The sequence below is a fragment of the Actinoallomurus sp. NPDC050550 genome, assembly GCF_040655075.1.
Lineage (GTDB): Bacteria > Actinomycetota > Actinomycetes > Streptosporangiales > Streptosporangiaceae > Actinoallomurus.
On the sequence record NZ_JBFAJC010000010.1, the window covers coordinates 224,622 to 266,628 of the forward strand.

Annotated in this window: 51 protein-coding genes and 1 riboswitch (1 of these 52 running past the window's edge); of the genes, 20 read left to right on the top strand and 31 right to left on the bottom strand. The window is 68.6% G+C overall.

Annotation, left to right across the window (positions count from 1 at the left end):
• The 3 genes from AB0I04_RS17025 to AB0I04_RS17035 form a co-directional block, all read right to left on the bottom strand.
• Nucleotides 1–95 carry the 5' end (the start) of a hypothetical protein gene (locus AB0I04_RS17025; protein WP_360885182.1) on the bottom strand. 883 nt of this gene lie to the left of the window's left edge, so 95 of the gene's 978 nt are visible here — the first part of the coding sequence; it begins with the start codon at nucleotides 93–95; the stop codon falls past the left edge of the window.
• 94 nt (nucleotides 96–189) lie between these two features.
• On the bottom strand, nucleotides 190–1,248 hold the full coding sequence (locus tag AB0I04_RS17030; RefSeq protein WP_360885185.1) for a quinone-dependent dihydroorotate dehydrogenase: 1,059 nt from the start codon (nucleotides 1,246–1,248) through the stop codon (nucleotides 190–192).
• Between the two features lie 50 nt (nucleotides 1,249–1,298).
• Nucleotides 1,299–2,219 (bottom strand): hypothetical protein, encoded by a 921-nt coding sequence (locus AB0I04_RS17035; protein WP_360885188.1) that lies wholly within the window; start codon nucleotides 2,217–2,219, stop codon nucleotides 1,299–1,301.
• Nucleotides 2,220–2,317: 98 nt separating this feature from the next.
• On the opposite strand from AB0I04_RS17035, the gene AB0I04_RS17040 reads away from it, so the two are divergent.
• From AB0I04_RS17040 to AB0I04_RS17075, 8 genes are all read left to right on the top strand, one after another.
• Nucleotides 2,318–3,106 carry an aminotransferase class IV gene (locus AB0I04_RS17040; RefSeq protein ID WP_360885191.1) on the top strand — a complete coding sequence of 263 codons (789 nt, stop codon included), beginning with the start codon at nucleotides 2,318–2,320 and terminating at the stop codon, nucleotides 3,104–3,106.
• 276 nt (nucleotides 3,107–3,382) lie between these two features.
• Complete coding sequence (locus AB0I04_RS17045; protein ID WP_345428885.1) at nucleotides 3,383–3,529, top strand: hypothetical protein; 147 nt, start codon at nucleotides 3,383–3,385, stop codon at nucleotides 3,527–3,529.
• A gap of 496 nt (nucleotides 3,530–4,025) precedes the next feature.
• Nucleotides 4,026–5,687: an alpha/beta hydrolase gene (locus tag AB0I04_RS17050; RefSeq protein ID WP_360885195.1), complete on the top strand. Its 1,662-nt coding sequence runs from the start codon at nucleotides 4,026–4,028 to the stop codon at nucleotides 5,685–5,687.
• A gap of 167 nt (nucleotides 5,688–5,854) precedes the next feature.
• Nucleotides 5,855–6,658 (top strand): GH25 family lysozyme, encoded by an 804-nt coding sequence (locus AB0I04_RS17055; RefSeq protein WP_360885198.1) that lies wholly within the window; start codon nucleotides 5,855–5,857, stop codon nucleotides 6,656–6,658.
• Nucleotides 6,659–6,677: 19 nt separating this feature from the next.
• The gene (locus AB0I04_RS17060) at nucleotides 6,678–7,145 is read left to right on the top strand and encodes a hypothetical protein (protein WP_360885201.1); all 468 of its coding nucleotides are present in this window, start codon (nucleotides 6,678–6,680) and stop codon (nucleotides 7,143–7,145) included.
• A 168-nt stretch (nucleotides 7,146–7,313) separates the two neighbouring features.
• Nucleotides 7,314–8,294, top strand: coding sequence for a trypsin-like serine protease (locus AB0I04_RS17065; protein WP_360885204.1), 981 nt, complete (start codon nucleotides 7,314–7,316; stop codon nucleotides 8,292–8,294).
• Between the two features lie 292 nt (nucleotides 8,295–8,586).
• On the top strand, nucleotides 8,587–8,832 hold the full coding sequence (locus AB0I04_RS17070) for a hypothetical protein (protein WP_360885207.1): 246 nt from the start codon (nucleotides 8,587–8,589) through the stop codon (nucleotides 8,830–8,832).
• Between the two features lie 114 nt (nucleotides 8,833–8,946).
• Nucleotides 8,947–9,411, top strand: coding sequence for an MSMEG_6728 family protein (locus tag AB0I04_RS17075; protein WP_360885211.1), 465 nt, complete (start codon nucleotides 8,947–8,949; stop codon nucleotides 9,409–9,411).
• On the opposite strand, the gene AB0I04_RS17080 is transcribed toward AB0I04_RS17075, so the two are convergent.
• From AB0I04_RS17080 to AB0I04_RS17090, 3 genes are all read right to left on the bottom strand, one after another.
• Nucleotides 9,408–10,073, bottom strand: a complete 666-nt coding sequence (locus tag AB0I04_RS17080) for an NAD(P)-binding domain-containing protein (protein WP_360885214.1) — start codon at nucleotides 10,071–10,073, stop codon at nucleotides 9,408–9,410. The genes AB0I04_RS17075 and AB0I04_RS17080 overlap by 4 nt on opposite strands.
• Before the next feature lie 68 nt (nucleotides 10,074–10,141).
• On the bottom strand, nucleotides 10,142–10,495 hold the full coding sequence (locus AB0I04_RS17085; RefSeq protein ID WP_360885217.1) for a helix-turn-helix domain-containing protein: 354 nt from the start codon (nucleotides 10,493–10,495) through the stop codon (nucleotides 10,142–10,144).
• Nucleotides 10,496–10,719: 224 nt separating this feature from the next.
• Nucleotides 10,720–11,928 carry an RNA-guided endonuclease TnpB family protein gene (locus tag AB0I04_RS17090; RefSeq protein WP_360885220.1) on the bottom strand — a complete coding sequence of 403 codons (1,209 nt, stop codon included), beginning with the start codon at nucleotides 11,926–11,928 and terminating at the stop codon, nucleotides 10,720–10,722.
• 143 nt (nucleotides 11,929–12,071) lie between these two features.
• On the opposite strand from AB0I04_RS17090, the gene AB0I04_RS17095 reads away from it, so the two are divergent.
• Nucleotides 12,072–12,494: a GNAT family N-acetyltransferase gene (locus AB0I04_RS17095; protein WP_360885223.1), complete on the top strand. Its 423-nt coding sequence runs from the start codon at nucleotides 12,072–12,074 to the stop codon at nucleotides 12,492–12,494.
• 164 nt (nucleotides 12,495–12,658) lie between these two features.
• Entirely contained in the window at nucleotides 12,659–13,492 is an 834-nt protein-coding gene (locus AB0I04_RS17100) for an alpha/beta hydrolase (RefSeq protein ID WP_360885226.1), read from the top strand.
• Between the two features lie 11 nt (nucleotides 13,493–13,503).
• On the opposite strand, the gene AB0I04_RS17105 is transcribed toward AB0I04_RS17100, so the two are convergent.
• The 5 genes from AB0I04_RS17105 to AB0I04_RS17125 all read right to left on the bottom strand — a co-directional run bounded on the left by AB0I04_RS17105 (nucleotide 13,504) and on the right by AB0I04_RS17125 (nucleotide 16,173).
• The gene (locus AB0I04_RS17105) at nucleotides 13,504–13,791 is read right to left on the bottom strand and encodes a YiaA/YiaB family inner membrane protein (protein WP_360885229.1); all 288 of its coding nucleotides are present in this window, start codon (nucleotides 13,789–13,791) and stop codon (nucleotides 13,504–13,506) included.
• Nucleotides 13,792–13,845: 54 nt separating this feature from the next.
• Nucleotides 13,846–14,346, bottom strand: coding sequence for a dCMP deaminase (locus tag AB0I04_RS17110; protein ID WP_360885232.1), 501 nt, complete (start codon nucleotides 14,344–14,346; stop codon nucleotides 13,846–13,848).
• Nucleotides 14,347–15,030, bottom strand: a complete 684-nt coding sequence (locus tag AB0I04_RS17115) for a dihydrofolate reductase family protein (RefSeq protein ID WP_360885235.1) — start codon at nucleotides 15,028–15,030, stop codon at nucleotides 14,347–14,349. It abuts the gene before it with no gap.
• Nucleotides 15,031–15,074: 44 nt separating this feature from the next.
• Entirely contained in the window at nucleotides 15,075–15,284 is a 210-nt protein-coding gene (locus tag AB0I04_RS17120) for a hypothetical protein (RefSeq protein ID WP_360885238.1), read from the bottom strand.
• 154 nt (nucleotides 15,285–15,438) lie between these two features.
• Nucleotides 15,439–16,173, bottom strand: a complete 735-nt coding sequence (locus AB0I04_RS17125) for an alpha/beta hydrolase (RefSeq protein WP_360885240.1) — start codon at nucleotides 16,171–16,173, stop codon at nucleotides 15,439–15,441.
• A gap of 63 nt (nucleotides 16,174–16,236) precedes the next feature.
• Between AB0I04_RS17125 and AB0I04_RS17130 the strand changes: the two genes are divergently transcribed.
• Nucleotides 16,237–17,259, top strand: coding sequence for a YafY family protein (locus AB0I04_RS17130; protein WP_360885243.1), 1,023 nt, complete (start codon nucleotides 16,237–16,239; stop codon nucleotides 17,257–17,259).
• Here the strand turns inward: AB0I04_RS17130 and cpt are convergent.
• Nucleotides 17,240–17,785: a chloramphenicol phosphotransferase CPT gene (gene cpt / locus AB0I04_RS17135; protein ID WP_360885246.1), complete on the bottom strand. Its 546-nt coding sequence runs from the start codon at nucleotides 17,783–17,785 to the stop codon at nucleotides 17,240–17,242. The genes AB0I04_RS17130 and cpt overlap by 20 nt on opposite strands.
• A gap of 193 nt (nucleotides 17,786–17,978) precedes the next feature.
• On the opposite strand from cpt, the gene AB0I04_RS17140 reads away from it, so the two are divergent.
• Nucleotides 17,979–18,317, top strand: a complete 339-nt coding sequence (locus AB0I04_RS17140; protein ID WP_360885249.1) for a YchJ family metal-binding protein — start codon at nucleotides 17,979–17,981, stop codon at nucleotides 18,315–18,317.
• 80 nt (nucleotides 18,318–18,397) lie between these two features.
• Here AB0I04_RS17140 and AB0I04_RS17145 read toward each other — a convergent pair whose 3' ends face one another.
• Nucleotides 18,398–18,811 carry an SgcJ/EcaC family oxidoreductase gene (locus AB0I04_RS17145; RefSeq protein ID WP_360885252.1) on the bottom strand — a complete coding sequence of 138 codons (414 nt, stop codon included), beginning with the start codon at nucleotides 18,809–18,811 and terminating at the stop codon, nucleotides 18,398–18,400.
• A 329-nt stretch (nucleotides 18,812–19,140) separates the two neighbouring features.
• Nucleotides 19,141–19,279, top strand: a riboswitch (cyclic di-AMP (ydaO/yuaA leader).
• Between the two features lie 62 nt (nucleotides 19,280–19,341).
• Here AB0I04_RS17145 and AB0I04_RS17150 point away from each other — a divergent pair.
• Nucleotides 19,342–20,304 (top strand): NlpC/P60 family protein, encoded by a 963-nt coding sequence (locus AB0I04_RS17150; protein WP_360885255.1) that lies wholly within the window; start codon nucleotides 19,342–19,344, stop codon nucleotides 20,302–20,304.
• Nucleotides 20,305–20,470: 166 nt separating this feature from the next.
• Here AB0I04_RS17150 and AB0I04_RS17155 read toward each other — a convergent pair whose 3' ends face one another.
• Nucleotides 20,471–20,998 carry a hypothetical protein gene (locus AB0I04_RS17155; RefSeq protein ID WP_360885258.1) on the bottom strand — a complete coding sequence of 176 codons (528 nt, stop codon included), beginning with the start codon at nucleotides 20,996–20,998 and terminating at the stop codon, nucleotides 20,471–20,473.
• Nucleotides 20,999–21,129: 131 nt separating this feature from the next.
• Nucleotides 21,130–21,453, bottom strand: a complete 324-nt coding sequence (locus AB0I04_RS17160; protein ID WP_235458112.1) for a putative quinol monooxygenase — start codon at nucleotides 21,451–21,453, stop codon at nucleotides 21,130–21,132.
• A 147-nt stretch (nucleotides 21,454–21,600) separates the two neighbouring features.
• Here AB0I04_RS17160 and AB0I04_RS17165 point away from each other — a divergent pair, with 147 nt between their 5' ends.
• Nucleotides 21,601–22,434 (top strand): helix-turn-helix transcriptional regulator, encoded by an 834-nt coding sequence (locus AB0I04_RS17165; protein ID WP_360885262.1) that lies wholly within the window; start codon nucleotides 21,601–21,603, stop codon nucleotides 22,432–22,434.
• Nucleotides 22,435–22,586: 152 nt separating this feature from the next.
• Nucleotides 22,587–23,279: an SDR family NAD(P)-dependent oxidoreductase gene (locus AB0I04_RS17170; RefSeq protein WP_360885265.1), complete on the top strand. Its 693-nt coding sequence runs from the start codon at nucleotides 22,587–22,589 to the stop codon at nucleotides 23,277–23,279.
• Between the two features lie 121 nt (nucleotides 23,280–23,400).
• On the opposite strand, the gene AB0I04_RS17175 is transcribed toward AB0I04_RS17170, so the two are convergent.
• A complete protein-coding gene (locus AB0I04_RS17175; protein ID WP_360885268.1) occupies nucleotides 23,401–23,646 on the bottom strand; it encodes a hypothetical protein in 246 nt (81 codons plus the stop codon).
• 44 nt (nucleotides 23,647–23,690) lie between these two features.
• Here AB0I04_RS17175 and AB0I04_RS17180 point away from each other — a divergent pair, with 44 nt between their 5' ends.
• Nucleotides 23,691–24,683 (top strand): hypothetical protein, encoded by a 993-nt coding sequence (locus AB0I04_RS17180; protein ID WP_360885270.1) that lies wholly within the window; start codon nucleotides 23,691–23,693, stop codon nucleotides 24,681–24,683.
• A gap of 48 nt (nucleotides 24,684–24,731) precedes the next feature.
• Here AB0I04_RS17180 and AB0I04_RS17185 read toward each other — a convergent pair whose 3' ends face one another.
• The 10 genes from AB0I04_RS17185 to AB0I04_RS17230 form a co-directional block, all read right to left on the bottom strand.
• Nucleotides 24,732–25,166: a VOC family protein gene (locus AB0I04_RS17185; RefSeq protein WP_360885273.1), complete on the bottom strand. Its 435-nt coding sequence runs from the start codon at nucleotides 25,164–25,166 to the stop codon at nucleotides 24,732–24,734.
• An 87-nt stretch (nucleotides 25,167–25,253) separates the two neighbouring features.
• Nucleotides 25,254–26,447, bottom strand: coding sequence for a hypothetical protein (locus AB0I04_RS17190; RefSeq protein WP_360885276.1), 1,194 nt, complete (start codon nucleotides 26,445–26,447; stop codon nucleotides 25,254–25,256).
• A 171-nt stretch (nucleotides 26,448–26,618) separates the two neighbouring features.
• Complete coding sequence (locus tag AB0I04_RS17195) at nucleotides 26,619–28,097, bottom strand: hypothetical protein (protein ID WP_360885279.1); 1,479 nt, start codon at nucleotides 28,095–28,097, stop codon at nucleotides 26,619–26,621.
• Nucleotides 28,098–28,262: 165 nt separating this feature from the next.
• Nucleotides 28,263–28,664 (bottom strand): hypothetical protein, encoded by a 402-nt coding sequence (locus AB0I04_RS17200; protein WP_360885282.1) that lies wholly within the window; start codon nucleotides 28,662–28,664, stop codon nucleotides 28,263–28,265.
• 171 nt (nucleotides 28,665–28,835) lie between these two features.
• Entirely contained in the window at nucleotides 28,836–29,144 is a 309-nt protein-coding gene (locus tag AB0I04_RS17205; RefSeq protein ID WP_360885285.1) for a hypothetical protein, read from the bottom strand.
• Nucleotides 29,145–29,182: 38 nt separating this feature from the next.
• A complete protein-coding gene (locus AB0I04_RS17210) occupies nucleotides 29,183–29,434 on the bottom strand; it encodes a hypothetical protein (protein WP_360885287.1) in 252 nt (83 codons plus the stop codon).
• A 30-nt stretch (nucleotides 29,435–29,464) separates the two neighbouring features.
• Complete coding sequence (locus tag AB0I04_RS17215) at nucleotides 29,465–29,707, bottom strand: hypothetical protein (protein ID WP_360885290.1); 243 nt, start codon at nucleotides 29,705–29,707, stop codon at nucleotides 29,465–29,467.
• Nucleotides 29,708–29,747: 40 nt separating this feature from the next.
• Nucleotides 29,748–30,227 (bottom strand): FMN-binding protein, encoded by a 480-nt coding sequence (locus AB0I04_RS17220; RefSeq protein WP_360885293.1) that lies wholly within the window; start codon nucleotides 30,225–30,227, stop codon nucleotides 29,748–29,750.
• 29 nt (nucleotides 30,228–30,256) lie between these two features.
• The gene (locus AB0I04_RS17225) at nucleotides 30,257–31,537 is read right to left on the bottom strand and encodes a ferredoxin reductase family protein (protein ID WP_360885296.1); all 1,281 of its coding nucleotides are present in this window, start codon (nucleotides 31,535–31,537) and stop codon (nucleotides 30,257–30,259) included.
• Between the two features lie 1,139 nt (nucleotides 31,538–32,676).
• Entirely contained in the window at nucleotides 32,677–33,255 is a 579-nt protein-coding gene (locus tag AB0I04_RS17230) for a helix-turn-helix domain-containing protein (protein ID WP_360885299.1), read from the bottom strand.
• Nucleotides 33,256–33,340: 85 nt separating this feature from the next.
• Between AB0I04_RS17230 and AB0I04_RS17235 the strand changes: the two genes are divergently transcribed.
• The gene (locus AB0I04_RS17235) at nucleotides 33,341–34,222 is read left to right on the top strand and encodes an SDR family oxidoreductase (protein ID WP_360885302.1); all 882 of its coding nucleotides are present in this window, start codon (nucleotides 33,341–33,343) and stop codon (nucleotides 34,220–34,222) included.
• Nucleotides 34,223–34,375: 153 nt separating this feature from the next.
• The gene (locus tag AB0I04_RS17240) at nucleotides 34,376–35,227 is read left to right on the top strand and encodes an NAD(P)H-binding protein (RefSeq protein WP_360885305.1); all 852 of its coding nucleotides are present in this window, start codon (nucleotides 34,376–34,378) and stop codon (nucleotides 35,225–35,227) included.
• Between the two features lie 141 nt (nucleotides 35,228–35,368).
• Here AB0I04_RS17240 and AB0I04_RS17245 read toward each other — a convergent pair whose 3' ends face one another.
• The 3 genes from AB0I04_RS17245 to AB0I04_RS17255 form a co-directional block, all read right to left on the bottom strand.
• On the bottom strand, nucleotides 35,369–35,767 hold the full coding sequence (locus AB0I04_RS17245; protein WP_360885308.1) for a hypothetical protein: 399 nt from the start codon (nucleotides 35,765–35,767) through the stop codon (nucleotides 35,369–35,371).
• 211 nt (nucleotides 35,768–35,978) lie between these two features.
• Nucleotides 35,979–36,251 carry a barstar family protein gene (locus AB0I04_RS17250; protein ID WP_360885311.1) on the bottom strand — a complete coding sequence of 91 codons (273 nt, stop codon included), beginning with the start codon at nucleotides 36,249–36,251 and terminating at the stop codon, nucleotides 35,979–35,981.
• A 57-nt stretch (nucleotides 36,252–36,308) separates the two neighbouring features.
• A complete protein-coding gene (locus AB0I04_RS17255; protein ID WP_360885314.1) occupies nucleotides 36,309–38,534 on the bottom strand; it encodes a DUF4132 domain-containing protein in 2,226 nt (741 codons plus the stop codon).
• A 469-nt stretch (nucleotides 38,535–39,003) separates the two neighbouring features.
• Here AB0I04_RS17255 and AB0I04_RS17260 point away from each other — a divergent pair, with 469 nt between their 5' ends.
• Both AB0I04_RS17260 and AB0I04_RS17265 read left to right on the top strand, forming a co-directional pair.
• Complete coding sequence (locus AB0I04_RS17260; RefSeq protein WP_360885317.1) at nucleotides 39,004–39,729, top strand: SUKH-4 family immunity protein; 726 nt, start codon at nucleotides 39,004–39,006, stop codon at nucleotides 39,727–39,729.
• 412 nt (nucleotides 39,730–40,141) lie between these two features.
• Entirely contained in the window at nucleotides 40,142–40,489 is a 348-nt protein-coding gene (locus AB0I04_RS17265; protein WP_360885320.1) for a helix-turn-helix transcriptional regulator, read from the top strand.
• Between the two features lie 8 nt (nucleotides 40,490–40,497).
• Here AB0I04_RS17265 and AB0I04_RS17270 read toward each other — a convergent pair whose 3' ends face one another.
• Both AB0I04_RS17270 and AB0I04_RS17275 read right to left on the bottom strand, forming a co-directional pair.
• Nucleotides 40,498–41,088 (bottom strand): ATP-dependent Clp protease proteolytic subunit, encoded by a 591-nt coding sequence (locus tag AB0I04_RS17270; RefSeq protein ID WP_360885323.1) that lies wholly within the window; start codon nucleotides 41,086–41,088, stop codon nucleotides 40,498–40,500.
• On the bottom strand, nucleotides 41,085–41,711 hold the full coding sequence (locus tag AB0I04_RS17275) for an ATP-dependent Clp protease proteolytic subunit (RefSeq protein ID WP_360885325.1): 627 nt from the start codon (nucleotides 41,709–41,711) through the stop codon (nucleotides 41,085–41,087). The genes AB0I04_RS17270 and AB0I04_RS17275 overlap by 4 nt, the downstream gene beginning before the upstream one ends.
• Nucleotides 41,712–42,007 lie beyond the last annotated feature (296 nt).

Below are 42,007 nucleotides of genomic sequence, written 5' to 3' on the forward strand. Positions count from 1 at the left end.
AACTCCGCCGGGCTCTTCGCCCCTTCGACACTCGGTGGCACCGCCTTCAGGACGCGAACCACCCCGTCGGAGTCCGGTTGTGCGGCCCTGGACATCAGCAGTGGCTCCTCTCGGCGCGCCTGGTCACATCATGAGGCTCCGGGGAGCCGAGACCAACCCGGATCGAGAAGGCCGTCGCCGACGGCCGGGTCAGCGGCCGGTCGTGTCCGTGCCGCGGAGGTTGCGGGCGAGGCCCCGATTGATCGCGCGGGGCCACAGCGGGCCGCCGTAGATCAGACCCGTGTACGCCTGGACGAGCGTGGCCCCGGCGCGGAGCCGCTCCCAGGCGTCGTCGGCGGTCTCGATCCCGCCGACGGAGATCAGCACGAGGCGGTCGCCCGCCCGGTCCCGGAGGCGTTCGAGCACCTCCAGCGAGCGCCGTTTGAGCGGTGCCCCGGACAGGCCGCCCGCGCCCGCCGCCTCGACCTCGGCCGGGTCGGTGGCCAGGCCGTCGCGGGAGATCGTGGTGTTGGTCGCGATGATGCCGTCGAGCCCCAGTTCGAGCGCCAGGTCGGCGACCGCGTCGATGTCGGCGTCGGCGAGGTCCGGAGCGATCTTCACGAGGAGCGGCACCCTGCGGTCGGACACTCGGTCGGCGGCCTCCCGTACGGCGGTGAGCAGCGGCCGCAGGTGTTCGACGGCCTGGAGGTTGCGCAGGCCGGGGGTGTTCGGGGAGCTGACGTTGACGACGAGGTAGTCGGCGAGCGCCGCGAGCGCCTCGGCGCTCTCAACGTAGTCTGCGACGGCCTCGGCCTCCGGGACCACCTTGGTCTTGCCGATGTTGACGCCGACGATGACGTTCCGGTGGCGGCGGAGGCGGGCGGCGGCCGCCCGCGCGCCGTGGTTGTTGAAGCCCATCCGGTTGACGATCGCCCGGTCGCGTACGAGGCGGAACAGCCGCGGCTTCGGGTTGCCGGGCTGCGGGCGGGCCGTGACCGTACCGATCTCGACGAACCCGAAGCCGAACGCGCCCAGCGCCTCGTACGCCTCGGCCTCCTTGTCGAACCCGGCGGCGAGCCCGAGCGGCCCGGGGAACTCCAGGCCTAGCGCGCGGACCCGCAGCGCCGGGTCACGGGGGCCGAGGGCGCGGCGCAACAGCGGCAGCGCCCCGGGGACCGCGCCGAGCAGGCGCAGCCCCGCGAAGCTCATCCGGTGGACACGCTCCGCCGGAAGGCGGCGCAAGATCAGCGAGAACACGAGTCGATACATCGGACGCGATTCTCTCAGCGTCCCGCGACGCCGCGTCGGTCAACCCGCCCTCAGGCCTGGTCGCGCATCCACAGTTCGACGAGTTCGCCGGTGCCGGCGGTCAGAGGGGTGACGCTCTTCTCCTCGTGGTCGACCTCGATGCCCACCGGACGCAGGTCGGGGACCCCTCCGCCGGCCAGGGCCTCCGCTTCGGGCAGCTGCTCGTACGGGCCGGGCCGCCACCAGTAGACCTGCGGGCTGATCGCCTTCTCGCCCGCCTCGAACTGGTGGCGCGAGAGGGCCTGCATGATCTCCATCGCGCTGAAGAGGTGCACGTCCCCGATCACGTGCATGACGACGTACTCGGGGACGGGGAAGGAGACCAGCGCTCCGTACGGGGCCTTTTCGACGTGGCGCCGGAGCACGTGGACGTGCGCGCCGACGTACCGGTGCGTGCCGCCGATGTGCGTCACGGGAACGCCCTGCACGTCGTCGGTCTGCGCGTAGTGGGCCTCGGTGCCGATGGAGTTGGACAGAGCCGCGGCGAAGACCTGGTTCTCGTCCGCGCCACCGAGGTCGGCGCGGCTCAGGACCACCATCATGTCGGGGTGGTCGACGACCACCGTCTCCAGCAGGCCCGGCGCGAGCGGGCGGGCCACCACGCCGTCCCGCATGTCGCCCAGGGCGTCGTCGGTGTAGATCCGCAGCCGGAGATTGTCGGCCGGCGGCATCCCTCCGGCGGGTTGCTGAGCGGCGTACTGGCCGAGCACCGTCGCGGTCTGGTCGGCGAACTCCGCGGCGAGCTTGGCCACCGCGGCAGGGCCGCCGCGCTCGGCATCCTGGCGCCACTCGGTGATGTCCTGGGTGAGACAGCGGTCGTCCGGCAGGACGACCTCGAGGGTCGTGGGCTCGGGCAGGGTCGCCTGGAGGCCGCGCTCCGTGAGGGCGCGCAGCAGGGTCTCACCGACGAGGTCGTGGACGGGGAACGTCATGGTCGTCCTGTTCGTGTTGCTGCGGGGGTAGACCCGGTACGACTCCTGGGCCGTGTGGAAGGTTCCAACAGGACGGCGAGGCTCGCTATGTTGTGATCATGACGCCTCCGGTTCCCCTCCGTCTCGAGATCGACGGCGGCCCGGCGACCGCGGACGGGCTGCGCCACCTCGCGCTGGTGAACTACGGCCACCTCACCGTCATGCAGGTCCGGGGCCGACGCACCCGGGGCCTGGAGCTCCACCTCTCGCGGCTGGACGCGGCCAACCGCGAGCTGTTCGGCAAAGGCCTGGACGGGGAGCTGGTCCGCGAGCGCATCCGCCACGCGCTCGGCGACGACATCGAGGACGCGGCCATCCGGCTCGTGGTGTTCCAGCCGTGGGACGCTAACGACGTCTCGATCCTGGTGATCGTCCGCCGGCCCGGCGGGATGCCCACCGGCCCGTTGAGCCTGCAGACGGTGGGCTATCAGCGGCCGGTCGCGCACATCAAGCACGTCGGGTCGTTCGGGCAGATGCACTTCGGGGTGGCGGCCGAGCGTGCGGGCTTCGACGACGCGCTGCTGACCGCGCCCGACGGCGTCATCTCCGAGACGGCGATCGCCAACATCGGATTCTTCGACGGCGCGTCGATCGTCTGGCCGGACGCCCCTCTGCTGGAGGGGATCACAATGCAGCTGCTGGAGCGGACGCTGGCCGAGCGCGGCCTCCCCTCGCGGCGGCGCACGGTCCGGGTGACCGACCTGGCCTCGTTCGACATGGCGTTCGTCGGCAATTCCGGCGGAGTCGCGCCGGTCGGCCGGGTCGACGACCTGACGCTGCCGGTCGACCCCGGACTCGTCAAGACGCTCACCGAGGCGTACGAGTCGGTGCCCTGGGATCTGATCTAAGGCCTCCGAGCCCGGCACGGCCTGACCTTCGGGAAAATGCACTATTCCCCATTTCGGCAACTATCCCGAAAAGGGCATTCTGTACGGCCGCCCGAACAGGCCGATTCTTTACCGTGCGCAGCTTGACACGTCCGGGCAAGATCACCGACAGTACAGAGACCAGATCCGTCACCGGGAGGCATTAGCGGAAATACCCCAGGACACCACCGTCACTACCATTTTCCGGCTGGTCATGGACGCCCGAATGGGCGTCTTTTCTACTTTTAGGGGGGACCCATGAAGTCAACCACCGCCCAGGAAGTAGGGAGGACGGTGCGGCTCGCGCTGCGTACGTGGGGCCACACCTTCCGCCTGGTCACCCTGGTGGTCGTGGTCACATGGCTGTTCATCGCCACCGAGCGACTCCCACTGATCACCTGGTGACTGCCAGGAGCCGGACACCATTCCGCTGCCCGGTATTCCGCACTTCACGGTCTTCCTCCTCGTAATTCGGGGAGGAAGACCTTCGAGCGAGTTGAACCGAATGCCCGGCGAGTGCGCGCACGAAATCGGAAACGCGACCCACGCGTCGATGCCGCCCGCCCATCCCCCGCGATGACGAGGACGCCGAACCGGTCACGACGCCGGTCGGCCTGGAAGTGACCCCCGCCACAACCCTGTGACGCGCGCCGCGGCGTGACGTCCCGGCACGGGCGCGATCCCCCTGGCGACACGCCGCCCCTGCGCGGATCGCGGGCCGGCCGGCCACACCCGCCGCTCCTTTGCGCCGCCGATCGCGTACTCTGTGTACATCTGCCGTTATGCGTCACATTTTGGCAAACTTCTTACATCGGACCTTATGTCGCGGATTGTCCGGAACGACAATCTCCCCTTGTTCACCATTGCCGGGCCTGTCGGGGTCCGGCCCGAAAGGGGTCTCGTGAAGAAGCTTGTCGTCGTTGCCGCGACGGCCGGTCTCGGCATGACCGGACTGGGCCTTGCCGGCGCCACAAGCGCGTCCGCGGCCACGGACACGTCCGACGCGTTCCGCCCGGCGAGCCTCAGCTGGCACGCCTGCTCGGCGGACATCGTCGCCGGAGCGAAGGCTTACGACGGCCTGGGCCCGGTCCAGGTCTCCAAGATCATCCAGTGCGCCGAGCTCCAGGTGCCGCTGGACTACGCCCACCCGAACGGCCAGAAGATCACCATTGAGGTGACCCGTACGCCGCACCAGGGCTCGGGCGCCGCCAAGGGCGACATTCTGGTCAACCCGGGCGGCCCGGGCGGCGAAGGCGCGCTGTTCGGCCCCCGCGTGTACGCCCAGAACTCCGCCGCGATGCAGAAGGCGTACAACGTCATCGGCTTCGACCCGCGCGGCATCGGGTTCAGCACGCCGAAGCTCACCTGCGACGAGAACTACAGCAACGCCCCGCGGCCGGAGTACGGCACCGGCGGCAAGGCGGACGACGCTGCCTGGCTGAAGAAGTCGAAGGCCTACGCGCAGGCGTGCTACCAGAAGTTCGGCAAGGGTTCCAAGCTGGACCTACTCGACCACATCAAGACCATCGACTCGGTTCGTGACATGGACACGATCCGCAAGGCGCTCGGGCACAAGAAGCTCGACTACTACGGCGCCTCGTACGGCACCTACCTCGGTCAGGTGTACGCGACGGTCTTCCCGAAGCGCGTCGGCCGCATGGTCCTCGACGGCAACGTCAACCCCAAGGGTGTCTGGTACGACGCACAGCTCGACCAGGACTACGCGTTCGACAAGAACATCGAGTACTACTTCGGCTGGATCGCCAAGTACGACAACGTGTACCACCTGGGGAAGACCCAGGCGGAGGTCCACAAGTTCTTCTACGGGCTCGAGGCTTCGCTGGCCAAGAAGGCCGTGACCTTCAAGGACTCCAGCGGCGCGGTCTCCGCGGTCGGCCCTGACGAGCTCGTCGACGGCATCCAGACCGCCGGGTACCGGCGCAGCCAGGCCGTGTGGAACTCCTACGCCCACGCGCTCGCCGCCTACAAGACGAACGACCTCAAGACGTTCGTCGGCACCTTCGGCGTCCAGACCACGGGCGGCAGCGACGACAACGAGTTCGCCGTGTACAACGCCGTCCAGTGCACCGACACCCAGTGGCCGCTGAACTGGAACAAGTGGCAGCGCGACGCCGTGCGCGTCAACCGGACCGCGCCGTTCGAGACCTGGGGCAACGTCTGGTTCAACGCGCCGTGCCTGTACTGGAACGCCAAGCCGGGCACGCCGGTCAAGGTGGGCCACACCAAGGACCTGCCGAAGAACATCCTGATGTTCCAGGCCACCGCCGACGCGGCCACCCCGTACGCCGGCGCGCTGGAGCTGCACAAGGTCCTCAAGGGCTCGCACCTGGTCGTGCAGGACGGCGACCGTACGCACTGCATCGTGCACCGCGGCGACCTGCGTCCGGGCGGCGTCGACTCCTACTTCGACGCCTACTTCCTGAACGGCACGCTGCCGAAGCAGGACACCGTGCACGTCTCGCAGCTCGGTGACCCGACCCCGCCGACCGCCACCGCCAAGGCACTGCACTCGGCCTCGGCCCAGCGCGAGGTCATCAAGTAACACGCGGTACCGGGAAAGGGGCCCTCGATCCGAGGGCCCCTTTTCGCGTTTCCTCGTGCAGGTCCGTCGCGCGCATGCAAGGTCAAACTTCGGCAAAGATAACGTTCCACCTCGAAGCGGGCGATATGGTCCCCCGGATCAAGATCACTGTCCAAGGAGCCTCATCCGTGCGGAAGACCGCTCTCGTCTCCCTGACCGTCGCCGCGGCCACGAGCCTGGCCTGCGGCACGCTGACCGGCTGCTCCTCGACCTCGCCCCGGGCGGCCGACGCGAGCCAGAGCACCGCCGGTCCGGCGGTCCAGCCGCAGGACAGCACCGTACGCCCGGACTCCCGGCCGAAGGGGCTCATCCCCGGCGTCGACGTCAGCGCCTACCAGAAGAAGATCAACTGGTCGACCGTCAAGGCACGGGGCAACCGATTCGCCTACGTCAAGGCGAGCGAGGGAGTGCGATACGTCAGCTCCACCTTCACGGCGCAGTACGCCGGCGCCCGCAATGCCGGACTGGCCCACGGCGCGTACCACTTCGCCACCCCGAACACCGCGAGCGGCAAACGCCAGGCCGACTACTTCCTCGCGCACGGGGGCGGAGGCAAGGCCGACGGGCACACCCTGCCCGGGGTCCTCGACATCGAGAAGAACCCCTACGGCAAGGACAAGTGCTATGGCCTGAGCCACGCGAAGATGGTCGCCTGGATCAGCGCCTTCCTGAAGGAGTACCACGCCCGTACGGGCCGCCGCGCGGTCATCAACACCTTCAAGGACTGGTGGATCGACTGCACCGGCAACGCGAAGGCGTTCTCCGCCACGGACCGGCTGTGGGTCAACGACCACAAGGCCACCGCCCGCGAGGTCCCGGTCCCGTCGGCGTGGAGCTCGTACACGATCTGGCAGTGGACCGAGAAGGGCGCCTACGGCGACGAGGACTACGTCAAGTCGGCCACGGTCTACCGGAAACTGCTCGCCGACTGACCACGCGGCGTTCTTGTCGGTGCCCGGCGGACACGACGACGCGCTCCCGGCCTTCCACACCCCTGCCGACCAGCGCGACGTCGCCGCCGACCCCGATGCCGGTGAGGGCGTACTGCGGCACCTGACCGACTCGCCCTACCCCTTCGTCTGGCAGGCCCTCGCCGCGAACCCGCGTACACCGGCGGACGTCCTGGCGCGGCTGTGCGCGAAGACCGACAGCGCGTGGAACGACGGCCGGCTCCTCAGCTTGCTGGCCGGCCACCGTAACGCGGATCGCCCCGTCCTCCTGCTCGTCCTCGCCGAGGTCGCGGCCCGGCTCGAGACCTCGGCGAGCAGGCCGTACGCCGCCGCCCTCGCCCTCGCCGACCGCCCCGAGCTTCGCCCCGACGAGGTGCGGCACCTCGGCGATCAGCCGGGCGCGTCGGCGCGCCTGCGCCGCGGCCTCCGACGCCGTCTCGCCCTGCGGATCCCGCCTGGCCGCCACTGAGTCAGAGCAGAGATCCTCTTCGAATCGCCGGTCCGTACGGGGTGGTGGATATAGGTCTGCGGGCCCAGTCGTGCCCGCCTCGTATTGATCCGTAGGTCTCTGGCGCGATTCCTTCCTTTATCAAAGGATCTGTTCGCTGATCATTACGAGCGAGCGGGGAATCATTTCGTGAAAAGAATCGTCATTTGGAGTGCGCTGGCCGCAATGCCGCTCCTGGCCATCGGAGGACCGGCAGAGGCCAAGACGAAGGCCGGTGGCGGGCACGCCGTCGTCCTCGACGTGCCCGCGAAGGAGGCCGCAGCCGCGGCGGCGTACTGGACGCCGGCTCGCATGGCCGCGGCCACCCCGCTCGACTCGGGCCGGCCCAGCGGAACGGCCCAGGCCCCGACCGTGTCGGCCCAGGCCAAGTGCGACGACTGGAACGTCACCTGCTCTTGGGAAGGTAGCCCCGTGATCGGCGCCATCTTCCAGCACACGGGCAGCGGTGACCACACGTGCACGGCGAGCGTGGTTCACAGCGCGAAGCGGAACGTGATCCTCACGGCGGCGCACTGCCTCTACCACAAGAGCACCGGGCAGGCGCGGTACGTCGTGTTCGTCCCCAAGTACCACAACAACTCGCGGCCGTACGGCATGTTCACCTTCCGCCACATCGTCGTGGACAGCCGCTGGAAGTCAAAGGAGGACCCCGACCTCGACTTCGGGTTCGTCTCCACCAACAAGGGAAGTTCCAGCAATCCGGCCAACTCGCGAGGGCGGTGGATCGAGAACGTCGTGGGCGCCAACCGGCTGCTCATCAACCAGGCGCACAGCGACGTCCCGGTCATGATCGCCGGCCATCCGGTGAAGACGGAGGCCTACAACGACAGCCCCGTCTACTGCTACACCCACACGCACAAGTACTCGGCGTTCCAGATGTACTTCGACTGCACCTATCACGACAGCGGAAATCTGCGGGGAAGTGGCTTCGGGGACGGCACGAGCGGCAGTCCCTGGCTCACGCACTACAACGGGACCACCAAGCGTGGTGACGTCATCGGTGTGATCGGCGGCTACCAGCGCGGTGGGCCGCCCGGCGGCCGGTCGTACAGCGCCTACTTCGACCACGACATCCAGACACTGAAGGACCAGGTCGACCGCCTGAACTGATCCCGTCCCACCGCTCCGCGCCGGCGGCCGATGCGCGGCCGCCGGCCCTCGCAGCGTGAACCCTTGCACGCCACCGGCAGCCGGAGGCACGGAAATGTGCCGTCCTCGTTGAGGCCGACTTCTGGCCGGGTCGGCGGCCGCGCTCTACCATCAGGGACCAGGAGGGGAGTACTCCTTAACGCGACGGTGTCGTCACCACGGTGCTCGACTTCGCGCCCGGCGCCGTTGGTCCATGGCCTCGACCATGGGCGGAAGAGACCTCCGGCTCTTTCATCTGGCCGGAGGTACATCTGTGACCGATTCCCTGAGCGGCTATGAGGAAATCGCGCTCCTCCCAGGCCTGAGTGCCTGCCTCGCCGCCCTCGTCGTCCTGATCCTCGTGGCGGTCGTCGTCCTTCCCGCCGTCTGGTCCAAGGACACCGCACGCCGAAACGCCGCGTTGACCGTCCTTCGTCTCCTCCTCCGGCACTGGTCGGAGCGCCGTTCCCAGAAGACCGGCCGTCGTCCGGACGCCAGGCGGCAGAGGATCAGAAGCTGATCGCCGGCGTCCGGCCGGTCGCCCGGTCGGGGATGTCAGGCGATGCCCGGCTCCGGCGGGTAGGACAGGGACGATCGGTGTTCACGCCGGTCGGGACCGCTTTCCGGGGGCGCGATGCAGACCTTCCTTCCGTACGCGGACTTCGCCGCGACGGCGCGGGTCCTCGACCAGCGGCGGCTGGGCAAGCAGCGGGTCGAGGCGCTGCAGGTGCTGCGCGGGCTGACGGTCCCCGGGTACGGCTGGCGGCATCACCCGGCGGTCCGGATGTGGGCGGGGTACGAGGAGGCGTTGACGCGGTACGGCCTGGAGATCTGCCGTCAGTGGTGCAGCACCGGGCGCCGGGACACCTGCGCCGCGAGCCTGAGCGCCGAGCTGCGGACGGCGAAGCGGATCGCCGCCCCGCGGGACCAGGCCGGGCTGGCCGAGGCCGGCGCGCTGCCGCCGTGGCTGGGCGACCCCGAGTTCCACCGCAGCCACCAGTCCGCGCTGCTCCGCAAGGACCCCGCCCACTACGACCGGTACTTCCCGGGCGTCCCGGACGACCTGCCGTACGTCTGGCCGCTGCCCGACCGCTGTTAGCGGGAGGTGGCCGCCTCGCCGGTGCGGCCCGGGCCGGTGAACGCGAAGACCGACAGCGGGTCGTGGCCCGAGAACAACAGGCGGATCACGACGATCGCCATGGCCTCCAGGTGGCGGGCCTGGGTCAGGTCGCCCGCGTCCAGCGGCTCCGCGCCGAGATCGGTGATCAGTTCGCGGGCCACGGTCTTGCCCGTTTCGTGACCGGCGATCGGCACGGCGAACGGGCGGCCGTCGAAGGCCGGCGGCCGCATCCGCCACACGTCGGCGTGCGCCTGGTTGAACGCCTTGACGACGTGCGCGCCGGGCGCGAGGCGGGCCGCCTCCTCGGCCATCGATGTCCCGCCGGCGAACGTGACCTGCGAGAAGTCCGAGACGTCGACCGCGTTGCCGCAGTCGATGACCGTCTTGCCGGCCAGCGCGCCCTCCGGTCCGCCCGCTGCCCGGAGCGTCTCCTCCAATCCGGCGAGGAGCACGGCGAGCAGTACGGCGTCGCCGAATTCGGCGGCCTCCCGGAGGGTTCCCGCCTTGGCGCCGACGCGCTGGGCGAGGTCCTCCGTCTTGCCGGGCGTACGGCCTCCGATCAGGACCTCGTGTCCGGCGCGTACCCATCCGGGCACCAGCGCCTCGGTCATCATCCCGGCCCCGAGCACACCGATCTTCATCACAGTCCTCCTGTCGCGTCGAGGTACTGCGTGGAACGGTAGGAAGCCGTGGGGAACCCCGGAGTTCCCTACGCGGAGCGCTCCGCGCGGGCGTCGAGCAGTGCGCCGGTGTTGTCCTCGGCCCAGCGGGACAGTGCGGCGAGAGGCTCGAGGAGGCTGCGGCCGAGGTCGGTGAGGCGGTACTCCGTGCCGGGCGGGGCGGTGGCGAGTGTACGGCGCTCGACGAGGCCGTTCTCGCCGAGCCGGCGGAGCGTCTGCGTGAGCATCTTCTTGCTGATGCCCCCGACCTTCTCGCGCAGCTCGGAGTAGCGGGCAGGGCTCCGGCCCAGCGCGACCACGACCACCACGGACCAGGTGTCGGAGATCAGCTCCAGCGTGGTCCGGGCCGGGCAGTCGGCCAGGAAGACGTCATAGGCGACCACGACCAGATCGTACGCTGCACTCGCCCGGCTTCCCCAGCGAGCGGGGATGGCCGGACCTCGCCACCGCGCCCTTCGTCCGGGCTCCGGCTCGGACAGTCGTCGGCTGACCGGAACGGCCGGTGAGGGGCGGTTGGACGTCGCCCGGGGGGCCGATACGTTCGGGGCTTGACTTCCTCCCCCTCTGAAGGAGGGGGAGTCCCGTCGGCCGTGTGGCCGATCCGGCTTTAGGTCGGGCGCCTCGCGGCGCGGGTTTCCTGTTTCAGCGCCGGCTGCGGAAGGGAGGACCCTTGCCGTCTGACATCAGCTCCACAGGCATCACCAGGGGTCTCCCCGGCTACGGCTCGACCAGCCGCAAGGATGTTCTTGGCCGCGTTGATGTCCCGGTCGTGGCGGGTGCGGCAGCCCGGACACGTCCAGTGCCGGGTGGAAAGACTCAACTTGGCGAGCAGGTGCCCGCAAGCCGAGCAGGTCTTGGAGGAGGGGTACCAGCGATCGATCACCACGAGCGTGCGGCCGGCGCGTTCGGCCTTGTACTCCAGTTGCCTGCGGAACTCGCCCCATCCCGCGTCGGAGATGGCGCGCGCCAGCGCGTGGTTTTTGACCATGTTGGTGACCGCGAGGTCTTCGATCACGATGGTGTCGGCCCTGCGGATCAGGTTGGTGCTGGTGCGGTGCAGGAAGTCGTTCCGGGCGTGGCGGGCCTTGCGGTGGGCGCGGGCGACCTTGGCCTTGGCCTTACGGCGATTCATGCTCCCGCGCTGGCAGCGGGCCATCCGCCGCTGATACCGGGCCAGGTTGCGGGCCTTGCGCTCAAGATGGCGCGGGTTGGCGATGCGCTCCCCGTCCGAGGTCACCGCGAAATCCTTCACCCCCAGATCGACGCCGATGGCATGCCCGGCGGTGTCCATGGGCTCGGGCGCGTCGGTGTCGACGGCGAACGTCACGTACCAGCGGCCGTCGGTGTCACGGGAGATGACGACCATGGTCGGGTTGAGCGTGGGCAGGTCCACGTCCTCAAAAGACCACACGAACCACAGCGGCGCCCGGGTCTTGGCCATGTACAGCTCGCCGTTCTTCATGCGGAACGCCGAGCGAGTGTAGTGCGCGGTCTGCCGGGAGTTGCGGTTCTTAAAACGCGGGTACTTCGCGCGACCGGCGAAGAAGTTCGCGAACGCCGCGTGCTGATGCCGCAGCGTCTGCTGCAACGGAACCGAAGACACCTCCGACAAGAACGCCAGGTCTTCGGTCTTCGTCCACGCGGTCAACGCGGCGTCGGTCTGCTTGTAGGAGGTCTTCTGGCCCCGCTCGTGATACGCCGCGTGGCGTTCGGCGAGGGTCTTGTTCCACACCAGGCGCACACACCCGAACGTGCGGTTGAACACCGCCGCTTGTTCGGGGTCCGGGTAGGCCCGGCACTTGTACGCCATCCGCATGACCGACGCCTTACGCGTCCCCAGAAAATCTGTAAGGCGAATGGTCGAATCTTTCTCAAGCTGTCCCGGCTAGGCCGGGCCGCTCCTGGCGGAGTCCGGATTCCTCCCCGGCCTGAAGGCCGGGGCATCCTTCGGAGGACTAGGTGAATGACGTCAAGATCCGGTACGGGCGGGCCGACGAGGCGGAGACCGTCCTGGCCTTCTGGAAGTCGGCGGCCGAGGGGACCGACCGGCACGATTCGGTCGCGGCCTATCACGCGGTGGTCGCCCGTGACCCGGAGGCCGTGCTGCTCGCGGAGCTCGACGGCGAGCTCGTCGGCACTTTGATCGCCGGCTGGGACGGCTGGCGGGCGCATCTCTACCGTCTCGCCGTGCACCCGGACCACCGCCGCAAGGGCGTCGGCCGCGCCCTGATCGACCTCGCCGAGCAGCGGATGCGGGAGTTCGGCGCCTTCCGCGTCGACGCGATGGTGCTGGACAACAACGACCTGGCCGCCCCCGCGTGGACCGCCGCGGGCTACCACCCCCAGCCGGAATGGAGCCGCTGGGTCAAGCGCCTCCCCTGACCGCCGTGGGCCGCCCGGTGCCGGCGGGCGAAGCCAGAAGATCCAGAACGCCGGTATCCCTGATATCTGGCCCGGCGCCTCGTCGAGACGGCGGGCCCGGATGGCGCGGCGCGTCCCGGACCCTGAATTGCCGTCGGCACGGCCTCTGTGGTCATCTTGGGCGCATGCCGACCTTCTCGTCCCACGACGGCACCGTCCTGGCCTACCGTCTCGCGGGCCGGGGCGAGCCGCTCGTATGCCTCGCGGGAGGCCCTGGCCGGCCGTCGGGATACCTGGGCGATCTCGGCGGCCTCGCGACCACCCGGCGGTTGATCATCCTGGACGGCCGTGGGACCGGTGGCTCGGCGGCGCCCGAGGACCCGGGCACGTACGGGGTCGACAGGCTCGTCGCCGACGTGGAGGCGCTCCGGGAGCACCTCGGGCTGGAGACGATGGACCTGCTCGGCCATTCCGCAGGCGCCGACCTGACCGTCCTCTACGCGGCACGCCACCCGCACCGGATCCGCCGGCTCGTCCTCGTGACACCGAGCCCGCGCGCCGTCGGCCTCGACCCGACCGACGAGGAGTGGTTCGCCGCGATCGAGCGCCGGTCCGCGGAGCCGTGGTACGCGACCGCCCGCGCGGCACTCGACGCCTGGGAGGCCGGCGACGAGCGGGACGAGACCCGCCGGGCCACCCGCCCCTTCCTCTACAGCCCCTGGAACGACGCCGCCGAGGCGCACGACCGGTCATTCCCGCCCGTACGGGCGGCCGCAGAGGGGTTCTACGGCAAGGGCACGCTCGACCCGGACGCCACCCGTGCGGCCGTCAAGGCACTGCCGGCGCCCGTCCTGGTCATCGCCGGAGAGGACGACCTGGCCCCGACCGCCGACCATGCCGCCGCGTACGCCGCGCTCTTCCCCGGCGCGCGCGCCGCCTCCGTGCCCGGAGCCCACTTCCCCTGGGTCACCGCGCCGAAGGAGTTCGCCGCGGCCGTGGAGCGATTCCTCGGCGCCTGATCGCGCACGGATCAGGGGGTGGCGTTGAACGGGTCGTGTTCGGCCAGCAACTTGTCCAACCGGGCCTGGTCCACGCGCCCGGTGATCGTGGCCGTCTCCTGACGGTCCCGCACGCACTTGGCCAGCGTGAACGTCGAGGTCACCGCGTACAGCAGCGCGAGCCCGAGGAACGCCCTGATCCAGCCACCGACCGGCAGGTAGGCGATGCCGATCGCGCAGGCCGCCGATGACACCCCGAAGGAAATGGCCGCCTGAACCATGAACGCGGGCGTGGTATTTGGTCTGACCGATGTGCTCATGTCCACATCGTCGGCCGATCCGGACTTGCCCACATGAGCAGTAGTACTCAACTCTCACACCGCTCGGAACCATGCCCCCGCGTTGGCGTCCGGGTCGAGGAGGTGGGCGTTCGCCGCCGCAGCCGCCTCGGCCAGCTCGGGCACCTCCACGACCGTGATCCCGGCGGCCTGCAGGGCATCGGCCCCGTGGGCGTCGGCGACGAAGACCGGTGGTTCGCGCCACGCGATGACCACGCGCCTGATCCCGGAGGCGATGATCAGCTCAGTGCACGTATGGGGCCTCGAGCTGCGCCGGGTGCAGGGTTCGAGGGAGCTGTAGAGCGTGGCACCGGGCAGGCGCTCATCGTCGGGCGCGACCTTGCTCAGGGCGGACTCTTCGGCGTGGAAGTGCGGTCGCTCCCTCGAGAAGCCCTGAGAGATCTCGCTTCCCTGCCCGTCCACGATCACGCATCCGACCGAGAACGCGGTGTCGCTGGGTGGGCACTGCTTGGCCAGGCCGACGGCGAAGGACAGCCATCCGTACTCTTCCGAGCGGCTGGGTGGTACGCGAGGCAACTACTCGACCTTCTCCTCGGGGAGGTAGCGCAGAAATGCTATGTCCCCGATCGTTCGTGCCTCCGCGAGCCTCATCCGGTTCCCCGGCCCGTTGGGGAAGTCCCCTGGATTGACGAACCGCGGGGCGGCGGGGTCGCCGAGGAAGAACGGCGCGATGGCGAGGTGGATCTCATCGGCCAGGCCGGCGGTGAGGAACTGCGTGTGAATCGTCCCGCCGCCTTCGACCATGAGCCGTTCGACGCCCCGCCGGCCGAGGTCGTCGAGCATGGCCTCGAAATCGAGACCGGCGCCGAGACCCGCGACGTCGGCCAGGTCCCCCAGCCGTTCCCGCAGCCCGGGAACGGCCGATTCCGGGCAGTAGATGAGCTTGTCGCCGCCGTGGTGCCAGAACTTCAGGTCCCGGTCGAGGTGAGCGCTGCGGGTGACGGTGACCTTCAACGGATACGGCGGCAGGCCGCGCGCTTCGCGCTCGTCGCGCCGCTCGGCGGAGTTCACCAGCAGCTTGGGGTTGTCCCGCCGCAGGGTGGTGGCGCCGATCAGGATGGCGTCGGACTCGGCGCGCACCTGGTCGACGCGGTCGAGGTCGGCCTCGTTCGACAACACCAGGCGGTCGGGACTGGCGTCGTCGATGTATCCGTCGATGGACGCGGCCACACTGAGCAGCACGTACGGTCGCGTGGTCATCTCAACGCGCATCCCAGCCACCGATCAGCAACACGACGGCCAGGTTATCCGGCCGGCTCGAGGCACACGCCAGTGACGTCCGCGCCCAGCGCCGCCGCGATCTGGACGGCGTACGTGCCGACGCCGCCCGCGGCACCGTTGACGAGCACCCGGTGCCCGGCCCGTACCTCGCCGACGTCCCATACGGCGCGCAGGGCGGTCGGAGGGACGGGGCTCCTGCCACACCGAGCGGAGGAGGGCGAACACGACACCATGGTACGAAGGGCCGCGCCGTGCGCCAGGTGCTGTCGTCGGTCTCATTCGGCGAGCGCTCGCGGTGACGACGCCACGTCGCCGTACGGCCCTGGGGACGGGCCTGGGCGCAGACAGGACCAGGCCGTCCCCATGGGGCGCCATACGGACGGCCGGTCAGCCTGCCTCGTGCAGGATCGCCGCCAGTTCGCCGGGCCGGTCGAACATCGGCCAATGCCAGCCGAACAGCTCCCGGTGATCCCAGTCTTCGCCCGCCATGTGCCGGAAGGCGGGAACGGCCGCAGCCCTCGCCCGGACCTCCTCCACCCCGAAGCTGCACAGCACGTGCAGTCGCGGCAGCTTCTCCCAGGCCCCGGTCAGCCGGACCGGCGTGGTGGCGGTGGCCCACGGCTGCGGCGCCGACAGCCGCGTCAGCCGCTCGAGCGTGTCGTCGGACAGCTCGAACGCATCGGCGGCGAGCTGCGGCCACGGCGGAGGCGGTAGCCGCCAGCCGTCGCCCACCGTGCGCACCAGCTCGGCGTTGCGGGCCTGGTCCTCCGGCGGGGTGAACTCCGCCTGGGACATCCCATCCGGCAGCGGTCCACTGTCGATGAACACCAGCCGGGCGATCCGGTCCGGCATCCGGTCCGCCACGCTCGGGATCACCGCCGCACCGGCGTAGCTGTGCCCGACCAGCACCACGTCGTGCAGGTCCTCGTAACGGATCAGGTTGAGCACGTCGGTGACGTGCGTCTCCAGGTCGGTGTCGGGCCGGGCCAGGTGTGCCCGCTCGCCCATCCCGGTCAGGCTGAGCGGGTGGACGTCGTGCCCGCGGCCGCGCAGCTCGGCCGTCACCGGGCGCCAGGCCCAGGCGCCGAGCCAGAAGCCGGGGAGAAGTACGTAAGTCGTCATGAGTGCGACGCTAGGCCGGATACAGGACAGGATCCGCCCGGTATTTGCGGCAAACTTTCGGATATGACCCGACCGACCGCCCGAGTGCTCGCCCTGCTGGAGATCCTCCAGGCCGGCGGCACCCGTACCGTCGCCGACCTGGCCGACCGGCTCGGCGTGGACGAGCGCACCGTCCGGCGCTACGTCGACCACCTCATCGACCTGGAGGTCCCGGTCCGATCGGTACGCGGCCGGTACGGCGGTTACCGGCTCGCCCCCGGGTACCGGATGCCTCCGCTGATGCTCACCGACGAGGAGGCGCTGGCCGTACTGCTCGGCCTGGTCGTGGGCCGGCGCGCCGGGCTGGTGACCACGTCCGTCGCGGCGATGGAGAGCGCCGCCGCCAAGGTACGCCGGGTGCTGCCCGAGGCGCTCGGCCGCCGGCTGGAGGCGCTGCTGGCCGCCACCGAGTTCACCGCTCCGGCCCGGCGCGTGGCCACCCCGGAGACGGGCGTGCTGCTGATGCTCGCGGAGGCCGCGCGGCACCGCCGGCCGGTCGCCCTCGGCTATCAGGCCTGGAACGGGCGCCGCAGCGAGCGCACCGTCCATCCGTACGGGATCGTCCTCCACTCCGGACGCTGGTACGTGACCGGCGCCGACTCGGACCGCGGCGAGGTGCGTACGTTCCGGTTGGACCGGATCGAGACCGCGACGGTGCTGCCGGGGTCGTTCGAGGTGCCGGAGGGGTTCGACCCGACCGCCCGGGTGCTGTCCGGGCTCGCCGACGTGCCCTACCTGCACGAGGTGTCGCTACGGGTCCAGGGCACGGCCGAGCAGGTCCGATCCCGGATCCCGGTCGGTATCGCCACCGTGCAGGAGCTCCCGGCCGACCCGGCGCGGGATCCCGCTCATGACCCGCCGGGACCTTCCGAGGATTGGGTACGGGTCCGGCTGCGGGCCGAGCGGCTGGACTGGGTCGCCGCCGTACTCGCCTGGCTGGACCGCCCGTTCGTGATCGAGTCTCCGGACGCCCTGCGCGACCACGTCCACGCCCTGGCCCGCCGACTCGCGACCTGCGCCGACGCGGTCACGGGCGACTCGAGCTGAGCTGAGCGGCGATGGTCCGCGCACACTCCAGGGACTCGGTACGGGTGGTGTCCACCTCCAGGTCATAGAGCACGCCCCGGTGGGCCGCCTCCGCCTGCGACGCGGCCATTCCCTGGGCCCGATCCCCGCGGGCGATCTCGCGGCCCGCGGCGACCGCGCTCTCGCACCTGACGCCGACCCACAGCACGTCCAGTCCGTCGAGGGCCTTCTGCCACCGCTGCTGGGACTCCGCGCCACCGAGGAAGACGTCATCGACGATGACCCGGGCACCGGCGCGGGCCATCGCGGCGATCCCCTCCATCCACGCTGCTTCCAGCTCCCGGAACTCCCGCCCGACGCTCACTCCGCCATCCGCGGCGAACTCGATCCCGGCCTCCGATGTCCGCATGGACGCGGGCATCGCCTCGACCAGCGTGTCGACGCTGACGGCGAGCCACGGATCCGGCAGTACCGCCTGCAGGCACCTGGCGATCCCGGACTTGCCCGAGCTGGATCCACCGTTCAGCACGATCACCTGAGTCGTCACCGCGCCACAGTAGAGGCACTGCCTGCGACCTGTTTCGGCAGGGCCGCCCAACCGCTACGACAGGCGAGCGGCCGCAGCGATGGTCTCGCGGCGACACAATGAGAACATGAGCCAGTCCGATCCGGGTGCACGATGCTTCTGCGGGCTGCCCGCACCGTACGACGACTGTTGTGGACGTTTTCACCGCGGAGACATGAAGGCCCCGACAGCGGAGCGGCTCATGCGCTCGCGGTTCAGCGCCTTCTGCGTGGATGACGAGGGCTACCTCCTGCGTACGTGGCATCCGTCGACGCGGCCACCGCACATCGACTTCGACGAGTCCCTGCGCTGGCAACGCCTCGAAGTCCTCCGAACCGCCGGCGGAAGCTACCTCGACGCCGAGGGAACCGTCCTCTTCCGCGCCCACTACGTCCAGCGGAACCGCCCCGGGCTGATGGAAGAACACAGCCGCTTCGTCCTCGAGGACGGCGCCTGGTCGTACCTCGGCCCTCTCCCCTCCCTGCCACGGACCGCGCCCGCCCGCGGACGATAGGACGTCCGTGCCGGAGTACGGGGCGGCCTTCGTTCCCGGCCTCGCATCGTGCAGGCGGCCGACCCGCGAGTGTGTGGTCGTCAGGCGCTGTAGGTGCGCTTGGCGCGACGGCTCATCTCGGTGTTCTGGAACGCGACGCACTCCCATCGCCCGTCGCGGCGACGCAGGGTGTACGTCTGGAACTTGTCGTAGTCGATCTTGTTGCCTTTGCCGATGCCGCCGACCGTGGTCACCACGGCGGTGTCGGTGTCCACAGTGCGCACGTCGATGGGTCTGACGATCATCCGCGTGCCCTTCCGCCACTTCGTGAACACCTCGTGGTGGGTCTGGCCGACGGCGGCCCTGCCGAACATGGCGTCGCCGAGGAAGATCACGTACGAGGCGTCTTCGGCGAACTGCCGAGCGTAGGCATCGGCGTCACCGGCGTCCCATGCCTGCCGGATGCGCTCCAAGAATTCCTCAACGGTGTCGCTGCCGGTCGTCTCCGTGATCATCTCCGCTTCGATCAGGGCCCTGTCCGGGCAGTCGGGGGTGACACGCCGGGGCGATCGAGACGCTTGAATCCGCGCTGTCGCCGACGGGCCTGCATCCTCGCCACTTCGCCATTCTCAAAGGGTTGAGAGACGGGGAAGCCCAGTCGCAGCAGCAACTCGCTCAGAAGGTAATCACCCGCTGTAGGGACATGCGCACCGACACGGCGCCATGACGTGCACTCAGTAACGGACGGCGCACACTGCGTACCATAAATCACGTTTCGGTGGTTTTATCCACATTGATGCCCTACGCTCCGTAGGACTCGACTGTCCCATGCTTCACACAAGAGCACGACCGTCAGCCGAATCCCTGCAGTGCGGGGAACCGGGGACCCAGGTAACTGGGGTGAATCCGCAGCGCCCAGCGCTCGGTAGGGCATCTCCCGCCCGAACCCGACAGCTAACCCGGTAGGCGTGAGGAGAGGAGTTCGTACGTGACATTTTCATATTCTCGGCTCACAAGTTCTGGCTGGCTGAGGGGCATTACGGCCTTGACGGCGAGCGCCGCCCTTCTTCTTCCCGCAAGCAGCGCGTACGCGGCTACCAAGCCGTCACCGACCGCAGCAAAGAATAAGCTGGACAAGCTAAACAGCCAGGTAGACAAGATCGCCAATCAGTACGACAAGGCCAAGACACAGCTGGATGCGGCGAAGAAGCGGCTTTCAGTGATCAACAATCAGATCGCCACCGAAAAGCCCAACTATCAGAACCTGCGCGTCCGGGTGGCGCAGATGGTCGTCGCCGCCTACAAGAACGGCAGTCTTAGCAATACCGCCGTCATCGCTTCCAGGGACCCCGAAGCGAGCCTGCAAAATATGTCGGCCTTCACCGAACTTTCCAACAGCCGAAGCCAAGAGATGACCGCATTGCTGGCATCGACCCAGCGCCTCCAGCGTGATCAGGAAGAAGCCAAGGCAGCGCTGCAGACGGTCACCACGACCACGTCTACGCTTAAGAAGCAGAAAGCCGCCGCCGAAAAAGCGATCGCCAAGCAGAAAGCACTGGTCGCCAAGTCCACCAGCTCCAGCTCAAGCACCAACAGCTCAAGCGGCAACAGCAGTAGTAAGAGCAGCGGTAGCAGCCCCTCCAGCTCCGCATCCGGCTCGGCCGGCACGGCGGTGAATTATGCCATGGCTCAGCTGGGTAAACCCTATGTCTTCGGCGGTACGGGCCCGTCGGGCTATGACTGCTCCGGGCTGACGATGATGGCCTGGCGCGCGGCCGGCGTCAGCCTTCCCCGCGTCGTCCCCGACCAATACAGCGCCATCCGCCACGTCGCCAAGTCCGATCTGCAGCCCGGTGACCTGGTCTTCTTCGACGGCCTTGGCCACGAAGGCATTTACGTCGGTGGCGGCAGATTCATTCATGCCCCGCACACGGGCACCGTCGTACAGTACGCCAGCATGTCCAACAGCTACTGGACCGCGAACTACGTCGGCGCCGGCCGCCCGTAATCAAAGGGCCCGTCGCCCAGCGTGATCGCTGGACCGCGGGGAAAGCGTCGTACATCCTGGACCGGATCGACGCCTTCCCCGACCGGCTGCGACAACCTCGTCGCCGCCCTGCTGCCGCACAACCGTCCGCGTACATTTCGTGCGCATTGGGATCGGCACGCGGTCGCTAGAGGAATGCGGAGAGCAGGAGGGCCATCCCCAGGCCCAGGATGCTGACCAGCGTCTGGGTGGTGGTGTGGATTTTCGTGGCCTTGCCCATGTCCATCCCGAAGGACTCCTTGACCAGCCAGAATCCCTCGTGGTTGACGTAGTTGAGGCCGATCGAGCCCGCGCCGATGGCGATGACGACCAGCGAGGTGTGCCAACTGTCGGACGCGGTCACCAGTGGCGCGACGATGCCGGTCGAGGAGACGATCCCTACCGTCGCCGATCCGGTGGAGGCGGAGAGCAGCAGTGCGAGCAGCCACCCCAGCAGCACGACGCTGATGTGCGCTCCGCCGGCGGCCGAGGCGATGGCGTGGCTGATGCCCGTGTCCTCCAGAACTTGGTTGAAGGCGCCGCCCCCGCCGATGATCAGCAGGATGCCGACCACGGCCTTGAGGCTCTCCGTGACGGACTGCCGCACCGCTTCCCCTGACCTGCCTTGGGCCAGTCCCAATGCGAACAGCGCGACGGTCTCCCGACCGTGATGCAAGCGATCACCGCTGCCGCTCCGCACGCCGAGGTCTACTTGCTGCGCAGTCCCCGTATGGTCCGGCGCTTTGTCGCGCAACTCCGGCGGACGGCCGCCTAGCCCCGATCAGGCTCGCCGTGCTCCGGGTCGGCCTATCGTGCCGGGCGGAACGGCTGCAGGAAGCGGATCCCGTCCTCGATGCTGCCGTCCATCAGTTCCAGCAGTTGGGGCACCAGGTCCTGCATGCGGGGTGCCTGCAGGTGGCCTTCGAGGGCCTCGCGGCTCTCCCAGCGCTCGAAGATGACGAACGCGCCCGGTTGTCCCTCGACCTGGTGAGCCTCGTAGTCGATGTTGCCCGCGTCGTAGCGCGATGCGGTGACGGCGGCTGTCATGAACGCCTTCATCGCGGCTTCCTTCCCGGATTTGGCCCGAGCTTCCCACAGCACGGTGACGTAGTGGTTCGACGTGGTGGTCATGCTTTGCTCCTCCTGGCTCCGAACAGCATCGTTGTGCGCCGTTCACGACTCCACACTGAGCCCCGAGGAGCGTCGGCGGGAGCTACGGGACTTCGTGGTACAGCGCGTACCACCCAGCGGGGCGGGGTGTGCGGGAAAATGGTGTTCATGGATCAACTCGGTGCCGTGCTGCGGGCGTGGCGGGACCGGCTGGACCCCGCGACGGTGGGCTTCGCACACGGCTCACCCCGTCGGGTCCCCGGTCTGCGACGCGCGGAGCTGGCGACGCTGGCCGGCATCTCGGTCGAGTACGTGGTCCGGCTGGAGCAGGGACGGGTGGCGACACCCTCGGCGCAGGTCTGCTCGGCCCTGGCTCGCGCCCTGCACCTGTCCAACGACGAGCACGCTCACCTTCTGCGCATGGCCGGTCACGCAGCGGATCCGATCCGGGTTCCACGAATGATCCCAGGGAGCCTGTACCGGATCGTGGACCAGCTCGCCGGCAACCCGCTGGCGATCTACGACGCCACCTGGCAGTTGCTGCACTGGAATCCGCTGTTCGCGGCCACGTTCGGCGATCCCACGGTGCGCGGTGTGGGAGACCGCAACGTCCTGGTCTGGCAGTTCCTGGGTGAGCTGCCCCGGGTCCGGCAGACGGCGGCCGAGCGGGCGGCGTTCGAGGAGTCCCTCGTCGCCGACCTGCGCGCGACGACGAGCCGGTACCCCGACGATCCCGACCTCGCGGCGTTGGTATCGAGGCTGAACCTCAGCCCACGGTTCTGCGAGTTGTGGAGCCGCCGAGCGGTGGGCGGTCACCAGAGTGCGCACAAACTCGTCCAGCACCCGGATGTCGGACACATCGCCATGAACTCCGACATCCTCAACACCCAGGACACGAACCTCCGCCTCGTGGTGTACACGCCGCAGCCAGGCACCGACGCCCGCAGCAAACTCGAATTCCTTGCGGCGATTGGGGTCCAGAGGATGTCTCCTCAGGGATGAAGGCCCGCGTTCTGCCTCGTCCGGTGGACCAGGCTGCTGGGTGGTACGCGCGGTACCAGGAAGTGCCGTAGCTCCCGCCAACCCTCCCGGGGACCCAGCATGGAGTGCGTGAACAGCGCACGGCCGTGCTGTTCGGACCAGGAGGAGCCAGCATGACCACCACATTCATCACCGGGGCCAACAAGTCCCTCGGTTTTGAAACCGCTCGTCGCCTCGTCGAGGCGGGGCACACCGTCCTCCTCGGTGCCCGCCACCGTGAGCGCGGTCGGGCCGCGGCCGAGTCGCTCGGCGCCCGGTTCGTTCAGATCGACGTGACCGACGATGCCTCGGTCCAGGCCGCGGCCGCGGATGTCGCCGCGCATGAGGGAACGATCGACGTCCTGGTCAACAACGCCGGCGTCCTCGGCAAGGTCGGCCCCGTCGAGGAGTACACCGCGACCGACGTGAGCGCCGTGCTCGACGTGAACGTCGTCGGGATCGTGCGCGTCACGCACGCCTTCCTCCCGCTGCTGCGCAAATCGCCGAACCCCGTCATCGTCAACGTGTCCAGCGGGATGGGCTCCTTCAGCGTGACCCAGGACCCGGCGCGGATCGAGTCGCAGTATGCCCTGCCCCTCTACTGCGCCTCGAAGGCCGCGGTCACGATGCTCACGACGCAGTACGCCAAGGAACTGAAGGACGTGAAGGTCAACGCCGCAGACCCCGGGCAGACCGCGACCGACTTCACCGGCGGCCTCGGACACAGCGTCGCCGACGGCGCAGCGTCCATCGTGACCCTCGCGACAATCGGCCCGGACGGGCCGACGGGACAGTTCATCGACCGATCCGGGAACCTCCCGTGGTGAACCTGCCCAGAGCTCAGGGTCGGTCGACCCGCCGCCCTGCGCTTACCTCATGCTCGTAATCTCTATGCTCAGTGATCACGAAGGACGCCGACGCCTCAAGTGATCCATTTGCCGGTCGGTCTTAAGCGTGATGTGCATCGCTGGGCACCGCACAGCCGGGCAGATGCTCCAGCAAGACCCGCCTGGGCTCCGCCGCGAGGACCGTCGGAACCAGACCCGGATCCACGCGCGCGTACGCGGCGATGACGGCCGCCTCATCGGCGGCGAAGTGCGGCGTGGCCTTCAACCAAACCGGGCCCTGCCGGGTGGGCAGGCGCAACACGGCGGCCAGGTTCCATGTCCTGCGCTGCTCCGCCGGCCCGCTCATCGGACGATCCATGGAGGCCACTGACCGCCGTATACTACGCGGCCGTGGCAGAGATCGTGTTGCTCGGCGAGGTGACCTGTCCGTCGGGCGAGTTGGTGCTGATGGACGGCGGCTACCTCGGGCTATGGTCCGGCGACCGCATACCGGACGACATGCGGCAGCCTCACGTCGTGCCGGCCGTCGACTTCGAGGTGGTCGGGCGCGATGCGGACGCCGCGGCGCGGTCGTTCGACCGGCAGTCCGGCCGCACCCTCTACGACATCCCACAGCATGCCGTCGCAGAGTTCACCTCGCTCTTCGATGACCACTGCCGTGAGCGCGGCCACCAGGCGTCGCTGCGCTCCTTTCCACGGCAGGTCCCGCACCGTGACCGCGTCCGGCGAGCGATCGCCGGAAACGACCCGGACTTTCTGATCAGCGGCGTGCCGGTCATCGCCATCGGAGGCCTGCCGACCGACCGTCCGCTGCCCGTCACCGCGACACCGCACAGCGACTGGGGTTGGACGCACATCCGCATCGTGGTCAGTGACGAACCAGTCGTCGGTACCTGCTCGCTGGGCAAGATCGGCGTCGACTGCGCCCGGTTCGTGTTCGGAGACGCGGACGCGTTGAACGCATGGATACACGACGACACGATCGACGGCCTCGCGGACGTCGTGTTCTGGGGCAGGCACGAGACCGAGATCGCGGCCGAGTTCGGTGCCACCCGTACCGGCACGCCCGGCGAGGATCACTACGGCTGGCTCAACCTGCCGGTCCGCGAAGCGTACGCGAAGGCAGTCGCGTTGAACGATCGTCGGGAGACAGCGTCGGACCGTAAGTTCGCCTTCGATTTCCGTCCACACTCACATCACTGGCGGGTGATGGCCGATGTTCGCGCGTCCGAGCATGAGGCCGCCGCGATAGACGTCGGCGGTGCCCGCATCATGTTCGCGATGACATCCGTGGGCGACGGGTTCTTCCCGGTCCACGTCGAACTCGATGCGGCGGGTGCCCCGGTCGCCATCGAGGTAACGATCCGCGGCGCCGAGGATTGACCGTGGTCTGATCACCGGTCGACTCGCGAAGGTGCCACGTTCGGCCACTCAGTCGAGACAGAACTCGTTGCCCTCGATGTCCTGCATCAGGAGGCACGACTCGTTGTAGTCATCGGCACGCAGTAGTCGCACGCGCACCGCGCCGAGCGCGACCAGGCGTGCGCATTCGGCCTCAAGTGCGGCCACGCGCTCTTCACCCACGAGCCCGGTGCCCACCCGCACGTCAAGATGCACCCGATTCTTCACGACCTTGCCTTCGGGAACGCGCTGGAAGAACAGTCGCGGGCCCACACCTGAGGGATCCGTGCATGCGAACGCTGAACCCTGACGCTCAGGCGGCAGCGCGCGATCGAAATCGTCCCAAGTAGCAAACCCCTCCGGTGGCGGCGGTACGACGTACCCCAACACCTCGCACCAGAAACGAGCGACGCGCTCAGGTTCTGCGCAGTCGAAGGTGACTTGGACCTGCTTGACCGACGCCATCGGCCCACCATAGAGGCAGGGCCTTTCGTCGTCTCCGCGGGCCCGCCCCTGGCTGGGTTGTGGCGCATGCCGGAAACCGCCGGGCTCCTACCGGCAGCGGACAGGGTTGGCGTGCAGATCGCTCTCGCCGCAGGGCCACACGCCGGTGTCCAGCGGAGCCAGATCGGTGTCGGCGATGACGAGGCCGCCTTCGCCCTTGGCCCGGTCCGTGGTGAGGACGAAGAACAGCCGTCCGCCCTCCAACAGCAGCATCCGGTCGACGCCTTCCCCTTCTCCCTCCCACAAGGTATGGACGGACAGGTCAGGATCGATGATCTGGAGCCTGCCATCGCGCCAGAACGCGGCCCGGCCATCACCGCTCAGCACCGGACCGACGGTGTAGTAGCCGGACACGTACGGGCCATCGGTCATGCTGCCGTCACGATGCAGCCGCCGGACACGCCGGGCCGAAGACAGGTCGTTGTCCAATTCGACGACGCGGATCCTGCCCCGGCTGCTGACCAGCAGGCCACCGTGGCTGGGCCACTCGGCCACCGTCGCGCCGTCCCGGTCGTACAACCGTGTCGAGAACGCGCCGTATCCCTGGCTGCCGACCAGGAAACCGCCTGGCCCGGCGATCGCCCGTTCCCCTGTCGGGTGCGGCGGCGTCACCCAGACCAGGTCCCCGGTCGCCAGGTCGAGGCAGAAGCCCATGCCGATACCGCTGGACCAGTCGGTGTAGGTGGCCAGTACCCGGTCCGCCGAAACGAGCAGCCCGGCGCGGCGTTCTGGAGTCAGATCCCGCGGCCGCCACGGCGGCATGGGTTCCGCACGCCAGCCGTTCGCCGCGCTCATCTCGACGACGCCCTCATAAGACAGGTGCACATCGGGCAACTCGGCCGACCAGTGTCTCGCGCCCGATCCATCGGTGCGCTCCACGCGCACGCTACGGTACGGATCGCTCCGCCACGCGACGACGAACCCATCGGGCAGAACGACGAACGTCCCGATCCGCTCGTCAGGCGCACACGAGAAATCCACCCGCCGACCCGGCGCGCCCCACACCGTCGTCTCCACGAGCGCACCGTCATCGGCCAGCCAGACACCACCGTCCGGCGCGACGCGCATCTGGCCGCCCAGCGCACCAATGGACCGGCTCCAGCGCAACCGCCCGTCCAGGTCGACCGCGCGCAGAACGGACCCCGACGCCGTACCGCACACAACGTAGACCGGCCCCGCCGCGCCGGCGCAGGCCAGCGGCCCGTACGACCCCAGCTGCCCCACTCGTTCGATCCTCGTCACGAACGATGATCGTCCCGGTATCGGTCCCCATCCACAACCCCGACCGAACTGTACGGAACGGTTGTGGAATCCCCCCGAAGTGCCTCACCCGTCGAGCGTGCCGAGCGGCGCGGTGCACCGCGTCCCGGCCGGCCTGCCACCGGGACGCGGGTACGGACGACCGGCGGCGGGTCAGGAGACGTTCAGCGCGGTGTCGTCGAGAACGAACGAAGTCTGCAGCTGCGATCCCTCGGTTCCAGTCAACTTCAAGGTGACGGCCTGGCCCGCGTAGGCGGCGAGACTGTAGCTGTGCTGCTGGTAGCCGGTGGCGGCGTTGAGATTGGAGAACGTCGCCAGGGTCGACAGCACGGTGCCCGAACTGCTCAGCACCTGGACCTTGAGGGTGTCATACGCGGTCGAGGTCGACGTCTCGGCCGTGTCGATGTGCAGCCAGATACTGAGTGAGGCGGTCGAGCAGGTCGCCGGCACGGTCACGGTCTGGGAGAGCGTGTCGGTGTTGGCCGTTCCGTATCCGTTGAGCCAGGCGTCGTAGGAGCCGGTACGGGGCGGCTCGCTGGATGAGGTGTTGATGACGCCCGAGGTGGCCGTCCAGCCGACGCCGGAGCCGGACTCGAAACCAGGGTTGGTGAGCAGTTGCGCCGCGGTGCACGAGGGGGGCGGAGTGCCGGTGCTGCCAGCGCCGGCGAGCCATTCGGTGGCGTTCAGGCCGAGCTGCGCGTCGGTCGCCTTGGCGTCGTTCCAGCCGTTGTACAGGGTGTTGCCGGACTGGCCGGTGCCGTCGTCGATGTCGGAACTGTCACCCCAGATGGCGACCCGGCCGCTGCCGAAGGTGCTGGTGGCGAAGAAGGCCCCGGTGTTCCCGCCGGGTGTCGCGGTCGTCAGGTAGAGCAGGCCTTTGACAGCTGCGTTGTCGGCCGGGTGCAGGGTCACGGTGGTGCCGTTGTAGAGGGCGCCCGCGGTCACGGTTCCGTACGGACCGTGCAGGACCGGGTTGGTGCTGTCAGCGATGGCGGTCGGGTAGCCGCTGGCGATGTTGAGCAGATCGACGCTGAATCCGAACGGATCGGTACTGTCGACCGTGTTGTTGGTCATCAGATCGTTAATGATCTTCGGCGAGTCGGCGCCGTCGTTGTTGCGGTCGCTGCCGGTGTGGTCGGAGATCAGGAACAGCCCGCCGCCGTTCTTGACGAACGTCATCACCGCCGTCTTCTCGGCCGTGCTGAGCAGGACGTTGGGCTCGGGCAGCACGAACTCATCGAAGTTCGACAAGTCCTGGGGGTTGGAGGAGTCGCCATAGGTGATGGTCTTGCCTGGGCCGAGGGTGTCGAGGGTGTAGTTGCCGGTCTTCTGCAAGGCCACACCCCAGGCCGAGATAGCGCCGGTCCAGTCTGTCTCCACTGTCGGCGAGGCGTTCTGCTTCGTCGGGTCGGGAATGCTCGTGCTGATGATCCAATCGGCGTTGCCCGCCGTCTCGGCCTTGCTGTCGTCGAACAGCACACGGTGTTTCGTCGCCGACGCCGCCGGGTGAGCGATCGCGATGACCACAAGCGTGACGGCAGCGAAGGTGAAGGCGGCAATAACGAGCGCGGTGATCACGCCCAGCGGACGCGACCTGGTCGTGCGAAATGGGATGGCAAGGGGCTCGAGCATTCGACACGCCTCTCGGGCGGAGATGAGACGTTCTGAGTGTCAGTTCAACGGCGCTGCGCGGTCCACGTACGCTATGACAACCGTTGATGTCGAGATCTGTCCGATATTACGGTTGACGACGTGCTCGGGCGCGGAACTCGCGTAGCCGGATCGTTCGCGCCGTGATCAGTCTTCGTGGTCGCGGGGCGGAAGCGCGAAAACGTCACCGCGACGAAGACAGTCACTCCTGGGGTAGGGCGACAAGGGAGCCGGTTCGTCGATGACGATCTGCGCGCGCCACCCACCGACCGCGAGCCCGTCGGCGGCGTGACCGGACAGTCGGTCGTCGGCTGCGTCACCGAGCAGGCCAACGTGCTCAAGAATGACGAACAACGCTTCCGCGGCGCAGCTCACCGCCCCGGCGGCTTCGGCGGCGCTCGTGTCCGGATAGATCTCGCGGTAGATGCGGCGCGCGACCGCAAGGAGACGGTCGGCGTCGGTCACCGTGAAATCGCGCCGCAGCCGCAAGGACAGGGCCATCCCGTCAGCGAGCGGGTCGTCCCCGATCGTGCTGTCATCGCCCGGCATGCCGACACGATACGGGAACTCGCCGGTGAGCCGCCCCCAGCCGGCACACTCCTGACATCGTTCGCCACGCCTGTTCTATAGATCAAGGAGCGTGACCCATTGCCAGCGAGGCGAACCGGATCGCGGCAGAAGAGGGCTTGGGACTGACCGCGCCCGGCTGCTCATGGTCACTCAGTGGAGTGCGCACTCCCAGGGCTCGAGGTCTGCTTCTCCAGGAGGAAGTTCTCCCGTGCAGTATCGGTACAGCCAGGTGGCCGCTCGGCGCTCGGCGTACTTTTCGTTGATGGGTTCTCCCCGGTCGTCCAATTCGAGGACGTTGACGAAGACGGCGAAGCAGATCTCCATCTGGGAAGGTGAGTTTTTCAACTCGTCCCAGTAGTTGATCCCGTCCAGCATGGGACAACCGATCGAGCCGCGGGCGACCCATCCGGCAAAGCGACGGATCGCCCCCGATGCGCCATGACTGAGACGAGAGGACATGCGTCGAACCTACCTGCGACCTTGGCATACCGACGTCCTCAATCCGACAGATCGGCGGCTCCCGGCCTGAAGGCCCGTCCGGGCAACGGCGAACGCGGCGGAACGGACGGGACCGCCGCCATCGCCCGCCAGCCGCGCGGAAGGATCGCCATCGCCAGTACCGCCGCCACGACGGCGGCCGTATGGACGCCGAGCGCGACCGGAACAGGGACCCGACGGCACTCGCGGCGCAGCCCTGACGTGCGCCCCAGCAGGGCGAAGGCATTCCATCCGCTCGGTGGGCCGCGCACTCCCCGGCGGTGAATGAGACCAAAAATGAACTAGAACGACCCTGGGCGCCTCTCCAGTGGAGAGACGCCCAGGTCGAACTCCTGGATCCGCGTGCCGTCCGGATGGTCGCCGAGTTCGGCGATCCGCAGCTCGCCATCTCTGATCAGGCCGACCGGGCTGTCCGCCTTGAAAGGGGAGAAGACCTCGTCGGCATGGCGCAGGCAGGCGAACGTCGCCTCCGACACCGCCGCGAACAGTTCCGGATCCGTGTCTCGCGGTACCGCGATGGACATGACCGTCCCATGATCCGGGCGGTCGTGGTGCGCCGACCAGTCATATGCCGGCCTTGTCCAACGCCGACTGCAGGGACCTGGCATATCCCCGCGACGTGTAGGTGGCACCGGACACGACGTCGATGTTCGCGCTGCGCGCGGACATCGCCTCAGACTTCAGGACCGGGAGCGCGGCGGCGTCGATCTGCGCGCTGCGGCCGCCCACGTCGGTGTGCCGCAGCACCTTGACACTGGTGAGCTTGCTGTTCGCGATGACCGCTGCCACCTGCATCGTGCCGTACGGCGTGTCGATCGGATCGCCGGTGAAGGTGCCGCTCTTTCCCGCGGGGCGTTTCGGCCGCTTCGGAGGGGATGGGGATGTGCCGTCATGGCCGCCCAGACTGGCCGTCGGCGCGGGCGTGGGGCCCGCCCCCGCGCCGGCGAGCGCGGACTTCGGCGCGCCTGCCGTGTGCGACTTGAACGACAGCAACAGCACCAGGCCGACGGCCGTGGACACCAGCGAGACGGCTACTTTGATCATGCGAACCTCTATTCACCTTTCTGCTGAGCTCACAGGTCGAAGGCTTCGACGTGGATCCGGCGCCGGGGCACCCCCGCGCGCTTGAGCTGCTCGGTCGTGGCCTTGACCAGGCCCGGAGGCCCGCACAGGTAGACGTCGCGCCGGGCCGCGTCGGGTACGATCTTGAGCAGCGCCTTGGCATCGAGCGGATCCCGGCCCCGCACCGTGTTCCCGCCCAGGACCGGGTAGAGACCGAACCGGCGGTTGCGTGCGATGGCCTGAAGTTCCGGCCAGAAGACCAGATCCTCCTGCCGCATCGCCCGGTACAGCAGGATCACATCCGCTCCGAACCCCGGCAAGGTCTCGTACAGCGCGCGGATCGGTGTGATCCCCACGCCACCCGCGATCAGCAGGCTCGGGCGCCGCCTGCCGAAACGGACGGCGCTGCGGCCCGCGGTGAATGCTCCGTACGGCCCCTCGATCCACACCCGGGTACCGCGACGCAACTGGCCGAGCCGCCCGCTGCCGTCTCCTAGATTCTTGACGGTGATGCGCATCGTACGGTCAGTCGATGGTGCCGACAGGGAGTACGGATGGGACTCCCACCACAGCCCGCGAGACAGAAACCGCCACCGCAGGAACTGCCCGGGCTCGGCGCCGAGCCGGTTCAGGCGGCGGCCGGTCAGGTAGATGGAGATGACGCCGGGCCCTTCGGCCACGACTTCCGCGACGCGCAGCGAGTGCCTGACCGACCGCCACATCGGCAGGATGAGACGGAACAGCAGCACGGCGGCGAGCACCGCGATGTGAGCAGCCGACCAGATGGCCCGGTTACGTACGGAGTTGGAGAAGTCGGCGCCGTTCGCGAACTCGTGGGCGAATGCCAGCGCCATCGCCAGATAGACGTACAAGTGGAAGAAATGCCAGGTCTCGTAGGAGAGTCTACGGCGAACCATCCGCGCCGACAGGACCCCCACCATGACCAGCAGGCCGAGCGCTGCCGTGGCCATCAGCACGTCCGGGTAGGAGACCTCCACCGTGACGGTTTCCGAGACCAGACCGGTACCCGACTGCATCCCGTAGCCGACCACCAGTAGGACGGCATGGGCGACCAGCAGGATCACCGTGTATTCGCCGAGTGCCCGATGGTAGCGGGCTGCCACATCGGAGCCGACCCGGTTGTCCAGCAGGGGAACGCGGGCCATCAACGCCACCAACACCAGCAGCAGGTAGGCACCGAGCATCCCCGCGATACGCCCAGCCGCGGTGACATAGTCACCGGTGCCGCGCAGCGAACCCGCCGTCGTGTCCTGCCACCAGACTGCGAGCACTGCTCCTACCCCGGTGACCATGACTAGGAGAAGCATCCGTTCCCACACGTGCCCGGGCCTGGGAAGTAGCCCACCCGTGGGCGTCGTCGCCACCGGAGGGTACGGATCCGCCTGTCGTCCCGCAGTACGAGTAGCCGACACAACACCTCCAACGATCGATACCGGTCTCCCCAGCCATGCCTGCTCACGCTCGCCCGGCGCGCCACCGCCGACCGGCCCTGCCGCCTCTGCGGCGCCGCCGCCGCGGGCCCACGAAATCCACCGGCCGATCGAGGTTCCTGGCATTCGGCGACTGGAGAGCACGCCCGCCGATACGAGCCAAAGCATGATCAGAGTTTCCGGGGCGGCGGACGCAAGCTCACTTTTGCAAACCAGGTGCGAGCGCACGACCAGGAAAATCTTCATAAACCGTTCAGATCGCCTGGGATCCGCCCTTCGGCCAACCCGGACGTCCCGAAAGATCCCTGTCCGTACACCTTCGAGCACGGTCCGTTTACCGTTCTCCAACCCGACCCCGCAGATCGCGACGGCCGTATGACGAGCGCGACCCCGCCGGCGGACCGCCGACCACGGCCGCCTCCGCTCTCACGGTGGCATGAGCGCACTGGCCGGGAAATATCAGAAACGCGAGGTCAGCGGCAGAGAGCATGGTCGGCGGATCACTATGCCGATGGCGCGAGGAATCCGCCAAGCGGGCCGGCCACCGCTGTCGCCGAGTTCCGGTAAGAGCCGTTCGCCAACGTCCGCTGAGGTACGCCCGGCCAGCTCAGGCGATAAGTGGTGTACCTCGGCGGACAGGTACGGATTCCGGCTGACGCATATCTGAATGAGACCACGTTTGAGACGGCTCTGCGATCAGTGAGCCCACAACCTTGTCATCGTCCTATGGCGTCTGGGCTATCCGTACGGCCGTGCCCCGCTGAGCAAGACACGGCGCTGCCACCGTCAGTATCCGTCTTCGCCGCACCCACCGAGCACCGAGTCCGCTGGGTCATCTCACGGCACGTCTCCGGAGCGATCCGGCGACCGGACGGCGAGAAACGCTCATCGCGGCATGAGAGTGCCTTCCGACATCAGCACGGCCAGAACGGCTGAGGAGTGACTCGGCAGGTAGCCGAGGAGCGGGTGAGGTTGTCCGGTCAGCCCAGCGATGCGCTCGCGGCGCGCAGCTCGTCGAGGGCCTTCAGGAGGTAGGCGGCGAACCCGGCCTCGGGGCCACGGTCGCCTTCGGACCATTCGGCGTACCCCCGCTTGAAGGCGAGGACGCCGAGCTCGCTGGCGAGGGCGGCGGTCGGATCGGGCACGCCGCGGGCGACCAGGGCGGCGGTCATGGCGGCCGCGAGGCTGACGCTCTTGAGGGCGTCGCGCTCCTGAAGTTCGGCGCTGGCGGCAACGGCCGCCTTCAGCCGCGGGGCGATCTCCCGGCTCATCGGGCCCATCGCGGTCGAGGCGCGCTCCAGACCGGCGGCGACCGCCTCGAGCGGGCTGGCGTCGGCGGGCGCCTTGGCGATGCCTTCGGTCAGCAGCTGGCTCAGCGTCTCCTGCCCGGCGACCAGCAGCTCGCGTTTGTCGGGGAAGTGTCGGAAGAAGGTGCTCTTGGTGACCCCGGCGCGCTCGGCGATCTGCGCGACCGTCGTGGCGTCGTACCCCTGCTCGGTGAACAGGTCGACGGCAGCCACGACGAGGCGTTCGCGCGCGCCCGGTTCCCATCGACTCATGGGTGGATCATACGTGATGGGACTCTTGTCCCGTCATTCTGCTAAAGTGACGGGACAAGAGTCCCATCACTTGCGGGAGAGTTCCATGCGTGTTTTCGTCACCGGCGGCACCGGTCTGATCGGGTCCGCCGTCGTCGCCGAGCTTCTCGGCAACGGCCACACCGTCCTCGCACTCGCCCGCTCCGGCGCCTCCGCGCAGGCCGCCTCGGCGGCCGGTGCCGAGCCGATCCGGGGCGGTCTCGCCGATCTGGACGTCCTGCGCGCCGGCGCCGCTCGGGCCGACGGCGTGATCCACCTGGCCTTCGCCAACGACTTCAGCAGCCCCGAAGCCCTGGCGAACGCGGTCGCCGAGGAAAGCGCCGCCCTCGCCACCCTCGGCGAGGCACTCATCGGCAGCGACCGTCCCTTCGTCGCCTGCTCGGGCACGCCCGCCGTGCCGGGCCGCGCCTCCACCGAGGCCGACTCGACTCCGACCGAGGGGCCGGTCGGTGGTCGCGGTCGTGCGGTCACGGGAGTCCTGGGCCTGGCCTCGCGCGGGGTCCGGAGCTCGGCCGTCCGCCTGCCGCGGACCGTCCACAATGAGGGCACGGGCGGGTTCGCCGGTGTATTGACCGGGATCGCACGTCAGAGCGGAGTGTCCGGCTACCCGGGCGACGGCACGCAGCGCTGGCCGGCCGTGCACGCCCTCGACGCCGCAGTCCTCTTCCGGCTCGCCCTGGAGCAGGCCGAAGCCTGCACCGCCTGGCATGCGGTGGCCGACGAGGGCGACCAGGTGCGAGACATCGCCGCGGTCATCGGCCGGCGGCTGGGCCTGCCCGTCGAGTCCGTGCCGGTGCAGACCTACGGTCCCCTCGGCGTCATCTTCGCGGCCGACCAGCCCTCGACCAGCACCCACACCCGGCAGGCACTCGGCTGGGAGCCGAAGCACCCGAGCCTGCTGGAGGACCTGGAGAACATCCAGCCCTGATCGGCAGCCCGGACCAGGGGGTGGGCCCGCTGCCGCCGGACCGCCGGCCGTGGCGACGGCCCGGCACCGTCGACATCCCCATGCCGAAGCGGGTTTCCACTGGCAACGCCGACTACGCGGCAATTCACGTCCACACCAACAGGAGGTCTCGTCATGGTAGTAGCTGTCTTCGGCGCTCGAGGTAACGTGGGCCGTCACGTGGCCGATGGCCTGCTGGCCGCCGGTGAGCAGGTCAGAGCAGTCAGCAGAACCCCAGCCGCAGGCTTGACACCAGGGCTCGACGCTGTCCGTGCCGACCTGGATCGCCCCGAGACGCTGCCTGCGGTGCTCGACGGTGCCGACAAGATGTTCCTCTACGGAATGCTCAACCCCCAGCAGCCCTACGACATCGAGAAGGTCGTTGCGACGGCCGCAGCCGCGGGGATCCGGCAGGTGGTTCTGCTCTCGTCGGTGTCGGTGGTGCTGGACCCTGATGCCGACCACCCGGTCCCCCTCCTGAACCGCACGATCGAGCGGGCCATCCAACGGTCCGGCCTGGATTGGACGTTCCTCCGGCCGGGGACATTCGCCACCAACACCCGCACCTGGTGGGCCGAATCGATCCGCGCCGACAACGTCGTTCGCCTCCCCTATCCCTCAGCGCAGTCGGCACCAGTGCACGAGAAGGACATCGCGGCGCTTGCGGTGACAGCCCTGACCGAACCGGGCCACTCGCACCAGACCTACACCGTCTACGGGGCCGAGTCCCTGACTCTGCAACGCCAGGTCGAGCACATCGGCGAGGCCATCGACCGCCACATCCGGATCGAACACGTCTCCGACGAGCAGGCTCGCGCGGAAGTCGGCAGGACAATGCATCCGGTTGTGGCCGAGGCGATCGTGAGTCAGTGGGCCGCCGCCTCCGGCATCCCGGCCCTGACCTCCACCATCGTCGAAAAGATCACCGGCGCGCCAGCGCACACCTACGCCCAATGGACCGTCGGTCATGCCGACGACTTCCACTGAACTCGAGTTTCACCCACTACCGGGTTGGTGTCGACTCCGGGTGATGACGAGACAACCCTTGGCTGATCACTCTTCTTGCCCTCTCAACGGCATATGAGTGCGGTGGGAAGTGCTGCAGAAATTCGCTTGTCTGTGCCACGATCAGTCTTCGTTGTCGCTGGGCGGAAGCGCGAAGACGTCACGACGAAGACAGTTACTCCGAGGTCCCGGCAACAAGGGAGCCGGTTCGTCGATCACGATCCGCGCGCCCCACCCACCGGCTGTCAGCCCGTCGGTAGCGTGACCGGAAAGTCGGCTGTCGACTGCGTCTCCGAGCAGACCGACATGCTCAAGGATGACGAACAGCGCGTCTGCGGCGCTGGTCACCGTCTCGGAGGCTTCGGCGGCGCTCGCGTCCGGATTGAGTTCGCGGTAGATCCGGCGCGCGACCGTTAGGAGACGACCGGCATCGGTCACGGTGAAGTCTCGCCGCAGCCGCAAGGATAGGGCCATTCCGTTGGCAAGCGGATCGTCCCCAATGACGCTGTCATCGCCCGGCATACGGACACGATACGGGTGAGCCGTGTGTGAGACGGCACGCTCCCGACGTCGTACGCCAGCGGTTGCCCGTGTCCTGAACGGAGCCGCGTGTGCGGATCCACTCGTACTGGACGGCCGGCCTCGTGGACAGCAAGGGAGGCGGCGGCGACGGTCTGGCCGTTGTTGCGCCGACTTAGGCGCATGTGCGAGCCGAGGGAGTGCGGTGAGGCGCTCAGCGCAGTTCGACCTCGATGCCGTGTTCGGCGAAGATCTGTAGGAGAGAGTCGAGAGTGACCGCCGGCGCGTGTCGATGCCGGTCGTAGCCGGGGACGAGGTGTTCACCGGCCACCGCCGAGTCGTGCCAGACCAGTCGGAACGGCGCCCGAGCACCCCGCCTCCCGCCAAGGCAGTCGTCGAGGGCGTCAAGGTTCCAACCGAAGTAGCCACCCGGACCGTTGATCGCCTCCCCCGATGGCGCACGCTCGTCAGCGGTGAATGAGACCAAAAATGAACCAGAACGACCCTGGGCGCCTCTCCGAGGGAGAGAGCGCGCCGCGACCGTTCACTTGGCGGGTGCGGCGCCCTCGGCCAGACGGACGAACTCCGCGAGGATCTCCGAGGCGACCACCGGGTCAAGATCGCCGAACGGGAGCCGGGTGCCGGAGAAGCGGCCGGTGAACAGCCACACCCGGGTGATCTCCTGCTCGGCGTACTCCTCGGGCGCGATGACGCGGATGCCGGGCTCGATCTGCACCATCAGATGCCGCTCGTCCGGCGTCATGAAACTGATCTGGCGCCGGAAGCCGCCGGTCTCCTTCTCACCGAGCTCCCAGCCGCGTCCCGTCATGCCGAGGATGCGGCCGAAGTGCACGGTCAGCCCGTCGAACCGGGTGAGGTTCCCGATCTCGCGCTCCTGCTCCGTCAGCGCGTGCACGGCCCGTTCGAGCTGTGGAAACGGCTGAAGGATCTCGTAGTCGGCGAACACCTGCCGCCAGGCGCCCGCCTCCTCGCCGCCGAGCCGCAGCGGATGCGGCAGCACCACCCGGGCCGACTCCGGAAGCGTGAACTTGTCGTCGCCGACGTCGGCGAACGTGCGGTCCTCGGCGATTCGGAACGTGGTGACGGCCCCGTCCACCTCGGCGCTCCATACCAGGCGGCGGACGATGTGCCACAGCAGCGGATGCTCGACGAACAGGGACCGGAACTCCCCGGCCGTCCAGCCGCGGTCCGACACCATCGCCTGCTCCAGCCGCTTGATCTGCTCAGCGGCGGTGGTCCTGACCTCCTTCTTGAGATCGCCGAAGCGCTTGTACGCGGCGGCTGCCAGCGTCTGGTCGTCTTTGACGCCGGGCTTGGGCAGCGTCTTGCGGCGCTTGCCATCCTCGTCCGTCACGTACGGCCTGAGCTCCTCGTCGAACCCGACCACGAAACGCCGGTGGCCGTAGTCCAGGGTCATGCTGCCCTCGGCGTCCAACCCGAGGTCGGGGACGAGCCGATCGGCGAGTTGCTCGGGCGTCAACCCGCGCTCTTTGGCGATGCCGTTGAGAGCTCCCGCCGCCCAGGGCCGTATCCGCTTGGCGTCCTGCGCCTTCTGTGAGAGCCGATGCAGGTGGCGCAGCGCCGAGTCCGTGCCGAGCCTGCTGAACACCTTCAAAGCCGAAGTTCCGCTGCGGTCCCAGACATACGCCTTCGACCAGCGGGCGACGCTGGGGGCGAGAAGATCGGCGACCTCGTCATTTGCCAGGTTGATCAGTGCCCACTGGACACCGGGAGACGCCCACTTGTTGGAAACGTCCACCTGGTACAGCGCCCAGGCGAACTCGGCGAGCGAGTCCGGGTCACACGCCTCGACGACCTGCGTAAGGCCCGCGTACGGCTCCGACGGTGTCGAGATGGACACCATCGTGATGACGCGCCGGGTCGCGGCGGCGGGCAGGGCGAACTCGCGTCCGTGCAGCAGGATCCGCGGCAGCCGCTCGGGAGCGAAACCCGAGGGAACGGGAGGGAGCGGGTCCGGGTACAGGTCCAGCGGGTCGGTCTTCAGCGTGGCGATCGCCGCCACGGCCTCCTCACCGTAGTGACGGGCGGCCTCCACGACCGCGTCGTGCCCATGCCGCTCGGCGACCAGCCGCAGGGCCTCCTCGGCCTTCGCCCGTTTTGGACCGGGCTTGCGGAGGGCGTCCGGCACGGTCAGCCGCACCGCGGCCGGCCCGTGCTTCTCGAACCAGGACGTCGCCCGGTCGCCATTCGGATAGACGCCCCAATGCTTGATCATCACCTGGGCGACGTCCGCGTCCAGGAACGGATCCAGCGCGTAGAAGGCCCGCTTGTTCTTCGCCTCGTACAGCGCCATCGGGTACGCCGCCATCTCATGACGCGCCACCGCCGCCATCAATCCGGTGGACATCGGGTACCCGGTGAGGACATCCCAGTAGCGCTCGTCGGCCAGCAGCTTCGCACCGAGTTCCAAAGGCGCCTGCGCGAACAGGCCGATGGCCAGGGCGTGGAGCCGCCGCTCCGGCTCCGACCGCACCCTCTCGGTGGCGAAGTCGTCGGCCACCCGCTCCCAGTCGGTGTCGTCCGGAAGACGCTCCCAGCCGTACTTCCCGTACGGTGCGCTCAACCACTCCTCCCGCTGGCGCGGCGCCCACGCGACGATGGTCGGTTCCTTTGGCGCCTTCAGCCCCGTAAGGACGACTGGCTCCCTGCCCTTGGGAACCCGCTCCCACGGCGGATCCACGAGCAGGTCGGGCAGGGCGCTGGCGGGGGCATCCTTCAGTTCCGGCATCGCTCCAGGTTTCTGACGAGATCGAGGGAGGACCTCGGCGCACGCGCCGCGCTCGCCAAAGATCCATTCATCATCACTGACTCGCGCCCCCGCCGTTTCGTTCCGGTCGCCGGCGCTGTTCCTGGCCGACCGGCGCCCTCGCCCAGCATGGCCCGCCCGCCGTCACCGATAACGCCGCACCGCGGTGTCTTCCCGCCATACTCCGACCGCGCCCCTGTAGGTGGGGTTCTTAACCGGGAAGTGTCTGCAGGTCGCACCCACCGATCAATCGGCTGCTTACGGCATGTCGCCTGAGCGATACGGCCGGCCCGACGGCGAGAACACTCATCGCGGCAGAAGAGTGCGTTGCCCACGCGGGAGACTCTGCGCGCAAATAGGTGCTTGACGAATGAGGCGGGGTAGTGCAGGCCGCTGGAGGAGCGATGTGTTGTCGCGACGAAAGCGCCGGATTTGAGAGAGGATAGGCGGCGTGACGGAATTGACGGTTGACACTGTGCGGAAATGCGCCGACGAGGCGTTCGGTGAGTGGACGATGGTGCGGGCCGACGCGGAGTGGGCAATGACGGCGGTGTTCCACGAGCAGACGCGACGGATGCTGGTCGAGGTCGGGTTGCCGGTCGAGACCAACATCTTCACGATCGATGACGCCTTCTTCGTCTTGCCGACCACGCTTGGCGCGCTGGCGGTCGAGCATCCGGACTGGTGGGGCTCGGACCGGGTCGCCGCGTATCGTGACTGGATCGTCCTGGGTGACGAGGCCAATGCCGCTCGATTCGTCCTAGACCCGGGATCTGGCAGGGTCGACTTCCTCATGCTCGGTGGTGACGGCATCCTGCAGAGCAGTACTCTCGCGATCTTCGTCTACGCCCTGGCCTACTTCGAGACGCGCCGCCACCTCGACGGCGTCCCCCTCGATGACGTCGAACCCTTCGAGCGGGCCGCCGAGACCAACTACGAGACCTTCCGGCACCTCAGCCTGGTGGACCCGCCGGCCTTTGAAGGAGTGACCTCGCCGCCCTGGGCCGAGTCCCAGGGCGACGAGTTCGACCTCGGCCACTCGTGGGAGTGGATCGCGGACGGGTTCGCCGACGGTCTCTTCTCCGACTGGACCTGGTCGGACAAGGCACTGCGCTACTTCGCGACGCAGGGGATCGATCCACAGACGCGGGAGCCACGGCGAACCGAAGCCGACTGAGCCTGTTCCTGTCCGCCAGCGAATCACCGCCCGCCCCCACCGCCCGGCTCACCCAAAGCGCAGGCACCGCAGCTGACCTTTGATGGCGTAAATCCGAGGTCGCCCCGGGATCGCGCCATGGCCTGCGACGGGAGCGTTACTCCCCCACCATGACCTGGTCGCCACCGACAGCCAAGGCTCGCCGTACCGAGAGCACCCCCCACATCGGCATAGTTGAACGACCTCGCTAAGAGCCGCCCGGCGGTGCCCGGCCTGCGGCATGACAGGACGTTGGCTTCAGTAGGGGCGGTGTCGGATGCTGGCATGTCGACGACCGACGGGGTGACGATGCCCCGCAGGCTCAGTGCCGCAGGTGTTTCGCCTGGAGAGGAAGCGCTGCCCTCGGTCGCCGGACCGGTGCCAGGATGACCGCATGGCGGACATTCTCCAGTTCCAGCGAAATCACATCCCCGCACCGGATCGTGAGCCGGAGCCGTTGTGGCGCGAGGTGCTCGGCCGAACCCTGCGCGCGGCCAGGGAGGAGCAGGGTGGGCGCCTCATCGACGTCGCGGAGCGAGCCGGCATCTCGCCCCAGTACCTGTCCGAGATCGAACGCGGTCGCAAGGAGCCGTCGAGCGAGATGATCGCCGCGGTCACCGGTGCGCTCGGCATCGACCTGGCCGACCTGCTCGCCGGCATCGCGGGCGATGTCCGGCGGCGCCGCAGCGCGAGTCCCACGGTCGGGCGCCGTCCCGCAGGACCCGTGCTCATGGCCGCATGAGACCGTGGTCAGATTCGGTGGTCGATGACCTGGTCCGCTAGCCCGTAGCTGACGGCGCTCGCCGCGTCGAACACGCGGTCCCGGTCGGTATCGTGCCGCAACTGCGCGACATCGTGACCAGTGTGCTTCGAGAGGATCTCCTCCAGCTGCGTGCGCACCCGTATCACCTCGTCCGCCTGGAGAATGAGGTCCGGGATAGCGCCGCGGCCCTGCGCTGCGGGCTGATGCAGTACCACCCGGGTGTGGGGCAACACGGAACGGCGTCCAGCACCGCCGGCAGCCAGAAGCACCGCGCCGGCCGCGACCGCCTGGCCAACGCACGTCGTCGCCACCGGCGCCTTGATGTAGCGCATGGTGTCGTACAGCGCGAGCATCGCTGACGGGTCGCCGCCCTCGGAGTTGATGTACAGGTTGATCTCCCGCTCCGGGCTGTCCGCCTCCAGGTACAGCAACTGGGCGATCAACGCGTTCGCCACGCCGGAGTCGATCGCGGTGCCGAGGTAGACGATCCGCTCCGCCAGCAGGTGCGAGTAGACGTCCATGATCCGCTCGCCCCCCGCGACCCGCGTGATGACGTTGGGGATGGTGTATGTGCTCACGCGCGGACTCCCGTCGCCGAGCCGAGTCCCAGCGTGTGCGGCCGCACGGGCACGACCTGGCTCAGATCGTTGACGATGTGGTCGATGAAGCCGTACTCGCGGGCCTGCTCGGTGGTAAACCAGCGGTCGTGCAGCGAGTCAGCGAAGATCCGGTCGATCGGCTGGCCGGTGTCCTCCGCGATGATGCCGAGCACCGTGTCCCGGGTGTGCCTCAGGTCGTCGGCCTGTACCTCCACCTCGACGGCCGATCCGCCGATCCCCGCCGAGCCCTGGTGCATCAGGATACGGGCGTGAGGTAGGGCGAAGCGTTTGCCCGGTGTGCCCGCAGACAGCAGGAACTGCCCCGCACTGCACGCCAGTCCCAACGCGAGGGTGGCCACGTCGCACGGCACGAGCCGCATCACGTCGCGGATGGCCAGCATCGCCGGGACGGAGCCGCCCGGCGAGTGGATCCACAACGCGATGTCCTTCCCGGGATCCTCGCTCGCGAGGGAGAGTAGCTGTGTCGCAAGCACCGTCCCGTTGTCGTCCTCGAGCACGCCGTCGAGGACCAGTATCCGCTGGCTGAAGAACCGTTCTCGGAGCCGGTGGTCGAACAGCGGCTGCTTCTCATCGTTCGTCATGCCCCGACCATGCCGCCTACGCGGCGCCAGCCGCCGGTTTCGCTGCTGTGAGCAGATCAGCCCTCAGCAGGCCAGGTATTTCGACGGGCACCTGTCGGTGCTGCTGCAGGCCAGCCGGATCGGTGAGCTTACCCGGGCCGAGCTGGCCAGAGATGGTTCGGGACGCCTGGTTGTCACCACGTCAGCCCGTCGAGCCATGCGCGCTCATCGGCTACTTGTTCACTTGAGTCACGGCTGATCCGGCAGGGTTGGTCGAGGTGCTCGGCGGGACGCTCTCTCATCGGCTGCCCACCCTG

Bases quoted from the DNA above. Each gene is read 5' to 3' on its own strand.
- AB0I04_RS17030 (WP_360885185.1), bottom strand. From the start codon at position 1,248: ATGTATCGACTCGTGTTCTCGCTGATCTTGCGCCGCCTTCCGGCGGAG.
- AB0I04_RS17035 (WP_360885188.1), bottom strand. From the start codon at position 2,219: ATGACGTTCCCCGTCCACGACCTCGTCGGTGAGACCCTGCTGCGCGCC.
- AB0I04_RS17040 (WP_360885191.1), top strand. From the start codon at position 2,318: ATGACGCCTCCGGTTCCCCTCCGTCTCGAGATCGACGGCGGCCCGGCG.
- AB0I04_RS17045 (WP_345428885.1), top strand. From the start codon at position 3,383: ATGAAGTCAACCACCGCCCAGGAAGTAGGGAGGACGGTGCGGCTCGCG.
- AB0I04_RS17075 (WP_360885211.1), top strand. From the start codon at position 8,947: ATGCAGACCTTCCTTCCGTACGCGGACTTCGCCGCGACGGCGCGGGTC.
- AB0I04_RS17080 (WP_360885214.1), bottom strand. From the start codon at position 10,073: ATGAAGATCGGTGTGCTCGGGGCCGGGATGATGACCGAGGCGCTGGTG.
- AB0I04_RS17090 (WP_360885220.1), bottom strand. From the start codon at position 11,928: ATGCGGATGGCGTACAAGTGCCGGGCCTACCCGGACCCCGAACAAGCG.
- AB0I04_RS17100 (WP_360885226.1), top strand. From the start codon at position 12,659: ATGCCGACCTTCTCGTCCCACGACGGCACCGTCCTGGCCTACCGTCTC.
- AB0I04_RS17105 (WP_360885229.1), bottom strand. From the start codon at position 13,791: ATGAGCACATCGGTCAGACCAAATACCACGCCCGCGTTCATGGTTCAG.
- AB0I04_RS17115 (WP_360885235.1), bottom strand. From the start codon at position 15,030: ATGACCACGCGACCGTACGTGCTGCTCAGTGTGGCCGCGTCCATCGAC.
- AB0I04_RS17120 (WP_360885238.1), bottom strand. From the start codon at position 15,284: ATGGTGTCGTGTTCGCCCTCCTCCGCTCGGTGTGGCAGGAGCCCCGTC.
- AB0I04_RS17125 (WP_360885240.1), bottom strand. From the start codon at position 16,173: ATGACGACTTACGTACTTCTCCCCGGCTTCTGGCTCGGCGCCTGGGCC.
- AB0I04_RS17130 (WP_360885243.1), top strand. From the start codon at position 16,237: ATGACCCGACCGACCGCCCGAGTGCTCGCCCTGCTGGAGATCCTCCAG.
- AB0I04_RS17140 (WP_360885249.1), top strand. From the start codon at position 17,979: ATGAAGGCCCCGACAGCGGAGCGGCTCATGCGCTCGCGGTTCAGCGCC.
- AB0I04_RS17145 (WP_360885252.1), bottom strand. From the start codon at position 18,811: ATGATCACGGAGACGACCGGCAGCGACACCGTTGAGGAATTCTTGGAG.
- AB0I04_RS17160 (WP_235458112.1), bottom strand. From the start codon at position 21,453: ATGACCACCACGTCGAACCACTACGTCACCGTGCTGTGGGAAGCTCGG.
- AB0I04_RS17165 (WP_360885262.1), top strand. From the start codon at position 21,601: ATGGATCAACTCGGTGCCGTGCTGCGGGCGTGGCGGGACCGGCTGGAC.
- AB0I04_RS17170 (WP_360885265.1), top strand. From the start codon at position 22,587: ATGACCACCACATTCATCACCGGGGCCAACAAGTCCCTCGGTTTTGAA.
- AB0I04_RS17175 (WP_360885268.1), bottom strand. From the start codon at position 23,646: ATGAGCGGGCCGGCGGAGCAGCGCAGGACATGGAACCTGGCCGCCGTG.
- AB0I04_RS17185 (WP_360885273.1), bottom strand. From the start codon at position 25,166: ATGGCGTCGGTCAAGCAGGTCCAAGTCACCTTCGACTGCGCAGAACCT.
- AB0I04_RS17195 (WP_360885279.1), bottom strand. From the start codon at position 28,097: ATGCTCGAGCCCCTTGCCATCCCATTTCGCACGACCAGGTCGCGTCCG.
- AB0I04_RS17200 (WP_360885282.1), bottom strand. From the start codon at position 28,664: ATGCCGGGCGATGACAGCACGATCGGGGACGACCCGCTCGCTGACGGG.
- AB0I04_RS17205 (WP_360885285.1), bottom strand. From the start codon at position 29,144: ATGTCCTCTCGTCTCAGTCATGGCGCATCGGGGGCGATCCGTCGCTTT.
- AB0I04_RS17215 (WP_360885290.1), bottom strand. From the start codon at position 29,707: ATGTCCATCGCGGTACCGCGAGACACGGATCCGGAACTGTTCGCGGCG.
- AB0I04_RS17220 (WP_360885293.1), bottom strand. From the start codon at position 30,227: ATGATCAAAGTAGCCGTCTCGCTGGTGTCCACGGCCGTCGGCCTGGTG.
- AB0I04_RS17230 (WP_360885299.1), bottom strand. From the start codon at position 33,255: ATGAGTCGATGGGAACCGGGCGCGCGCGAACGCCTCGTCGTGGCTGCC.
- AB0I04_RS17235 (WP_360885302.1), top strand. From the start codon at position 33,341: ATGCGTGTTTTCGTCACCGGCGGCACCGGTCTGATCGGGTCCGCCGTC.
- AB0I04_RS17240 (WP_360885305.1), top strand. From the start codon at position 34,376: ATGGTAGTAGCTGTCTTCGGCGCTCGAGGTAACGTGGGCCGTCACGTG.
- AB0I04_RS17245 (WP_360885308.1), bottom strand. From the start codon at position 35,767: ATGCCGGGCGATGACAGCGTCATTGGGGACGATCCGCTTGCCAACGGA.
- AB0I04_RS17255 (WP_360885314.1), bottom strand. From the start codon at position 38,534: ATGCCGGAACTGAAGGATGCCCCCGCCAGCGCCCTGCCCGACCTGCTC.
- AB0I04_RS17265 (WP_360885320.1), top strand. From the start codon at position 40,142: ATGGCGGACATTCTCCAGTTCCAGCGAAATCACATCCCCGCACCGGAT.
- AB0I04_RS17275 (WP_360885325.1), bottom strand. From the start codon at position 41,711: ATGACGAACGATGAGAAGCAGCCGCTGTTCGACCACCGGCTCCGAGAA.